Origin of the sequence: Myroides injenensis M09-0166 (genome assembly GCF_000246945.1) — a bacterium.
In the GTDB taxonomy this organism is placed as follows: Bacteria; Bacteroidota; Bacteroidia; order Flavobacteriales; family Flavobacteriaceae; genus Flavobacterium; species Flavobacterium injenense.
The window spans coordinates 1-56,993 of the sequence record NZ_BAEX01000009.1; the positions used below are offsets into that span (position 1 = coordinate 1).

General features: G+C 31.5%; 35 protein-coding genes, 3 tRNA genes and 1 pseudogene. 11 read left to right on the plus strand and 28 right to left on the minus strand.

Annotation, left to right across the window (positions count from 1 at the left end; translation table 11 throughout):
- Positions 1–27: 27 nt before the first annotated feature.
- From RH98_RS02625 to RH98_RS02660, 8 genes are all read right to left on the minus strand, one after another.
- The gene (locus RH98_RS02625; RefSeq protein ID WP_010250214.1) at positions 28–1,689 is read right to left on the minus strand and encodes an MBOAT family O-acyltransferase; all 1,662 of its coding nucleotides are present in this window, start codon (positions 1,687–1,689) and stop codon (positions 28–30) included.
- A gap of 8 nt (positions 1,690–1,697) precedes the next feature.
- The gene (locus RH98_RS02630) at positions 1,698–3,155 is read right to left on the minus strand and encodes a LysM peptidoglycan-binding domain-containing protein (RefSeq protein WP_010250216.1); all 1,458 of its coding nucleotides are present in this window, start codon (positions 3,153–3,155) and stop codon (positions 1,698–1,700) included.
- Positions 3,142–4,620: an SGNH/GDSL hydrolase family protein gene (locus RH98_RS02635; protein ID WP_010250218.1), complete on the minus strand. Its 1,479-nt coding sequence runs from the start codon at positions 4,618–4,620 to the stop codon at positions 3,142–3,144. Before RH98_RS02635 ends, RH98_RS02630 begins: the two co-directional genes overlap by 14 nt.
- 60 nt (positions 4,621–4,680) lie before the next feature.
- Entirely contained in the window at positions 4,681–6,459 is a 1,779-nt protein-coding gene (gene argS / locus RH98_RS02640; protein ID WP_010250220.1) for an arginine--tRNA ligase, read from the minus strand.
- Between the two features lie 492 nt (positions 6,460–6,951).
- Positions 6,952–7,026, minus strand: a tRNA-Val gene (locus RH98_RS02645).
- Between the two features lie 47 nt (positions 7,027–7,073).
- Positions 7,074–7,151 (minus strand) — tRNA-Val (locus tag RH98_RS02650).
- Between the two features lie 92 nt (positions 7,152–7,243).
- On the minus strand, positions 7,244–8,461 hold the full coding sequence (locus RH98_RS02655) for a bifunctional folylpolyglutamate synthase/dihydrofolate synthase (RefSeq protein ID WP_010250221.1): 1,218 nt from the start codon (positions 8,459–8,461) through the stop codon (positions 7,244–7,246).
- A 97-nt stretch (positions 8,462–8,558) separates the two neighbouring features.
- A complete protein-coding gene (locus RH98_RS02660) occupies positions 8,559–9,650 on the minus strand; it encodes an anhydro-N-acetylmuramic acid kinase (RefSeq protein ID WP_026038696.1) in 1,092 nt (363 codons plus the stop codon).
- A gap of 99 nt (positions 9,651–9,749) precedes the next feature.
- Between RH98_RS02660 and RH98_RS02665 the strand changes: the two genes are divergently transcribed.
- Positions 9,750–10,889: an acyl-CoA dehydrogenase family protein gene (locus RH98_RS02665; protein WP_010250225.1), complete on the plus strand. Its 1,140-nt coding sequence runs from the start codon at positions 9,750–9,752 to the stop codon at positions 10,887–10,889.
- A gap of 101 nt (positions 10,890–10,990) precedes the next feature.
- On the opposite strand, the gene RH98_RS02670 is transcribed toward RH98_RS02665, so the two are convergent.
- Positions 10,991–11,851 (minus strand): energy transducer TonB, encoded by an 861-nt coding sequence (locus tag RH98_RS02670; protein WP_010250226.1) that lies wholly within the window; start codon positions 11,849–11,851, stop codon positions 10,991–10,993.
- A gap of 330 nt (positions 11,852–12,181) precedes the next feature.
- On the opposite strand from RH98_RS02670, the gene RH98_RS02675 reads away from it, so the two are divergent.
- Complete coding sequence (locus tag RH98_RS02675) at positions 12,182–14,626, plus strand: ATP-binding protein (RefSeq protein WP_010250228.1); 2,445 nt, start codon at positions 12,182–12,184, stop codon at positions 14,624–14,626.
- 74 nt (positions 14,627–14,700) lie between these two features.
- Here RH98_RS02675 and fabV read toward each other — a convergent pair whose 3' ends face one another.
- From fabV to trxB, 4 genes are all read right to left on the minus strand, one after another.
- The gene (gene fabV, locus RH98_RS02680) at positions 14,701–15,894 is read right to left on the minus strand and encodes an enoyl-ACP reductase FabV (protein ID WP_010250230.1); all 1,194 of its coding nucleotides are present in this window, start codon (positions 15,892–15,894) and stop codon (positions 14,701–14,703) included.
- Between the two features lie 260 nt (positions 15,895–16,154).
- Positions 16,155–17,117 carry an ABC transporter ATP-binding protein gene (locus tag RH98_RS02685; protein WP_010250232.1) on the minus strand — a complete coding sequence of 321 codons (963 nt, stop codon included), beginning with the start codon at positions 17,115–17,117 and terminating at the stop codon, positions 16,155–16,157.
- Positions 17,118–17,219: 102 nt separating this feature from the next.
- Positions 17,220–17,720: a lipocalin-like domain-containing protein gene (locus RH98_RS02690; protein ID WP_010250234.1), complete on the minus strand. Its 501-nt coding sequence runs from the start codon at positions 17,718–17,720 to the stop codon at positions 17,220–17,222.
- Positions 17,721–17,861: 141 nt separating this feature from the next.
- Complete coding sequence (trxB, locus tag RH98_RS02695; RefSeq protein ID WP_010250236.1) at positions 17,862–18,803, minus strand: thioredoxin-disulfide reductase; 942 nt, start codon at positions 18,801–18,803, stop codon at positions 17,862–17,864.
- Between the two features lie 170 nt (positions 18,804–18,973).
- On the opposite strand from trxB, the gene RH98_RS02700 reads away from it, so the two are divergent.
- Positions 18,974–19,048, plus strand: a tRNA-Pro gene (locus RH98_RS02700).
- Positions 19,049–20,078: 1,030 nt separating this feature from the next.
- Here RH98_RS02700 and rlmF read toward each other — a convergent pair.
- From rlmF to RH98_RS02760, 12 genes and pseudogenes are all read right to left on the minus strand, one after another.
- The gene (gene rlmF, locus RH98_RS02705; RefSeq protein WP_010250238.1) at positions 20,079–20,987 is read right to left on the minus strand and encodes a 23S rRNA (adenine(1618)-N(6))-methyltransferase RlmF; all 909 of its coding nucleotides are present in this window, start codon (positions 20,985–20,987) and stop codon (positions 20,079–20,081) included.
- Between the two features lie 809 nt (positions 20,988–21,796).
- Positions 21,797–23,764 (minus strand): annotated as a pseudogene (locus RH98_RS02710) (OmpA family protein).
- 12 nt (positions 23,765–23,776) lie between these two features.
- Positions 23,777–24,709, minus strand: a complete 933-nt coding sequence (locus RH98_RS02715; RefSeq protein ID WP_010250245.1) for a PorP/SprF family type IX secretion system membrane protein — start codon at positions 24,707–24,709, stop codon at positions 23,777–23,779.
- A gap of 13 nt (positions 24,710–24,722) precedes the next feature.
- The gene (locus RH98_RS02720; RefSeq protein WP_010250247.1) at positions 24,723–26,006 is read right to left on the minus strand and encodes a T9SS type B sorting domain-containing protein; all 1,284 of its coding nucleotides are present in this window, start codon (positions 26,004–26,006) and stop codon (positions 24,723–24,725) included.
- A gap of 54 nt (positions 26,007–26,060) precedes the next feature.
- Positions 26,061–30,290, minus strand: a complete 4,230-nt coding sequence (locus RH98_RS02725) for a CLIPPER-2 domain-containing protein (RefSeq protein WP_010250249.1) — start codon at positions 30,288–30,290, stop codon at positions 26,061–26,063.
- 71 nt (positions 30,291–30,361) lie between these two features.
- Complete coding sequence (locus RH98_RS02730) at positions 30,362–32,395, minus strand: phage tail-like protein (protein ID WP_010250251.1); 2,034 nt, start codon at positions 32,393–32,395, stop codon at positions 30,362–30,364.
- A gap of 21 nt (positions 32,396–32,416) precedes the next feature.
- Complete coding sequence (locus RH98_RS02735) at positions 32,417–34,459, minus strand: phage tail-like protein (RefSeq protein WP_010250253.1); 2,043 nt, start codon at positions 34,457–34,459, stop codon at positions 32,417–32,419.
- 25 nt (positions 34,460–34,484) lie between these two features.
- Positions 34,485–38,258 carry a phage tail-like protein gene (locus RH98_RS02740; protein ID WP_010250255.1) on the minus strand — a complete coding sequence of 1,258 codons (3,774 nt, stop codon included), beginning with the start codon at positions 38,256–38,258 and terminating at the stop codon, positions 34,485–34,487.
- Positions 38,259–38,709: 451 nt separating this feature from the next.
- Positions 38,710–39,813 (minus strand): helix-turn-helix domain-containing protein, encoded by a 1,104-nt coding sequence (locus RH98_RS02745; RefSeq protein WP_010250257.1) that lies wholly within the window; start codon positions 39,811–39,813, stop codon positions 38,710–38,712.
- A 14-nt stretch (positions 39,814–39,827) separates the two neighbouring features.
- Complete coding sequence (locus RH98_RS15185; protein ID WP_010250259.1) at positions 39,828–40,781, minus strand: helix-turn-helix domain-containing protein; 954 nt, start codon at positions 40,779–40,781, stop codon at positions 39,828–39,830.
- A gap of 1,072 nt (positions 40,782–41,853) precedes the next feature.
- The gene (locus tag RH98_RS02755; RefSeq protein WP_010250261.1) at positions 41,854–44,226 is read right to left on the minus strand and encodes a tetratricopeptide repeat protein; all 2,373 of its coding nucleotides are present in this window, start codon (positions 44,224–44,226) and stop codon (positions 41,854–41,856) included.
- 267 nt (positions 44,227–44,493) lie between these two features.
- Positions 44,494–45,207: a DUF4397 domain-containing protein gene (locus RH98_RS02760; protein ID WP_026038697.1), complete on the minus strand. Its 714-nt coding sequence runs from the start codon at positions 45,205–45,207 to the stop codon at positions 44,494–44,496.
- 304 nt (positions 45,208–45,511) lie between these two features.
- Between RH98_RS02760 and RH98_RS02765 the strand changes: the two genes are divergently transcribed.
- Together RH98_RS02765 and RH98_RS02770 are read left to right on the plus strand one after the other, a co-directional pair.
- The gene (locus tag RH98_RS02765; RefSeq protein WP_237717497.1) at positions 45,512–47,269 is read left to right on the plus strand and encodes an ABC transporter ATP-binding protein; all 1,758 of its coding nucleotides are present in this window, start codon (positions 45,512–45,514) and stop codon (positions 47,267–47,269) included.
- 58 nt (positions 47,270–47,327) lie between these two features.
- A complete protein-coding gene (locus RH98_RS02770) occupies positions 47,328–49,052 on the plus strand; it encodes an ABC transporter ATP-binding protein (protein WP_010250267.1) in 1,725 nt (574 codons plus the stop codon).
- A gap of 45 nt (positions 49,053–49,097) precedes the next feature.
- Here the strand turns inward: RH98_RS02770 and RH98_RS02775 are convergent, their stop codons facing one another.
- Together RH98_RS02775 and RH98_RS02780 are read right to left on the minus strand one after the other, a co-directional pair.
- Positions 49,098–49,907, minus strand: coding sequence for a lysophospholipid acyltransferase family protein (locus RH98_RS02775; protein WP_010250270.1), 810 nt, complete (start codon positions 49,905–49,907; stop codon positions 49,098–49,100).
- An 86-nt stretch (positions 49,908–49,993) separates the two neighbouring features.
- Positions 49,994–50,632: an NUDIX hydrolase gene (locus tag RH98_RS02780; RefSeq protein WP_010250271.1), complete on the minus strand. Its 639-nt coding sequence runs from the start codon at positions 50,630–50,632 to the stop codon at positions 49,994–49,996.
- A 49-nt stretch (positions 50,633–50,681) separates the two neighbouring features.
- Between RH98_RS02780 and RH98_RS02785 the strand changes: the two genes are divergently transcribed.
- The gene (locus tag RH98_RS02785; RefSeq protein ID WP_010250273.1) at positions 50,682–51,125 is read left to right on the plus strand and encodes a DUF4268 domain-containing protein; all 444 of its coding nucleotides are present in this window, start codon (positions 50,682–50,684) and stop codon (positions 51,123–51,125) included.
- 51 nt (positions 51,126–51,176) lie between these two features.
- Entirely contained in the window at positions 51,177–53,051 is a 1,875-nt protein-coding gene (locus RH98_RS02790; protein ID WP_010250275.1) for a BamA/TamA family outer membrane protein, read from the plus strand.
- Between the two features lie 32 nt (positions 53,052–53,083).
- Here the strand turns inward: RH98_RS02790 and RH98_RS02795 are convergent, their stop codons facing one another.
- Positions 53,084–53,854, minus strand: a complete 771-nt coding sequence (locus RH98_RS02795) for a sulfite exporter TauE/SafE family protein (protein WP_010250277.1) — start codon at positions 53,852–53,854, stop codon at positions 53,084–53,086.
- A 534-nt stretch (positions 53,855–54,388) separates the two neighbouring features.
- On the opposite strand from RH98_RS02795, the gene RH98_RS02800 reads away from it, so the two are divergent.
- From RH98_RS02800 to RH98_RS02815, 4 genes are read left to right on the plus strand one after another with little or no spacing between them, the layout of a single operon-like run.
- Complete coding sequence (locus tag RH98_RS02800; RefSeq protein WP_010250279.1) at positions 54,389–54,673, plus strand: DUF2089 family protein; 285 nt, start codon at positions 54,389–54,391, stop codon at positions 54,671–54,673.
- A 17-nt stretch (positions 54,674–54,690) separates the two neighbouring features.
- Positions 54,691–55,275 carry a hypothetical protein gene (locus RH98_RS02805; protein WP_010250281.1) on the plus strand — a complete coding sequence of 195 codons (585 nt, stop codon included), beginning with the start codon at positions 54,691–54,693 and terminating at the stop codon, positions 55,273–55,275.
- A 10-nt stretch (positions 55,276–55,285) separates the two neighbouring features.
- Positions 55,286–56,209 carry an alpha/beta hydrolase gene (locus RH98_RS02810; RefSeq protein ID WP_010250283.1) on the plus strand — a complete coding sequence of 308 codons (924 nt, stop codon included), beginning with the start codon at positions 55,286–55,288 and terminating at the stop codon, positions 56,207–56,209.
- A 3-nt stretch (positions 56,210–56,212) separates the two neighbouring features.
- Positions 56,213–56,629: a DUF3784 domain-containing protein gene (locus RH98_RS02815; protein WP_010250286.1), complete on the plus strand. Its 417-nt coding sequence runs from the start codon at positions 56,213–56,215 to the stop codon at positions 56,627–56,629.
- The last annotated feature ends 364 nt before the right edge of the window (positions 56,630–56,993 follow it).

The following is a 56,993-nucleotide window of genomic DNA, read 5'->3' on the forward strand; positions in this document are numbered from 1 at the left end:
AAATTACAAGGGATTTTTTTATTATTATTAGAATTGGAAATATATAAAAGGCTGTGGACCTGCAGTAGCAGTCGCATAAACCACCCAAAATATAAAACCTAAAAATACTGACTTCGCAAAAATAGGAGCTACATTAAACATTTGATGAGGTACTTCCATCCATTTCTTTGGAATGAAATGCCACACAAAACCTATCATTATTAATAAGAAAGCATTTTTGTAAGCAATGATAATAGTCTTCCATGCTTCCATATCAAACTCTAACTTCCCAATATTATTGATTATTGATAAGGCTGTATCAAATGAATTTGCTCTAAAGAAAATCCAACAAAATGTTACAAAGTGAAATGTAATAATTATGGATAATATCTTCCATACCCAAGAAGGCTGTTTACCTTTTGCTCGTGGAAATAGTTCCATTACAACTTTATGAATAGCTAATGCTATACCATGCAAGGCTCCCCACACAATAAAACGTAAACTAGCTCCATGCCATAAACCTCCTAATAACATTGTCGTTAATAGGTTAAAGTTTGTAAAGAAACTTTTATGTCTGTCACTTGATAATAAAATAGTAAGTGCAAAAACAATAAAAGAACCTCCCGCAATAATTAAAGGATAAGGACTTTCTTTATAATAATAGATACCCCAACTTATAACTCCTATAAAGAATAATGATGGAAATAAATACCCTCCAAAAGTTCCTTTTCTATTTCCTCCTACTGAGATATAAAGAAAATCTTTTAACCAAGTAGATAACGAAATATGCCATCTTCTCCAAAATTCAGTAATTGAAGTTGACTGATAAGGCACATTAAAGTTAATAGGTAAACGATATCCCATTAAAAGAGCAATACCTATTGCCATATCTGAGTAACCAGAGAAATCACAATAAATTTGTATCGCATAACCGTAGGATGCCATTAAGTTTTCAAATGAGGTATAGCTATTTGGTGAATCAAATACTCTATCGACAAAGTTTGTTGAGATATAATCTGATATAACTGCTTTCTTCAATAACCCTCCCACTATTAATAATAGCCCTTCATTTATATTATCTCTTGTTACACGTACAGATCTATAAATTTGGGGTAAGAAATCTTTAGCGCGAACAATTGGTCCTGCAACTAACTGAGGAAAGAATGATATAAAGAATAAGTAATCTAAGAAGTTCTTAGTAGGTTCAATCTCTTTACGGTAAATTTCAATAATATAACTAATAGATTGAAAAGTAAAGAACGATATACCTACAGGTAGAATAATATCATCTATATGAAATCCTGTGTCTGCAAAAAAGTTAACCCCATCTAAAAAGAAGTTAGTATATTTAAAATATCCTAATAATCCCAAATTGACAATAATACTCATTGTTAGGATACTCTTCTTTTTCACTTCATTTGTCGTGGTGTAGATAATCTTTGCAAAATAATAATCCATCAAAGATGACCCCAGCAGTACGATAAAGTACATACCACTAGACTTATAATAAAAGAACAAAGAAAATAATACAACATAAAGTAACCTCACATGAAAGGTTTTTCTTAATGCTATATAGAATAAATAAAAAACGATAAACATTCCTAAAAATAACCCTGAGTTAAATAACAAAGGTTCTTTAGGATTAAAAGTAAACCAGTGAATCACCTGATCCACTGTAAATGATGGTATTTCAATATTAAATAGACTCATCGATCGCCTTAATTTCTAGTATTTATATAATTGTCATAAGCTTCTATTAAGGCTTGAAAAAATAACTCTCCAGTATAATCGTACCCCTTAATAGTATAATGTACTAAGTCTTTTGCAAGTAGATTTTCATCTACTAATTTTTTTAATCCAAGTGTTCCTCCAATACTATAGTATAAATCCCAAATAGCATATTGATTATCAATTCCATTTATTATTAATCCATTTGAGTATTCACTTGCTATTGTATTAGGCTTGCCTTTTGAAAAATACGAAGGTGGAGGTGTAGTAACTAAGATACTTACATTTGGCACCTGTGCTTTTACGTTTTGTAAAAACTCATTGACATTCTTTTCAAAGTCTTCTACTGACATCCTATCAAAAGCTTCATTAGTTCCCATCGACACAATAACTAAATCAGCCTCTAAACCTTTTAGCTGCTCAAAAAATAAAGGATATTTATTATAATCACTAAACTTTGCCCCATTAACACCAATAGTGTGATAAATAATACCTGCTTTATTATTTTCAAGCACTACACCATTCAAATCATATAAATCTGATTCTTGATCTGGATAGATGTATATCTTATCTAATTCCTCTTTAAACTTAAAATCATAAAACCCCTCTGCCTTCTTACCTTCTAAACTCGTAAATACATCATGAGATATCACTACTGGTTCGCGATCAGGTGTAGGAATTGAAAGTTTCTTTCCTGCATGAATCGTATTATTTTTAAGCTTATTAAGAGACTTTAAGGTATTGACTGTTATCTTATATTTATTAGCGATTGATGATAAAGATTCCCCATTTCGAATAGTGTGAGTTATCTTCTTCGGAACAGAAGATTCTAGTTTTATATGTTTATCTGCTAATCCTAGTTTATACACCCCGCTATTATCAGGAGTAAATACTTTCATTCGTGAAAAACCATATTCAGAATCTCTTACACTTAATTCAATCACTAAGTTTTTATTATCTGTAGCTAAAGCAATACCACTTAGTCCAACATTAGCACCATTTACAGGATAAATATTTCGGTAACTCGTCCAATCCACATTACTTGTATAACGTACAATTGAACTCCCATTTGTTTTTGCTAATTTATATGGAAATGCAAAACCAAAACCTCCATTACCGAATCTATCTTGCAACATTTTTCTCATCTTACCACTAAAAAAATCAGCTTGAATATGAGAGTCTCCAATATGGACTATATTTATTTTTCCTTGTTTATTCTTTTCAAGTAACCGTAATTTCTCAAAAAAATCAACTAAGTCTTCTGTATAATAAATTTTACTTTTCATTGCAGTTGTATCTGCAATTTCATTTATTAAAGAATCACCTTTCGTATTACTATCCTCAAATCCTACACGATATCTAATAGTATCTCTTTCTTTTTGTGCATAACCCCAAGTACTTAAAAGAAAACTAACTATTAGAAGTATAGATTTTTTATTCTTTATCATGTTTTTTTATTGTATCTAATACATTTGTATTTAATGCCTTTACTTCTTCTACTTTTCTTATTGAATCCTCACGTTTTTTAACTTCCATTTTTAACGTCGCTTCTTTTTTCTGCTTATAATCAGCATATCCAGTTTCAAGACGTTCGAAAATCAAATTAGAAACTTCTTGAGCACCTTTAAAATTAAAGTGGGTGTAATCTTTATTTGCTTTTACTGGTGATTCTTCTACCCATTTTACCATAGATCCTTCACCGCCCATAGCTTCATATAAATTAAAGAAACCTGTATGAGATTCTATAGCATACTTTCTTTGTGCTTTTACAAGAGGTAAAACAGCAGAATCCGTTTTCATAGTCAAATCATACTTTGTTCCTTTATCTGCTGTAGATATAACTAATATGGATGCATTAGGAAAACATTGTTTTAAATGACTCACTACTCTACTCATTTGTTTAGTGTACCAACTATAATTATATGATCCATAATTAAGTACGTTAGTACCATAATGCAACACAATTAAGTTATAATCTAAATTGCGTTGAAACTTCTGCATTAAACTTACCTTCAATAACGATAATGGCAAACCTGAGTTACCTCTACTTGAGAAATTATCAACCTGAACACCAGTATTAGCACTTACATCAATTCCATAAAATGGGATAGAATCAGCATGTTGAAACATTACCTTAATTTGTCTGATACTACCATCAGCAAGTTTTAATCTATTTAATTCAGCACTTGCATTCAATGATTTGACAATAGTATCTTTACCTATAATAACTGATACTTTACCCTTTGTATTGTTTGAACTACCAAAATATAACGTCGGTGTATGTAAAGACGTCATATTCTTAATATTACCAGCTTGTAATGAAACCCATGTATCCTTAATAGTATCTTTTACAAAAAATACCTGACCAGATACTCCAAAAGGTTTAATTGGTTTCTTCACATTAAGATAAGATTGTACTTTCCAATTTGGAGAATATCGATGGACAACTGATCCTCTAGATTTTGCAGATTCCACAGTAATAGGAATATATCCTACTCCTCCTCCACTATATTTATTTTGATAACTTTTACGTAAATCTTGGACAATCATGTCTCCGTCAGTCATCGAATCGCCATAATATCCAATGCGAACGCGTTTTGTCTTTGACTGCTCCAATTCAAATAATTTTGCATAAAAAGACTCCAGATAAATCATTCCTTTAAATGAAATTTCTGATTCATTAGATACAAGTTCTGATTCGTCTATATAATAAACATTGTCATTACTTGTTTTATCTTCTTTATCATCTGATTTTATTACTTGTTTTTCGTCAATTGAATCATCTGGCTTTGCCTCCTCAATTGCTTCTAACAATAAACTATCTATGACAACATTATTTGTCTTAGGTGCTTCTTCCGAAAATATTTTACTTGGTAAATTACCTTTGAAGAATAAAAAAAAGCCACTTGCCATAACTATGATGGCAAATGACTGTATAAGGTATGAGTTATTTTTTTTCACGTATATAAAAAATTACATACGGTCTGGTACTGCAATACCTAATAAAGTAAATGCATCTTTTATTACCAAACCAACTTTTTGAGATAGTTGAACTCTAAATATTTTCAAATCATTATCCTCTTCTCCAAGAATAGATACTGTTTGATAGAACGAATTATACTCACGAACTAATTCATAAACATAATTTGCAATCAAAGCAGGGCTATGTGTACGAGCTGCATCCTGAATTACTATAGGGAATTCCTCTAATAATTTCAACAACTCTTTTTCTTTTATATCTAAAGTAATACCCTTTATCTCTTTTGAATAATCAAAATCAGCTTTTCTTAATATAGATTGAATACGAGCATAGGTATACTGAATAAAAGGTCCTGTATTACCCGCAAAATCAACAGATTCTTTTGGATTAAACATCATCCCTTTTCTAGGATCAACTTTTAGTATAAAATATTTAAGAGCACCTAAACCGATTGTTTCAAACAATATTGCACGCTCTTCTTCAGAATATCCTTCTAACTTACCTAATTCCTCTGAAATTGTTTTAGCAGTTTCTGTCATCTCTTGCATTAAATCATCAGCATCGACAACAGTTCCTTCTCTACTTTTCATTTTACCAGAAGGAAGTTCTACCATACCATAAGATAAATGATATAAACTTTCAGCCCAGTCAAAACCAAGGCGCTTAAGAATTAAAAATAATACCTTAAAGTGATAATCTTGTTCATTACCCACAGTATAAACCATTCCTCCTACATCTCCAAAATCATTCACACGTTGAATAGCTGTACCTATATCTTGAGTCATATATACAGATGTACCATCGCCACGTAATACAAGTTTTTCATCTAAGCCTTCATCAGATAGATCTATCCACACAGAGTTATCTTCTTTTTTAAAGAATACACCATCTGCTAAACCTTTTTCTACAATGTCTTTTCCTAATAAGTATGTATTACTTTCATAATAAACTTTATCAAAGTCAACACCTAAGTTTTTATATGAAACCTCAAAACCATCGTATACCCATTGGTTCATCGTTTTCCATAATTCTATAACTTCAGGCACATTATTCTCCCAATCAACTAGCATTTGTTTTGCTTCTTTGATTAGTGGAGCTTCTTTCTTAGCTTCTTCTTCTGACATGCCTTGAGCCATTAGCTCTTTTATTTGGCCCTTGTACTCGACATCAAACTTTACATAATAGTTACCTACTAATTTATCACCTTTTAAACCAGCCAATTCAGGTGTTTCACCATTACCATATTTCTGCCATGCAAGCATAGATTTACAGATGTGGATCCCTCTATCATTAATGATTTGAGTTTTATATACGTTCTTCCCTGAAGCTTTTAAAATTTCAGCAACTGAGTAACCTAGTAAGTTATTTCTTACGTGTCCTAAGTGTAATGGTTTATTTGTATTAGGTGAAGAATACTCTACTAATATTGACTTATCACCTTCTTTAGGAGTTACATAACCGAAATGCTCTTTTTCGCGAATAGCATTAAAGAAATCAATATAGTAACTATCTGATACAAGTAAATTTAAAAAACCTTTTACTACATTAAACCGTTCTATAACAGATGTGTTTTCTACCAAATACTCACCTATTTTAGTACCAATTTCTACTGGGTTTCCCTTAATTTGTCTTAAAAAAGGAAAAATAACCACTGTAATATCGCCTTCGAACTCTTTTCTTGTCGCCTGATATTCAACTTTATCTACGGATACACCGTATAATTGTTGAATTGCCTTCTCTATCTGCGGAGTTAAAATCTGATTTAATGTCATTTTTTAATTTTTTATTAAGAGGCAAAGATAATTTAATTTACTTCATTTATTAAATAGTCTTATAGGAAAATTATTCAAAAAATTAAGTTTCCTAATATAAACATTATCAAACACTAAGACATTAAATACTATAAGACCGCCTATACCGAAACTCCCTAATCCTAAATAATCTAATCAATACCTATTGATGGTTTACAATAAAATGACTTCCTTTATATAGAAATCCTCTTTATTGATTAATAATTTCCAGAAACAAACTTTCAATAGAATCAACATCTTTAAAATATTAATTTCTTTTTATACAGATTAACCAAACTGTATGCATAAACACAACTTTTAGAATTGATCCATATAGTTATGCCTATAAAATTGGCAGTTAAAAGAGGATTCTCCAATACTAAATTTACAAAGTATTGTATAAAACCGTACATCAGTTTTGTACTATAAATAAATAAAAAAAGCCTCACATTAAAAATGTGAGGCTTGAAGTAGTGGGCGATGAGGGATTCGAACCCCCGACCCTCTCGGTGTAAACGAGATGCTCTGAACCAACTGAGCTAATCGCCCAAAATTATCTTTTATCTAAATTTTGGATATGTCAATATTTTAGAAAATGGTGGGCGATGAGGGATTCGAACCCCCGACCCTCTCGGTGTAAACGAGATGCTCTGAACCAACTGAGCTAATCGCCCATTTTCTTTTTAAAAGAACGTGTAATCGTTTGTTGATTACGGGTGCAAATATACGACGTGATTTTAATTCCGCAAGCTTTTTCTCATTTTTTTTATAAAATTTCTGCTACTACGAATGTGCTTCCCCCTATATAAATCAAGTCCTCAGCGTTAGCCAACTCTTTAACTTTTTCATAAGCTTCTGGTATTGAACTACAAACTTCTCCATTTAATCCAAACTCTTTTGCTTGGCTCGCTAAAATATTTGCATCTAAGCCTCTCGAAATTTTTGGAGTCGCAAAATAATATTTTGCATTTTTTGGTAGTAAAGGAAGAACTGAAGTCAAATCTTTATCATTAACTACACCAAAAACAATATATAAATCGTGATAAGATTCATTCTTTAATTGATTCATGACAATAGTTAGCCCATGCGCATTATGTGCAGTATCAGCAATAGTCTTAGGACTATCACTTAAAATCTGCCAGCGACCTAATAAATTTGTATTATTTACAACATTTAATAATCCTTTTTCTTCCTGCTCTTCTGTTATATTAAAGTATTTTCTTAACAATTCAATTGTTTGACGAACTGATTTAATATTACTCTTTTGATAATCACCTTTTAAATCAGATACAAGTTTATTATCTATATAGGTATCTTGTGCAAAATAAATAGGTGCATTTAAGCTTTTAGCTTTTGATAAAAATACTGGTTTTGTCTCTTCTGTATATTCCCCAATAACTACAGGTACATCTTGTTTTATAATTCCTGCTTTCTCACCGGCAATCGCTTCTAATGTATTTCCTAAAAACGAAGTATGATCTTTTCCTATATTAGTAATTACAGAAACTAAGGGCTCTATAATATTAGTAGCATCAAGTCTTCCCCCCATACCTACTTCTATCACTGCTACATCGACGGCTTCTAATTTAAAAAACTCAAAAGCCATTCCTACTGTCATTTCGAAAAAACTCAAGTCATTCTCTTCAAAGAACGCTTTGTTTTTAGCAATAAAATCAATCACAAATTCTTCGGTAATTTCTTCCCCATTTATTTTAATGCGTTCTCTAAAGTCTTTCAGATGCGGCGATGTATATAATCCTACTTTATATCCAGCCTCTTGTAATATAGAAGCAAGCATTGAAGAAGTAGATCCTTTACCGTTAGTACCAGCAATATGTATCGTTTTAATACTCTGCTGAGGATTATCTAAATGGTTAACCAATTTTATGGTATTTGATAAATCTGCTTTATAAGCTACTGCACCCTTTTGTTGATACATTGGCAGTTGAGCAAACATCCAATCTAATGTTTCTTGATATGTCATCTTTATTAAAAAAAGAGATAAGCAATACTTACCTCATATAATCTATATTAATTATGTTACCTCCTAGTTTTTTTTATTTAGTAAGAAATACATCTCTTTAGTAATTCTTATTAAAATGGTCATATATTTTACCTGAACTATGGTCATACTTAGCACCAGTAACACTAGCTAAGACATTAACCTCGTCACGCATTCTTAATACCCCCAAAAATCCAAAAATCAATGCTTCTTTAAAATCAATTAACTTCTCTTCTGGTTTATAAAAATCTAAATGTGGAGCAAAATGACGTAAGCGGTGCAATAAATAATTATTGTGAGCTCCACCTCCCGTTACTAATATTTTACTTCCCTCTTTTAATGGAATTCCTTTATTAATCTGAAATCCTATATGATCAACCATCGTTGCTAATTTATCTTCTACAGATAAATTATACTTCGCAAAAACAGGTTTGATAAAGGTATTCACAAATTCAACACCTAAAGATTTAGGTGCATCAAGACTGTAATAATCAATAGCATTCAACTCTTCAAATAATTGCTTGTTTACAGTTCCTTTCTCTGCCAATAAGCCATCTTTATCATAAGACAAACCTAGTGTAGCAACCTCATCGTTTAGCACTACATTAACAGGACAGATATCATAAGCAATGCGATACTTTAAACGATTATCATAAGATACGTTAGCAAAACCACCAAGATTTAAACAAGCTTGATAATCAGAGAATAATAACTTATCTCCAATAGGTACTAATGGCGCTCCTTGCCCTCCTAATAATACATCTTGTACCCTAAAATCACAAACTACTTTCTGTGCTATTAAATCTGCTAAGATTGGTAAATTCCCTATTTGTAAAGTATATCCTAAATCAGGGCGATGAAAAATAGTATGTCCATGGGAACAAACTGCATCTATATGCTTAATATTATTTTTTGCAATAAACTCTTGTATAATACTTGCTAAATGCACAGTATATTGCTCGTCTATCTTATCTATTTCTGTTCTATTTAGTGTTATAGCTTCTGCTAATTTCTTTTTCCACAAATCTGAATAAGATATTGTTTCTGCAACAACAATGTTAAAATCCCATTGTTTCTTAACATCAAATTCAAATTCAATATAAGCTAGATCAACTCCATCTAATGAAGTGCCTGACATTACTCCTAAAATATTATAATGATGCTTTTTCATAGCGATAAAATTACATAATGTTAATTGAATAATTAATTTAATTCGCATATATTTGAGAGCCTACTTTGGTAAAATAACTAAAAAATTAAAAAACTATAGATGGATTTTAAATTAACAGAAGAGCAGCTAATGATTCAACAAGCTGCTAGAGATTTTGCACAAACTGAACTATTACCTGGGGTAATAGAGAGAGATGAAAAACAGATTTTCCCTACAGAACAAGTAAAAAAACTAGGAGAACTTGGATTCTTAGGTATGATGGTAGATCCAAAATATGGAGGAAGTGGATTAGATAGCGTTTCTTATGTATTAGCTATGGAAGAAATTGCTAAGGTAGATGCATCTGCTGCAGTAGTTATGTCTGTTAACAACTCATTAGTATGTGCTGGTTTAGAAAAATACGCGAGTGAAGCTCAAAAAGAAAAATATCTAAAACCATTGGCATCTGGACAAGTAATAGGTGCTTTCTGTTTATCTGAACCAGAAGCAGGATCTGATGCTACTTCTCAGAAGACTACAGCAGTTGACATGGGGGATTACTATTTATTAAACGGTACTAAAAACTGGATAACTAATGGTAGCACTGCAGATTATTATCTAGTAATTGCACAAACTCACCCAGAGAAAAAACATAAAGGTATAAATGCATTTATTGTTGAAAAAGGTTGGGAAGGCTTTGAAATTGGAGCTAAAGAACAAAAAATGGGAATTCGTGGTTCTGACACGCACTCATTAATGTTTACAGATGTTAAGGTACCTAAAGAAAATAGAATTGGAGAAGATGGTTTTGGTTTCGCATTCGCTATGAATGTACTAAATGGTGGTAGAATTGGTATTGCTTCTCAAGCATTAGGAATTGCACAAGGAGCTTATGAATTAGCTCTTAAATATGCAAAAGAAAGAAAAGCTTTTGGAACTGAAATTATTAATCATCAAGCTGTTGCTTTCAAACTAGCAGATATGGCTACTCAAATTTCTGCTGCAAGAATGCTTTGTTTTAAAGCAGCAGTAGAAAAAGATGCTGGTCAAGACATTTCACTTTCTGGTGCAATGGCTAAATTGTTTGCTTCAAAAACAGCAATGGACACTACTGTAGAAGCTGTACAAATTCACGGTGGTAATGGTTACGTAAGAGAATACCATGTAGAGCGTATGATGCGTGATGCTAAAATCACTCAAATCTATGAAGGTACTTCTGAAATCCAGAAAATTGTAATTTCAAGAGGAATTGCAAAATAAATAATATAGAAATTATATAATACAAAAGGCTGCTTACTTTTATAATGTAAGCAGCCTTTTTTCTATGTAAAACGTATCACTCTTTAATTTCTTTTTTAATATTATCTAACTTGCACAGTCACAGGTAATGTAAATTGAGAACGCACTGGTTTATTATTCTGAATAGCTGGAGACCATTTAGGCATTTGTTTTAATACTCTAATCGCTTCTATTCCTACGCCATAACCTGAATCCCTCAAAACTTTAATATCAGAAAGTGAGCCATCTTTCTCTACAACAAACGAAAGAATAACACTCAATGTTTTCACGTCACTACCTAAATTTGGTGTACGAAATTTAGTCATAAATTGTTTTGTGAAAGCTGGCATACCACCATAAGGAAATGCCTGCTCCTGCACAGCTATAAAAATATCATTTTTAGCTCCTTCATCGGTACCTTCTCCTCCTTCAACTCCATTTTTATCTGTACCTATTATACCATCAATAACAATAGTCCCTTCAGAATCCCCCTCTATCGTAGCAGCACCAGGTTCACTATCAATGAAAATATCTTGAGAAGGAAGTTCATTGGTTTGATCAACATTGGAACTTACGATTGGTGTAGTATATTCAATAGTACTTACAGTAGATGCTGGAGCACTAGCAGCCTTTTCAATGACCTCATCTTTCTTAATTTCTTCTTTTGGCAACTCTAGTTTATCTAATTCTATCATCTTATCAATCACCTCTGAATGATAATAAATTTTACTAGCATTACTCATTGCTGTATTACTATCATATAAATATGATTGAATAACAGATGGTATTACAAAAACTGAGCTAAACAAAAACATTCCCCCAAAAAGGGCAAATATTGTTGTTTTGGGATTTTCGAGTCTTAATTTATAAGCCCCATACTCTTTATTGCGATGTTCAAATATAATGTCCACCCAATCTTTCTTAAATAAATTCATCTTAGACATAACTGACTTTTTAAATTAACACTCTGCACACGTTAAGAACAAGTTCACAACACCTACTAAAATTAAATAACAATTATTTAAAAACAAAACATATTTAATATTTTTTATTCAAAAACAAAAACCACATAAAACTATTTTTAACTTTATAATAACAAAAACAACTTCTTATACTATAAGCAAAAACAATTTGAAATAGCTGTATTCTAATCTTTTCTAGTAATTTGAAAAGATAAAAGCGATGAATTTCTATTTTTTAATTAACAATTGTAAATGCAAAAGACTCTCAACTTCTTTTGTACTTTTGTCTTTGTAAAATCTCATAATTTAAATATGAAAACGACATTGTCCATCAAATTAAAAATCTTCTTTTTATACCTCATATTATTTACTACAGTAATATTATCGGGAGCTTATATATATAAAGAAGCGAAAAAGTTTACTGTTCCAGAAGCTTTGATGGTAGAGGAAAATAATAAAGTTTTTTTAGTTAGTAGTACAATAAATAACTTATATAATTCGGAGGCTTATAGTAGAAACGCTATATTGACTGGTAACAATAAAGATATTCAAATTTATTACCAACAACTGGATACTATTGTTAATCAAATAGATCTAATTCAAAAAGATATTCATGACAAAGTTACTATCTCAAAATTAAATACTGTAAAGGAACTTATCATAAAGAAAAAGAAGAGCTTTAATGGTTTAGTACAAGCAAGAAAAGCATCTAATCAAGCTAATTTTAGTGATGCATTATCTGAAATTTACGATATACGAGAAGAAATAGAAAAAAACATTGAACCTATAATCATACAAACTAGAGATAAGCAAAAAAGAAGTGCTTGGGCGAGGCTATTTAAAGGTGATAATACAGATACCATAAAAACTACTGTCAACTACCCTAGTATTTCAGACTCTTTAATTAATGCTGTTCAGCGAATATTTGAAGAAAATCAAAAGAAAATAAATGAACAACAAAAAAATCTTTTCTTACAAGAACAAAAATTACTTGAAGAAAATAAAAACATCACTAACCAATTAAGAGATATATTGCAAAATGTAGAAAAGAACATTATCGCATTATCATATCAAAAAATCAATGAATCTAAATCCCATATAAGTACAGCCTCTACTAATATTGCGTATATAGGTGGATCTGCGCTAATTGTCATTATTATATTGGGATGGATTATTATACGAGATATTAATCAGAATCAAGAGTATCGTTTAGCATTAGAAAAACTAAATAAAGAAAGAGAAGTATTATTAAGGAGTAAAACGATGTTATTAGCAACAGTAACACATGACTTACAGACACCTCTTGGTGGTCTTATTGGTTTTACAGACTTACTTGATCATAGCCAATTAGATAACAAACAAAAACAATATGTCACAAATATAAAATCATCTTCCCAATATATTAGAAATTTAGTGAATGACTTAACTGACTTTTCTCGTTTAGAAAATAATAAAATAAGTGTCAATGTAAAAACTGTGAATATCGCTGATATAATTACAAACACATGTCATTTGTTATTGCCAAATGCTGAGAATAAAAAAATAAAACTACAATGGGAAATCGATCACTCTTTAAATACTTATTTTAAAACTGACCCTTACCGTATCAAACAAATTTTAACGAACTTAATATCTAATGCTATTAAGTTCACGCAAAATGGAGGTGTCTTTATTACTGCCACTCGAGCAAATGATATACTTACTATTCAAGTAAAAGATACTGGTATAGGGATAGATAAAAATGACATAAATAACATTTTTAAAGAATTCAAACAGGCTCATGAAGGAATCGAAAAGAAATTTGGAGGTACTGGACTTGGCTTAAATATCTCGAAGAGGTTAATAGAGTTATTAGGTGGTACTATTACAGCCGAGAGTACTTTAGGTGAAGGATCTATTTTTACCATTACTCTTCCTATTATTGAAAGTGATAGCACTGATGAATTTACATCTAAAGCTGAGTATCAAAAACAATTCGAAATTTTTAAAGAAAACACTATCTTAATCGTAGATGATGATAAAATTCAACTTCAATTAATGGAAGAGATATTATCTCCTATTTTTAAAAAAGTAATTTTAATCAATGATTCTACAGAGGTATTAGATATCCTACACAATAATAAAGTAGATATAATATTATCGGATATTCAAATGCCTAAATTAGATGGTTTTGAATTATTAAGCCAAATTAGGAGCAAAGTAATCTATAACGCTATACCTATCATAGCATTATCAGGTAAAAGAGATTTATCTCAAGAAGATTTTGTAAAAACTGGCTTCACATCTTCGCATCCTAAACCTTTAGAGTTAAATGAATTATTAATTCAGATTGGTCAATTATTATATCCTGATCAGCGTTTTAAAAAACATAAAGTAGATGTTAGCGAAGTCGTTGATGAAAAGATAACGACAATGAAAAAATCATACAATACAGAAACATTAAAACAATTTACAGGTGACGATAAAGAAGCACTAAATAATATCTTAGTAATATTTTTAGAAAGTACAAACGAAAACTTATTAGATATAAACTATGCGGTCGAAGAATTTGATCTAAATACACTGGGAAATATTGCACATAAAATGCTACCTATGTTTAGACAACTAGAGATTGAAACAGTAATACCTATATTAGAACAACTCGAAGATCAAACTATAAGTTTTAATTCAAAGCAAAATTTAATAGATTATACAAAAGATTTAGAAGATAAGATAAGACACATCCTTAGTCTAATTAAAGAAGATCATCTTTCTTAAATAACGTAAGCAAATACAACAAAAAAAGGGTAACATCACTTGATGTTACCCTTTTTTATTATCATCTATAGATATTATTTAATACTTTCTACACCTACTAATTCGTTTGTGTCAGCATTATAATCAATCTCATCAAATTCAAATCCAAATAAATTAAAGAACTCTTTTTTATATCCTTCAAGATCTGAAATTTCCATAATGTTTTCTGTCGTTACTTGCTTCCATAATTCAGCAACTTCAGCTTGTACATCCTCTCTCATTTCTAAATCGTCAACACGAATACGACCAGCCTCATCTAATAATGTTGATTCACTATATAAACGCTCAGCTAGTAAACGTTGCATTTGTTCAATACATCCTTCATGGATACCTTTTTCTTTCATTACTTTATACAATAAAGAAATATATAAAGGTACTACAGGAATAGCAGAACTTGATTGCGTTACTAAAGCTTTATTCACAGATACATATGAAACACCATTTATATCTTTTAATAAATTATTTAAATAAGGTACAGTAGCTTCTAAGTCATTTTTAGCCATACCTATTGTTCCATTTCTATAAATTGGGAAAGTTAATTCTGGCCCTATATAAGAGTAAGCTACAGTTTTTACACCATCAGCTAATACGCCAGCAGCTTTTAAATCTTCCATCCAAAACTTCCAATCTTCTCCACCCATAACAGCAATCGTATTATCGATATCTTCTTGTGATGTAATAGGATCGATTGTAATTTCACTAACTACTCCACTGTGAAAATCAACAGTTTTATTTGAGAAAGGTTCCCCAATAGGTTTTAGAACTGAAGAATAAGCCACTCCTGTTTTTGGATGTGTTCTTCTAGGCGAAGCCAAACTATAAACGACTAAGTCTACTTGTCCTAAATCTTCTTTAATTAAATCAATTACTTGCTTTTTAATTTCATCAGAAAAAGCATCTCCATTTACACTCTTAGCATACAATCCTGCCTGGTGTGCTTCTTTTTCAAATGCTGCAGAATTATACCATCCTGCTGTTCCTGGACGTCCCTCTGACGCAGGCTTTTCAAAAAATACTCCAATGGTAGCTGCATCTGAACCAAAAGCTGCAGAGATACGTGAAGCTAATCCAAAACCTGTAGATGCTCCAATAACTAACACCTTTTTTGGTCCGTTATTAATTAGTCCTTTAGACTTTACATATTCAATTTGCTTTTTAACATTTTCAGCACATCCCTCAGGATGAGACGTTACGCAAATAAAACCACGTGTTCTAGGTTGTATTATCATTATAAATCTTTTTCTACTTATTGAATTAATTCCAAGTTGCAAATTAAGCATTTTCTTTAAACAAACCACGCTCGTGATTCATAATTTTAGTATACCAGCTAGACCTGCAATTTTTTACTTTATTATTGTGGTGAATTATTTAAAATATCTCACTACCTAAAATTTTAAGAACAAACAGAAACTATTTTTCTATAACCCTAAAATTGTTACTCAAACTTATTGAAAATAAAAAACGCTACTGAGTTTCAGTAGCATCTATATTACTCATATTTTCGTAAAGCTAATTTTATAACCGTTTCCGGCTCAATATATAGTGGGTGCTCAAAAAATATTGTACGATTATCGCTATAATCACATTTTACTAAATAACCATTACCTTGAAAAAAACTCTCCTTTACAGTTACTTCTAATTGACCTTTTTGATTAGAACGCATCAATTGATGTGGATACACTAGCATCAACTCATCATTTAATTTATTACCCGTAAAATCAGAAATATATAATTCGTTAACTTCACTAAATAATGATGCTACATACTTGTTAATAGGAAATTCGTAAACTTCTCTAGTTTCTCCTACATCTATAAGCTCACCTTCTTTCAAAACAACTGTTTCATCAGCAAATCCTAAAGAATCAATACTGTCGTGAGTAGCGACGATACAAGTTATTCCCTGCTCTTTTAAATAGGAAAACAAGTTTCTTCGCAAAGAACTTCTTCGTGAATAATCAATATGACTAAAAGGTTCATCAAGTAATAGTATCTCTGGTTCTAGTGCTAATACTTTTGCCAAAGCTACTCTTTGTTGTTGTCCACCACTTAAGAATTTCACTTTAACATCAGCATACTCTACTAAATCAACAATTTTTAATAGCTCGTGAATGCGCTCTTTCTTTTTATCCATATAGATATTTGATAAAAACTTTCCTACATTCTCCGCTACTGTTGTATGAGGCATTAAATCATAATCTTGCGCTAAATAACGCATATTATCCATCCCTGGAACTAAATTATATGCTGGACCAAGTACTTTTTTTCCATTCCAATAAATCTCTCCCTCATCTAAATCATATAAACCATAGATTAATTTTAGCAAAGTACTCTTGCCACAACCACTTTCTCCAATCAAAGCGATATGTTTTCCTTTTTCTAAAACTAAGTCAATTTCCTTTATTATAGGATTATCTTGTGTATAACTAAATGATATATTCTTAAGTACTAACATTATTATTTTTTAAGAGGTACAAATATAAGAATATACTAAGATGAGTAATAGCTTTTATTACAAAATACAAGTTAAACATATCACTCAAATGAATAAAAACACCTATTTACCTAGTACTAAGTCTAATTGATATTCATTTTCTCCTTCATGTTGAATTATATTAGTTAAAATAATATTTCCCTCTTCTTCTTTTAGTTCAGAAAAAACAACATCATTAAAAAAAGCATTAGCACTATTAGCATCAACCCTTATCTCATATTTATTTTCTTCTATCTTCTTCCATTTTCCTTTTCTTTCTTCTGTTTGCTCAACACATGCGTAATCAACTTCATTTTCTTCTAAAGTACCATCATCTAAAAATGTAATTGTTGATTTTACTTCACACTCATTAAGCCCTAAATCCATTCCATTTAAGATTAATGCTTTAATATACCAAGTTCCAATAATGACATCAACTTCCTCTGGCTCAGGTTCTGGTTCTGGCTTAGGATCTGGTTTCTCAATTTTAGAATCAGGAATAGAATAAGGTACGTTATCATCACTTTGACACTTAACGAAAAATAACACAATAAGTGTTATTAAAAAAAACAATCTTGTCTTCATTTATATTTTATTAACTATATTAAAAAATAAATATAGTGAAATATTTTGTTAAAATTAACAAAATACAAAAAGATTGTACTAAAAAAAATAGGCTCTTAAAAGTAATTATTAAGAGCCTATCCACGTTATTATATCTTATGATTATTTACTAGCTAAATAACGCTCAGCATCTAAAGCAGCAATACAACCTGACCCAGCAGCAGTAATTGCTTGGCGATAATCTTTATCTTGTACATCACCACAAGCAAATACTCCAGCAATATTTGTTTTACTAGTTTTTCCTTTTGTTATTAAATAGCCTGTTTCATCCATATCTAAGAAACCTTTAAAGATATCTGTATTTGGTTTATGTCCTATAGCTACAAAAAATCCTGTTGCAGGAATATCAGTTAATTCACCAGTCTTATTATTCTTTACTCGGACACCTGTAACTACATTTCCATCACCAAGTATTTCTTCTGTGACAGTATCCAATAATATTTCAATATTAGCAGTATTTCTTACTCGATCTTCCATAATACGAGAAGCTCTAAACTTTTCACTGCGAACAAGCATAGTCACCTTTTTACATAGTTGTGATAAATAATGTGCTTCCTCACAAGCTGAATCTCCAGCACCTACTATAACAACCTCTTGATTTCTATAGAAAAAACCATCACATACAGCACACGCAGAAACTCCTCCACCCAATGATAAATAATGTTGCTCTGATGGCAATCCTAAATATTTTGCTGTTGCACCTGTAGAAATAATAACTGTATCTGCATGAATTTCGATTGAATCATTAATCCACACCTTTTTAACATCTTCACTAAAGTCAACTTTAGTTGCCCAACCATCGCGAATATCAGCACCAAAACGTTGTGCTTGTGCTTGCAATTGCATCATCATTTCTGGTCCAGTTACTCCATCAGGATATCCTGGAAAATTTTCCACTTCATTCGTAGTAGTTAACTGCCCACCAGGTTGCATTCCCTGATACAAAACAGGATTCATATTTGCTCTCGCTGCATAAATTGCAGCTGTGTATCCAGCAGGACCTGAACCAATAATCAGGCACTTTACTCTTTCTATATCAGACATATTCCATTAATTTATTATTACAAAACAAAAATACTTTTTTTATCAGCATATAAAAATAAGAAGCTACAGAATTTACCAATAGTGAAATAATTATAATTTATTTTATTTTTTTCTTGCCAGAGAAAAAAAAATATTCTACCTTTGCACTCGCAATGACAAAATAAGTCTAGCGGGGTGTAGCGTAGCCCGGTCATCGCGCCTGGTTTGGGACCAGGAGGTCGCAGGTTCGAATCCTGCCACCCCGACTTAATAAGAGAACCGTAAATGATATCATTTACGGTTCTTTTTGTTTATAACTACTCGTAACCTATATGACATAATTAACTACGATAGTTACAGTTATAACTGAATTTTGCTTAATCTAAGTAATCTGAAATCAGTAGAATCTCTCTTACTGTATTTTTACCTCATAATACATAAAACCATTAAGCCTAAACTCATATTTGAATATTATAACTTTTTTATTCGCTCTTTCCAGATATAACTCATCACTACAAAAAGTCATTATAACTATTTACTGATAAGGGAAATAATTACCTAAAATTGTCCTTACTTACCTTTTGAACAATACCACAAAACGCTACAAACCCAGTAAAAACAAGGCTTAAAGAGCAATATCAAAGGTCAACTAGGGAGTTTGTTCGGGTACGGTTCGAGAATCGTTCGAGAAAGCATTGCAGAAACGGGGGTGTTCCCGAACAAGAGTGCAACCATCCCTGAACTACACTGGGATTAAACGCAAATTAGAATCCAAAAAAAACACTGTAAAAAAGAAAATAATATTTTCTTTTTTACAGTGTTTTAGCGAGGTGAATTACACTTTGATTTGCGTAATTTTATAAAAAAACATCAGTTATAACACTGATTAACAGTACAAAGATACAATTTTTTAAATTCACTATTATAAGTGGTATTATAAAGTAGCTAACTAAATGGAGAATTATTGTTTCAAAATATTCAATGATACAAACCATATTTTCTCCTATTCATTTTTTAACTTTTTCTAGCTCCCCTTCAAATACATCGTCAAACTACTCACAATACTTAAAGTTTGCTAAGAATTACCTCTATTCTTCACAACATAATAGTATCACCTTAGCACAATTATCTCCTCTATGGGTATTGATATTGTGTGCTTTTATACTTATCTATTCAATATGGCTATAATTGCAAAAAGCTCCTAACAAGGAGCTGTTTGCAATTATATTTTCATACTTTCTATATTCTGAGGAATTAACTCTTTCGTTAAATAATAAGGCTATTGAGAAAAATCTATTAAAATCTCCAAGCCAATATTCTACTTACCTTATTACCTTGTTCCATAGTAATCACTCGTACTTCTGCAGTTTCAGAACGTTTAAGTAAAGCTTGTAAAGGTTTTAGATGTTCTTTATTAGAAACTAAAGTGGTAAACCAAACTGCCTGTCTTTTAAAGTGTTTGCTCTCATAGATATAATTTGTAATAAAAGCTTTTTCTCCGCCTTCACACCATAGTTCATTATTCTGTCCACTAAAGTTCTGTATAGGCTTTCCTATAATCTCTTTTCCTAAATTCTTTAACTTCTGTGTTGTTTTAGCTAATACTTCTTCCCTAGATTTAAAAAATGGTGGATTACAAATTACTACATCAAAGTATTCTCTCTCTCCTATTATATTTTTAAGAATATTTCTTTTACTTGTCTGCTGGCGAATTATCACATTATTCTTTAGGTGGGGATTATTATCTATGATATGACTAGCAGTTTTAATAGACACTACATCTACCTCAGACCCTACAAATGTCCATCCATACTCAGCTACACCTATAATGGGATAAATCACATTAGCTCCTATTCCTAAATCAAGTATTTTTATTTGTTTTCCTGTTGGGATCTTACCATTATTTCCTTCTGCTAATAGATCTGCGATATAATGTATATAATCTGCACGACCTGGTATAGGAGGACATAGATTCGTCTTAGGCATTTCCCAAAACGTAAGCTTGTAATCCTTCATTAAGATAGCCTTGTTCAACAGCACTACTGCTTCAGGTTTTGCAAAATCAATTGTATCTACTCCTGATGGATTCTTAATGATATAAGCCTCCAATTCAGGCACAACATTTTTCAGCTTATCAAAATTGTAAAGTTGATTATGTTTGTTGCGTTCGTGTAATTTCTTCTGTGTTGATTTGCCCTGTTTCATTATTTTCTTATTTGCTACAAAATTAGACTATTTCTTATGGATTTCGATACCATTATTACTAGTAAATAGTGAACCTAAAGAATTTTTATAATCATCTAGTTCTTATACAAATAAAAATACAAAAACTCACCTAGTACATAAATACTCTATAAATCATAAATATCTATCATCACAGTAGATCAATCTTCACTCTTAATAAAAGTAATAATGATGACCAATTACAAGACTAGTTAGATTATTTGGCAAAAGACACTACTTTAAACTCTTCCAAAGGCTGTCAAAATTATCAGCAATCTTTACAAAATAGGCACGCTTAAGAGCATTATAAAATTTCTTATTTTCTTCTTCCACCATATTTGTATTTAGATAATATTTTGCATTAATATCATTTATTCGCTTTACAAAAAAATCTCAAAATACGTTTGATGAACGCTTTGCTCTATTGTCAAAATAACAATTACTTCTACTATATTAATCATTCGCTGAGAAACTGGAAACGGACTTCTGGAAATCGGTAACCTACGTTATAGAAATAGAGAACCGGTTCAATGGAATTTAAAAAGAGAGAATATCTACTTACTTATGAGTTCCTTTTTTTTACTAATTATAGTCTTACTACAATTAGTTTTTCCTTAAAGTTAATTCCCCATTACTCTTTCCCATAAGTCTAAAAACAAAAAGGGATGTCAAATGACACCCCTTTTCTGGCTAAGTACTGTTAGTTTTATATCCTACAGCAAGGATGGTCGAAAAAAAAATTGTTTTGTTGTTTCTATAGCAAAGTACTGCTGCTATATATTAACTTTAAATTAAAGTTCTTTCACTATAAACTCACTACGACGGTTTAGCTGATGCTCTTCAATTGTACATGGTACTCCATTACTACACTTGTTAAGCAATTGGCTCTCACCATAACCGCGTCCTGTAAGTCTTTCTTTGTCAATACCCTGCTCGATCATCCATTTCATCGTTGATTTCACACGTCGATCTGAAAGCTTCATATTGTATGCATCATTTCCTCGACTATCAGTATGCGAACGAACATCAATCTTCATTGTTGGATATTCTTTCATTACCTCCACTACTTTCATCAATTCTATCTGAGCATCTGGACGTATATTCGACTTATCAAAGTCAAAATAGATTGGTTGTAGTTTCAGTTTCTTAAATAAGTCATCTTCTAAGCCAATTGGCTCATGTGTTTTCTCAAGTCCAATATTAACTGTTTTGAATCCTGGCTCACGGCTGACAGTAAAGACAACCTCTACCGTATTATAACTTTCTTTCTCTGCCTTGATTCTGTATTTCTCTCCACAGTTTAAGAAATCACTCTTGTAATATCCCTTATCATCGGTGTATAACGTATCTGACTTTTCATATAAAGCATCAGAGATTACAACCATCGCTTGAGCTAAGATTTCTTGGGTATTCTTATCATATACAATTCCCTCTAAGGCTTGCTGACAAGGTTTCTCACTAAAGAAATAGATATCATCTCCTCCTCGTCCATCGGCTCTATTAGAGCTCACAAATCCTTTACCTGCTTTTGGTTCTATGTAAAAACTAAAGTCATCCATGCTACTATTGATAGGACTTCCTATATTAGAAGGTTTACCTAAAGTACCATCTACATTTATCTTAGCTACAAATACATCTAAACCACCAAGTCCTGGGTGACCATCTGATGAGAAGAACAAGAAGTTATCCTTAGAGATAAAAGGAAAAGTCTCTCTACCTGATGTATTGATCTTATCTCCTAAATTCTCTGGTTTTCCGTATTCTCCATTTTCATAAATAGCAACTCTAAAGATGTCTGACTGTCCTAAAGTTCCTTTTCTATCTGATGCAAAATAAAGCCACTTGTCATCTGGTGATAAAGCTGGATGGGCTGTATTAAAGTTGTCCGAATTAAACGGAAGCTCCAATACCTGTCCCCACAACCCATCCTCTTGCTTTGTCGCTTTGTATATTTTCAGTAGTGATGATTTGTCTTTATTGTTCTTTCTTCTACCACTGTTCTTTGAATTGTTTCGAGTAAAATACATCGTCTTACCATCACTTGTAAAGACTGCTGTTGCATCATTTACCTTTGAGTTTAACTCCTTGGCAAATAGTACTGGTTCTGAAAAACCGCTTTCTTTAGTGATCTCAGAGCTATATAAACTAGTGAAACTCTCATTGGTCCACTCGTGTATCTTACTTGAAGAAACATTCTCTGTAGCTCTTGCTGATGTAAAGATCAAGTGATTCCCTAAAAGCGTAGCCCCATAGTCTGAATACTCTGTATTGATACTTATAGGTTTTAACTCATAGCGCTCATACTGATTCTCTATCTTCTTTAAATACTCTTTGTTGGATTCAAATAATTGAGCTCTAGAATCGTCTTTCTCCAAGGCAACAAACTCTTGCATGATTTGATTAGACTTGTCGTACTGCTCTGTAGCTTTTAGCGTTTGAGCATAGCGATAATAGTATTATGAACTAATTGGCTCTTGACCTTTATCATCATACTCTCCTTCAAATAATTCAGCATACCACTTATTCGCCTCTATTAGTTTCCCATTAAAGTAATAAGCATCAGCTAGTTTTTGCAGCATGTCTGCATTCTTATACCCTTTATTTGCAATGCGCTCATAGATCTTAATAGCATCTACGTAAGCATATTTGTCGTATTCTTTATTAGCTTTCTTCTCTGCCACTCCTTGTGCTTGCCCGCTAAAGACTCCTGCTAATAGCAGAGCTGAGAAAAACCCTATTTTCTTTACCTGTTTTATCATACCTTTTGTTTTTTAGAAGAAACGCGGTGCGTTAATTCTTCCACTGCGGTTAAACAATTCAAAGCGCAAAAAGATTTCATGTGATCCTGAATTGTAACGACGAAGATTAGTCGTTTCAAAATCATAGGTATATCCGATAAATAAATTATCGTTTACTTGAAATCCCGCCAACGCGCTCACTGCTGCATCCCAACGGTATGCGGCTCCCACTGTTACTTTCTCTGCTAGTAAAAAGTTGGCAGTTAAATCTACTTGTAATGGAGCTCCTTCAATTGCCTTTGCCAAAAAGGCTGGTTTGAATTTCACATTGTCACTAAAGTCAAAAACATATCCCCCGATTAAATAATAATTTAGTTTCTGACGCATCGTAGTTAAATCATTATCATCGTAGCGAGTTGTAGTTAAAAAGTTAGGTACTGAGAATCCTAAATACGCCTTATCTGAATATAAATAAATACCTGCTCCCACATTTGGAGTAAACTTATTATCGATATTCTCTTGAGATACCGGATCAGTTGTATTGTGGATATGTAATTTTGTATAATCTACATTTAACAAATTAGCTGTTCCTTTTAATCCAAAAGCCAATTTGTATTCATAATTCAAATCAATAGCATAGGATAGATCAATAGAGATATTGTTTTCATCCATCGCTCCTAATCTATCATTGGTAAAGTTTACCCCTAATCCTAGTCCTGATTCACCTATCGGACTTGAAACTGATAAATTAGCTGTTTTGGGTGCTCCATCAAGTCCAACCCACTGTGTACGGTACAATCCAAATACAGTCATCGTACCCCTACTTCCTGCGTAAGCGGGATTTACTTGGTTGGTATTGTACATATACTGAGTGTACTGTGGGTCTTGTTGAGCTTGCATACTTTGAAAGCAGCCTATAGCAAATAGGCTGATTCCAAATAGTTTTATTGTTTTACTGATTCTCATCTGCTAGATTTAATTAATTTGACTCTAGGTGTAAATAACCTGATTTCTTAATCATGCGACTTCCTTCTTTGCCTTTGTATTCATAGGTCACGATATAATAATATGTACCTGTTGGCAATTTCTCATTTTTATTTACTGTTACTCTTCCGTCTGAGAAACCTCTAAATACATTTCCTCGACTGTCATAGTTAGTAGTCTCAAAAACTCTAACTCCCCAACGGTTATAAATCTCTACACTATTGTTTGGAAAACGTTGGATATTATCAATGATAAAGTAATCATTCTTGCCATCTCCATCTGGAGTAACTAAGTTGTAAATAACAACATCTCCATCTAAAATCCAGTCTGTTTTAACAGTAGCTAACGTGAAAAAACCATAGCCTTTTACACTTGTAGCTGTGGTGATTTCTTTTGCATTTACATCAACTACTCCTCCTTCATCTACCCATAATTGCTGTTTAGCATCCCAGCGTACAATGTGAAGTTCTTCTGCAGGATTAGCTAGTAGTGCCTTTGGCGTAGTTAGCTCATGCCAACTAAGAGTAAGTAGAATATCACCTTTACTATTGTCATTCCCTTTTTCTACTGTCCAATATTCATTCTCATCTAAAAGATTAATCACACCACTCTTTGCATTTCTTGCTCTAAAAAAGTTCTTATCTTCTAAATTGTATTTACCTAGATAAATATCTTTTTCACTCTCTGGAGCTGAGATACGAGCATATCGGTAAAGTCCTTTATCTCCTTTAGGATATTGAAACTCCTCATTTCCTATCTTTTCTACAAAGCCTTCTGCATGACTGCGATCTGTTGGATTTATAGCCTGTGCTCCCTTGTGAAAAGTAAGCATCCCTGATAGTGAATCTACCTTGACAATTCCATCTTTAAAATCAACCGAACCCAATACGTTTAACTCGTTCTTCAAGTCAAATGCTACTTCGTCTTTTTCATTGTCTAAAATAACATGGTAAAACTCTGAAGGTTTACTTCCTGAAATTAACTGCTTTCCTTTCTCTTCATAACGAGTGAAAATAGCGGTAGATTCCTTAGCTCCTTTACTGTGATAATAAAGATTATCATTGTTAAAGTTGCTGTAGTAATAAACCGTACCATCATTCTTAACAACTCCACTATCGCCATTGTCAAAGTCATAAATTGTAGATAATAGTCCACCCTCTGCAACTGATATAGTTCCTTGGTTGACCATTACCTTATCTTGACTTGCAACTTGTGCTAATGTTGTGATTGGTAGTAAAAGCCCTACTAAAGCAAAATGATTTATATTTCTTGATTGCATAATTTGCAGTTTTTAAATACTTTGCTAGTGCTAGCATTAGCAAAGTAGATTTTATTATTTCATTTTTTGATAAATCATCGGATTTGTGATTAACAATCCACTCCCTTCTAAAGGTACATACGTATGGAAAGGTCTTTCTGGATCCCATCCTTTATCTCCTGATTTATAAGGAGTAGGGTCAGTTGACTCTTCTTTTATTTCACGCTCTGATTTAGGTAATTTACCAACTCCTGTAACTGTTGCACGATTATAAACCCCTTGATTTATATAAATATCATTTTGTGTTACTTGGTAAGAAACTGTAAACGTCCAAGTTTCATTTCTATTTAAAACTCCATCCCCATTTTTATCTCCTTTAAAAGAAACATCTTTTCGTATTGGTAAATGTGTTTTTTCATCCAATTTAATAGTAAAACCAAACAAAGGATCAACAATCTCTATATCATAAATATCCATATCACCAGCATTCTTTACGTCAAAAGTATACAGGATTGTCTCCCCTTCCTCTGCAAAACTATTCTGATTTTCATCTTTAAAAATCCCTTCTTTCTCTATTGTACACGTTTCACATTCTTTTTGTTGTTGACCATAACCAAAACCATACATCCTAGTGACATTTACTACATTTTGAGTTACTCTAATCTTATTTGCAGAAAAATCAGAAGATTTATTCCATGCTACAGAAGATAATTGAACTGTTTCCTTAGTTATTTTATTAAATACCTCTAATTCTTCTAGAGAACTACCTTCTGTACGTTTCCCATACAACTTTACATTACCCCATTTATCAATTACTACACGAATCGTCGGAACAGGATTATTAAATCGATCATTTAAATCGAAATCGCCATTTTGATGAAACTCCCAAATATTTTTAATAATTCCATTTCCCCAAACACCACCATCTTTAAAACGCACATTTTGTATTAATCCATCTGAACCTTGAAATTCTAACTCTTCTGTATGTAATGATACGCCATTTATAATCATATTAAATGAATTATCTAACTCATAGATATCCAAAACAAAACCACCGTCAGTACCTGGCTGTGTAAAGCTTTCATCTACCACCTTCTTACCATCCAGTTCTCCAGCAAAATATCCCCATCCAAACCCTTTACCAATAATATCTTGATAGCACTCATCTGCACAAGTAATATTAGAAACATGAATTCCACATCTTGGATCTTGAATACGCTTAGAGAACGTGATATTATCTATCAGTGTATGTCCAAAACCTTTTCCAGTCTCTAAAGCTCTGTCTTGACTACCACGAATAGCAATCTTCACATTTTTATTTAGTACATCATCACATGCAGCTTCCGCAAATGTAAAACTAGCTGTCAATGGTACCCATCCCAGACTAAACCCCTCTGGTTTAGCACCCTCTGGCAATCCTACTCCTCCATACTTCAATGGAACTGATGCATAGATATGATCTGTCTCTTTATCTAACACATCCATGATCATATAATCTTTATCATGGTAGGTCACATAAGAATAAAGGTCTAGTGTATATACCCTATCTTTTTCTATTTTTTCTGCTAATTCAAACTCATAAAACGGTTTAATGCTTTGCGCTGCTGAAGCAGCTCCTCTTACTAAGAACGCAGAACCATTTACTGCTCCAGACATATCTCTTATTGCCTTAGCATTATCCCAAGCTGGAGTCCAATCAAAATTACTGTTTGCAATATTAGGATCATTACTTGGTGCATTTTCCATCCAGATTCCTTCACTCCATGAATCTGTTGCTGGAATTCCCATTTGTACATATCCTGGAGGATTTACAGAGTAATATCCATTTTTGATACGTGCTACAGATATAGTCTCGCTATGAGGATATCTGTTTGCAGCTGCATAACGACTATCATTAACACCTAGTGCAAAAAGATAAGATGCTGTCGCTCCTCCCATAGGACCATCTCTTCTTATCGAACCATCCGTATTTCTCAATATCTCTCCATGATCACCTATACTAATAGATGCTCGTTGATTCCAATCCGTTCTTCCAGAATTTACATTCCAATATCCTCGATCGAAATCTTCAAAATACAATATCTTATCTACACATTCTCCCAAAGCCATAAATACAGCTTCTTGAATGTTATTACATCCAATCGCCCCACTTCCTCCAGGTAAATTAGTAGAATCATTATTGTAACACTCATAATGAGGATTTGTTGGTCTCACATTAGGATCTCCATTCGTTGCATCTGGATCAGAAACATCGGCTGGTCTCATGATTGTAGATTCTGCAATCATTGATCCTGTCATTCCATTTAATTTCCCAGTTATTTTATAGGTAACCGTACATCCATTTGGAATTTGTAATTCTGAACGAAAAGTACGTGTTACTGCATCATAAGTTAAAGCGATTGATTCTTTAGCTGTTCCATTTGTACAAGAAAACGTTGCTTGTACACTTCCTGGATTTGTTACATCTACTCCAGGAGGAACCGTAAAACTAAATGGTGCACCGTGAATACCATTAGGAATATCTGCTATAATATCAGAAGGACCCTTATTTCCTGCTACAATTGTATATTCAATATTGTTACCTTTGTTTCCGCTTCCTTTTCCGATTTGACCTTCTACTTTATATGTTAAAGTTGTATATAAATCAGCATTTTTAATAATAACTTCTGTAGGAACTTCTTTTTTATTTCCAATTCTAAACATCCAAGTATCCATGGATTTTTTATCTCCAAATGTACCAATAGCCCCTGTACCATTTGCTCCCCACTTATGTCCATTAATATTACTACTAATTCCTTTATTCCCTAGAATTAAATGTGTGTTTTTTATAGGATTAACTTTATCTCCTACTGTATAGCCATTCCATACATCACGATTCCAAAGATCTTTTGACCAAAAACCTTCTGTAATATCACTATCATCCCAAAATACTATATCAGAGATAACAGGTCCATTTAAATTATTGTAATTTAACAACTCAATGATAATTCCTCCTATGTTGTATTCCATATCAAAGAAAGGAAAATGTACTTCAGCACCTTGTAACTGGATTTTTAAATCTACAGGAACTGTTCCTTGTAAACGTGTTCCATTTGCGCCTATACCATTCCAGTACACCTTATTATGACCTTCTGTAGTACTACCTTCTAAAGCTTTAAAAACAGTGCCATTTACTACAATTTCAATAGTATATTGTTGTCCTGCAACTGGCGCATCAAATTCGATATATCCTCCCTTATGACCAAAAATACCAGGTGTTCCTTCCGCTCCTATGACCTTTACATTCTCAACTTCAGGTTCTTCAACCCTTGGATTCAACCAAGTCGTCAAACCATAAGATGAACTATTAATAGCAACTTTTGCCTTATTAGGCATATCTTCAGCTGGCAAAGTATAGTAGATTTTATGGGTTATGTTAGATGCATTATCCGGTGAATTAGGATTATGAATTTGATCTCTCACTCCACTAGCCTCACTGTTCATACTTTTGTACAATGCATTTCCAGTAGCTTTGTCAACAAACCCTTTATTATTAACAAAGAAAGCCCAAACAATCCCTGAAGTTCCATTATGTTTTACGCGATAAGTAAATCCATCATTAGTACGAATAAAAAACCTCCCTTGAAAAGAAACATCTGCATATTCTCCATTGAAGTTTCCGTTAGAAAAATTTAAATTTGTTGTATAAACTCTACCAGGAATAAACTCTGTGTTTTTTTCATTAATAACTGATACATCCCAAGCCCTAATAGCAGCATCATTCCCTTGTGTCCATGAATTATCTGCCTGTAATACAGGACCATTACCTGTACTACTTCTAGATGTAAATTCAACTCTATAAAGACCCTCACCTCCTTTTGGAACAGTATAATAAATAGGAGTATATCCACCTTGACTACTAGCTGATAACCTAGGCCCTGCTATCTCAGCTGAACGATTTAGGATTTGTCCCTGTATTTGATTATTATCAATAACTATATTACCAGAAGGATTATACAAAGTAATTCCACCATTTTTATCATTATAGTTTCCCCGACGGTCTTTACTATCTGTTCCCTGAGCTGAAGATGCCATAGTGATAATTTCTCCTACCCTAGCATAAACGTAATGAGCTCCAGCATTAGGAAATGGTATAGCCTCTGGTGATGTATATCCTTTACCTAATAGCATTGCACGGTGTCCGCTTACTCCACTTGGATATAAATCTTTAGAACCATCTGCCAACATCGTTGTACTTACTCCTAGCACTAAAACTAGAGTAAGTAAAACTTTTGATGTTATTTTATTTATAATTGTATATATCATTGCTGTATTCGTAATTATAATTCATTTTTTATTTTAAACCCTTGTGTTTTAAAATAACTATACTATGATCGTTACTTGATTACAAAAACGATATTCATATAAGATGCAGGTGTTGCAGTACCAATGATGTCATAAGTAAGCTTACCATCTTTATCTATACTCAAATTAGTAAATACTTTGGTGTCATAATAAGTCACATAGTAATAAAGCTCTCCTCTAGCAAACACATCTATATCAGCTGGAGCACCAGCACTCCCCACTATTCCTCCTGTATAAGGCATCGTATATCCACCAGCGCCATGAGCAATAGGATACGCATCATTTCCTGTTCCTATTTTTCCTCCAGTAAACTGATCAACATATTCTTTATATAAATCTCTTACTAAACCAGTTCCTTTTGACTTCGTATCAAAAATAACTGCTGGCATATAGAAGAACTGAGGAGATACTTTTTTCCACTTTACTGTTGTACTCCCCTCTTCTTCAATAGTCGTCAATACCTCTCCCTCTTTTCCTTGAGCAATTTGAGTAGTCTTTAAAGTACCTCCAATTAAAGACAAATCAAGATTTTCTTGTTCTACTCCTACCGTATATTCTGTATTATTTCCAGTTGTACCAATTCCTGAAGTTATTACAGATACTTTATTGTCTTTACCTACAACAGATGTTGTTTTCTGTGCTGCTTGAATAGCATCATTAGAAACATTTACAGCATAAGTAGTATGTTTTGCATCGCCTGCAGCAGGAGTCTTAGTCACTGTAGTGTTTGTACCATTAATAACTTCTACCGTTTTTTGTCCTGCTTGGATAGCTGGTGTTAAATCAACTGAACCTGAATCCACACCATTAACAGAAGTAACAATTGTTGTTCCATTAACTGTATTTGTAACATTATCAATTACTTTAACTTCAGCTTCCTTTCCATTCACTGTAGAAACAATAGTGTTATTATCTATTTTTATCTCACTACCTTCACCTGTAGTTTTTTTAGTTAAAGTATTTGTAGTTGTAGGTACTATATCTGATTGATCTACCCAAGTACTAATTCCATCTTTAGTGATTAATACCTGTCCATCATTACCTTTTACTAACTTATAAACTGGTAATTCACCTCCTAATTTTTCTAATTTGATATTAGCTTCTACTACATCAACAGTATATTCTGTATTTTTATCTTTTGTACCGGCTCCTGTTGTTACAACAGTAACTTTATCAGAACCATTCACTACAGAAGAAGTTTTTTGTCCTGCTTGAATAGCTGGTGTTAAATCTAAACCATCAGCTGATACACCATTAACTGTAGTAACTAATTTATTGCCTACGATCGTATTTTCAATTGATTTAACTAATTTAACTTCATTAGACACTTTATTATTTACTGTAGATGTTAATGTATTATCTTCTGATTTTAATACATTAGTAGTATTCTTTGTAACGATATCATTTTGATTAACCCAAGTAGTTGTTTTACCATCTTCAGAAGTAACCATTACTTGATTAGCTCCACCAGGTGTAATAGCTAAAGTTACCTCTGTTAATGTAGATTTATCTCCTCCTGTAACCGTAATTCCTGTCCCTGTAATCCCTTTTGCACCTGTAATTACATCAGGCGTAATACTCATTGGTACCCACTTCCCCTTTTCAGTTCCTGTACCAGGAACAAAAGTCAATACTTGATTAGCTGTTGGATTTTTTGCATCTACTGGTACACCTTGAATAGCGTTTATCACAGTAGCGTTAGTTGGTCCTGTTACATCACCCCCTAAATTAATAGCTGTAATATCACCTTGCTGAGCAAAACGCACCCATTTTCCTCCATCCCAATAGTAGTATCCTGGAGTAACATCTGTAGCTGAATCTTTAGTAGTCGTTGCTTGGTTGTATACCATTAATGATTTTTCAGGAGCATTAATTGGTGTTATACCATTTGTTGTTTCAACTAAATCCACACGTGGTATCAACAATCCTCTTTTTGAGGATTGTATATCTACTGCTGCTGATTTTGCTGGTTTATCTGTACCGAAACCTTGTTGTGCTTGAACTGTTTGTGTTCCTAATAAAAGTAATAAACTAAGTCCGGCAAATCCTATATATGTCTTTTTCATCTTTGTATTCTATTTTTTTTATTAGTTACGTCCAACTACGATCCATTTCGAACCATTAGACTTGATAATCCATCCTTGGAATGGCATAGCTCCATACGCTAATACATTAGTCCCAGATTTGATATTTAAGTAACCCTTGTGGGATTCATCAGTATTTACGATTTTCACACTAATTGTTTGTCCTTCTGTACCGTTAACAGCTGGTAAGTTTAAGTTTGTATCGGTATCTTTTAATGTCACCTCGATAACAATCTCACTCATTGAAGGATGGTAGTTATTTACTACTGAATTATCACTAATATTTACATCACCACCTTGGTTGATTGTAACATTTCCAGCAGCTGTGTCAATTGTTGCTAATTGTCCGTTTGCTTGAACCACTACTGTTTTATTTCCTTTTTTTGGATCTGCCGTATTTAAACCAGTGATTGCTAAAGAACCACCTCCAGTTACTGTCCCATCAGGATTTGATGTTCCTGGAGCAATTGCAAGCGTTGTTCCTTTATCTATTTTACCACCTAATTGAATATCATTACCATCTTTAGTTAAACCGTTAGATGCAGTTACTGTGTTTCCTAAAGTAGAAGCATCAACCCATTCCGTTACAAATTTGTCACCTTCTTTTTTAGTAACAAATATTTGACCTACTTCCTCTCCTCCTTTTATTTCTATTGATGTCTCATCTAACAAAGCTTTTGCTCCACCTGTTACAACAATTGATGTAGATTTTAATGCTTTCCCGTTTAAATTAGCTCCAGATAATTCTTTGTATATAACATTTCCAGAGTTATCTGCAACTCCAACCCTTGGTGTAGTTTCTGTTGTCTTACCAGCATCTAATTTTTCTGCTGTTACTGCTCCATTTGTAAGCTCTGTTGTACCAATACTTCCTTCTTTAATACTTAAATTAGTAGCTACTAAAACTGAATTTTCTAATTTAGAAGCTTTATTATCTCCAATAACAATTTTCCCATCTGTTGTTAAATCTTGACCAATAGCAGTTGATATCTTCTGATAGGTTACTTTACCATCTTTTCCTGCCACAGGTACTGTACCTTCAGGTGCATTAGCTTCTGTATCAGAATCTTTAGCAGTCATCTTATCCGCTGTTACTGCTCCTGCCTCAATTTTACTGTTTTTTACAGCTCCATCAGCAATTCCTAAAGTCACGTCTTTTAATAAAGAATTAGCGACATTATAAGTAATAGTAGTTGCCCCAGTAGCCGTTACAGTAATACCTTCTCCTTTTAAAGTTTTAGCTTTTAAAGAATTTGTGTCATCTGTACCTTTCTCAATTGCATCTTCTATTAAATTTTTAGCAGATGTTTCTTTTAACACACCATTACCATCTGCAATAACAATATTATTTCCAGTTAGATCTTTTTTCTCAACTTTAGTTAAACCTTCAATTGCCAAGGTATGTGTAGCATCTGTAGTAATTGTAGTAGCTTTACCTAAAGCTCCACCTAATCCAACAGTCGTCTTTGTTTTACCTTTATCATCTGTTACCACTTCAGTTGTAACACCATTTACACCAGTTACAACATCTTTTAAAAATTCTTCAGGATTAACCCATTCTGAAACATAAGTATTATTATCACCTAATTTAGTAACCAATACTTGATTAGGAGCTGTTCCCCCTTTTACACTAACTTTATAGTCAGTATCATGTCCCGTAATAGTTTTATCAATTATTACATTAGTTCCTGGTGAAACTGTTACTGCGTTTCCTGAGTTAGACGATACGAAACGCACCCATCTACCTAATCCTTGTTCTTTTGCATTTGCAACATTTGCAGCCTCCCAGTAATAGAAACCTGGAGTTACATCATTAGCTGTTGCTTTATTGTACACAAACAAAGCATTTTCTGGTTTAGCTACAGGTCCTGCTTCTGTTGTTTTTGTTAAATCAATTCTAGGAATCAATAAACCTCTTTTGCTAGAAACAATATCTACAGCAGATGATCTATCTGGTGTATTAGTTCCGAATCCTTGTTGAGCGTATATATTTGAAGTTGCTAATACTGTGAATGCTACTGCTGCTGATAATATTAATTTTTTCATTTTGATTTCTAATTAAGTAAGGTGATTAAAATTTGTTAACGATTTGCCATTGTGTACCATCTGATACTAGATCCCATCCAGAGTATGGTAAGCCTGTTTCTAGCTTTTTACCATTTAACCCTGCAACGTTCCCTGCAACAACTACATAACCGTCTTCGTTCGTGTCTAGTTTTTTAATAGTGTATTTTTTTCCTTTGTTATTTGCGTCTGCAGCTGGAAGTGTCACAACAATATCTGATGTTGCTTTACTAGCATCTACTAAAAGAACAGCATCTTCTGCTACTAAAGTTGTTGCTACAGCTACCGTTTTAACAGCATTTGCAACATTAACTTTCCAAATAGTCTCATTTGGTTTATCTGCCTCAACACGGCTAGAAACGGTTGTATTGGTACCATTTTCTAACACCACTGTTTTTTGTTTTGCTTGAACTTGCGTCTGTAAATCTTGGTAGGTTACATTTCCATCTTTATCAGCAATTCCAACACGTGGAGCCTCTAATGTACTTGAACCAGCATTTAATTTACCAGCTGTTACCGCTTTATCTGCAATACCTAAAGTCACGTCTTTTAATAAAGAGCTAGCTACTACTGATGTTGTTCCAGCATCTTCACCAGCTGTAACTGTAATACCCACCCCTTTTAGCTTCTTAGCCTCTAAATCACCTTTTGTAATCACATCTTCGATCATATTTTTAGCCGAAGTTTGTTTTAATACACCTGTCGGATCTGCAATCACTAAGTTATTTGCTGTTGGATTTGTTGTTACTTTATCCAATCCTGCAATCGCTAATGTATTTGTAGCATTTGTTATGATTGTTGTCGCTGCATCTAAACTTCCTCCTAATCTAAACTCACTATTTCCATCTGTGTCATTCACTACTGTGATACCATTTTTAGCTGTTACGGTCGCAGCAACTACATCTTTTGGATCTTGCCACTCTGTTACTTTGCGAGATTCTGTAATGTCATCACCGTTTGTATCTTTTCCGATAACAACATCTTTCGTAACCGTAACTAGTACCTGTCCATCTGCAGAACCTCCTTTAAGATCTAGTTTTGCGTCTTTTAATAAAGCATCTGCTCCACCGTCTACATAAATAGTAGCTGACGTTAATGAACCTTTAGTTCCCTCAACCGTTGTAATTTTTTCTAACAACTTCTCAATCGCTCCTTGTACATTTGTAACACCTAATTGAGTTGAGTTATCATTATAAGTAATTGCATTTGCATTTGCGTCAATTTCTCCAATTACATCTCCTTTTGAATTCTTAAACTCATATACATTAGTAGCTGGATTTAAAGCAACTGATACTTCTTTTGGATCAATTGTTACTCCTGTTGCTCCCGATTTCGGTTGACCGTTTGCATCAATCTCTTTCTCGCTGTAGTACGTAAACGTTCCGTTTGCATTTTTAACTAATTTTGTTACTGTTTCGTTTGTTTTTACTACTTCGTCTAACGTTTTATATGTGATGGTTCCATCAGCTCCTGCTACACCTACACGTCCTTCAGCTCCTGTACCTCCATCTAATTTATCTGAAGTAACCGCTTTATCTCCGATTTTATCTGTTGTTACTGCACCAGCACCAATCTTATCTTCTGTAACTCCACCATCAGCAATCTGAATTCCTGCATCAGCTAATAATTTAGCTGTTCCATCTGTTGTACCAGTGAACTCTAATCCTCCTGCTACTGATAAATCTCCTTTTGTTGTAGCAATAGTATTTGTTATCTTATCTAAGGCATCTTGTACGTTTTTAGCATCAATACCAGATTTACTATTGTCATAATAGTTATTAGTCGCAGCTGTTTTTACCGTTGTAATTACAACTCCTTTTGAGTCTTTAAACTCATATCCTAATATATTTCCATCTGCGTCTTTAGACTCTGATACGTTCACTTTATTTACATCAAAAACAACATCAGTTCCATCATTTCTTGTAAATGTGAATAAACCTTTGTTTGTTGCATCTTCTGTTAATTTAGATTTATCTATGCTTCCTAAAACAGTACCATTGTCAGCTACTAGAGTTACTTTACCATCATTTTTATCTTCTAACTTAACTCCTGCTCCTTTTAATAAGTTGTCTGCTAATTTATCTAAGGCATCTTGTACGTTTTTAGCATCTATACCTGATTTGCTATTGTCATAACCTAATGCTTTAGCATTTGTATCTATAGAAGTTATTATTTTATTATCTCCATCTTTAAATGTATAGACACCATCTTTAACTTCAACTTTTGTTTTATTGCTATCAAAAGAAACAGTTTTTCCCTTTTCATCTGTATATGATAATGTTCCATTACCATTATCTACTAATGTTGTAACAGTCTCATTACCTTTAACGATAGTACTAAACTTAGAGTTATTTACATTCTCAAACTTTTGAGTTGTTTCATTCCATTCTTGGAATACTACATCACCTTCTTTGTTATAAACGATCTTAGTAAAACCACCTTTAGACTCAGTTACATATTTGATATATTCATCAACGTTATTAAAAGTACGCCCATCAACAATTACAGGTTGTTTTACGATAGTTTCAAACTGTTTAACTACACTTGATGGAATATCAATAATAGTCTCTGTCCCATTTTCACTTTTATAAGTGTAAGTACCATTTTTATTATCAACTAATGTTGTTATAGTCTCATTAGACTTAACTATAGTACTAAACTTAGAGTTATCTACATTCTCAAACTTTTGAGTTGTTTCATTCCATTCTTGGAAAATAACATCTCCTGTTTTCTGATCATAAACTATCTTCGTAAATCCACCCTTAGACTCTGTTAAATATGTGATATAATCATTCACAGTTTTGAATGTACGTCCATCTACATTTACTGGTCCATTATTTACAATCTCTTCTAAGTTATTTACTACACCTCCTACTACATCAATAGCATAAATACCTTTTGGTAATTTGGTAGCATCTACTGTTGTAGGAACTACACCTTTATTAGCTGCTAAATACTCTTCCGATACATAGTATTGTTTCTTATCTACAGTAATAATAGCAGTTTTACTTTCATTTGCTGTTACAACTTCATTAATAGAAACTTCTTTTCTTTCACCTTCTTTAGTAACATACGTTAGTTTGTCTCCATCATAATAAACATTACCGCCTACATGTGTACCGTCTAAGTAATTAGTAATATGTTGTTGAACTGTCTCATTATTAATAATATCACCAAATTTATTAATAACAGTTTGCTTAACTTTAATACGAACACCTTCTCCTATAATCTTACCATTTCGATCTACAGCATTTTCATTATAATAAATATAATCACCTGTAGTTTCATCATAAGCTATAGAAGTTAATTTATCTTTGATTTCTTCTTTCTTTCCTTCCTTATTAATATGAAAAAGTTTATCACCTTCATAGACAACATTCCCCTCTGTCTTATTAATAATATTCTTAATTAGATTTTCTACCTTACTATTATCTAGGTTTAATATTTCTTGAAAATTATTTACTACAATCTGAGCAATATCTTTATCAGCTGTTAAACGTACCCACTTGTTAATATCCCAATAGTAATATCCTGGGGTAATATCTTTTGTTTTAGAAGTCTCAGTAGCATACACCATTAAACTCTGAACATTCCCATTAGTGATGGTTGTTCTGTCAGTAGCACTAGTCAAAGCTACATTTGGTATTAAAATACCACGATTTGAAGCCACAACAGTTAATTCTGCTGATTTGTTAGGAGTTGCTGTACCAACACCTACTTGCGCATTTGCCACAAATGGTGTACCCATTAATAAAGCAACCGATAGTAGTCTTTTTTTCATAATCTTATTGTGTAATCAATTTTTTAAATAAAATGTCCTAGAAATTAATCGCTCGATTCAGCCCAACTCGTCGCACGCGATTAACACAACAAAAGTGCATCGATTTTATATAAAATATGTTTCATTTTATTAGTACGCCATACGTCCCAATAAAATGAAACACATGTAAAATATTGAAAACAAGAATATTACCAAGCATGTTAGAATTTTAACTTCTAAAATTTATTGAAGTATAAAAAAGTACTTTTACGCAATGCGAATTGCGTTATACAAAGAGAAATAATTCTGGATTAAGTGTAATAAAAGATAGAATAAACAAGTCTTCTTAAAGAGATTATTTTTCACAAAAGAAGTTTACAATACCACTTATATATAAAAAAAGCCAATGATAATGGCTAGTTATCTTTGGCTTTTTTGTGAGTTTGGAAATCTGGCTAAGATATCCGGAAAATTACAATTGTTGTTTATGTTGATCTAAATATTCAGATGGTGAAACACCTGTAACTTTTTTAAAGGCTCTAAAGAAAGAAGTGCGAGAATTAAATCCGCACTCTTCTCCTAGTTCACTTATATTAATATTATTTTGATTATCATTTATCTTATCTAAAGCGTAATCAATACGCAATGAATTAACATATGCCTTAAAATTCATCTTATAAACAAGACTGAATACTTGTGCTATATGATGTTTTGGGATTCGCGCTTTAACTTCCAGTACGTCAGTAGAAAAATCAGGATCTAAAAATAATTGATCCATTATAATTACTTTATCAATTTTTATTTTATACTCTTTTAATAGTTCATTAGACAATTTTGATTTTTCATATTTACCATCTTCATCAAATAGATCACCTTCTAATACTTCTAATTCTTCTACTGTTACCTTTCTTAAGGAATGATACTTAACACTGCTAGAGTAAAAATGAAAAATTGCAGTAGATAAAAGCAGCATTCCTAAATATAAAATATTCACATCTTCATCTGGTATAGCTTCAAAAACTACAGAACCAACCAAAATAATTGCTAGAAATAACATTAACCAAATGATTCTTAAAAAAACAAATCTAAAATGATTACTAATTATACCTATTTTACTAATAACGATATACCCATAAATTCCATAAATAATTAGACTTACCGCAGAAATAATATATAAAGTAAAATAATAACAAACTAAAAACTCTACACTTAACTCACCCTTAGCAAATAATGCGATAATATATACAAGGCTAAAGAGAATAGCTATAGTAAAATGTAATGCTTTCTTACCACATCGAAAATCGCTTATAGATTTTACTTTTAATGCTTCTAAATTACAATAGAAAAAAGGACCATAAAAAGCCATAAAAGGAGCTCCTAAATTCACAAATAATTTTTCTTCCCAAATAAATCTTGTAACTAGAATATAACCACAATGAACTATGAAGAATAATAAAAATGTACGCATTACTTTTTGAGATGCTGTCTTTTCAACTAATCTGTTATTCACAAAATAAGAAATTCCTGCAAAAACAACAGCAATCGTTAATATCAAAAGGTATAAATACGTTTTCATCTGATTTTAAAATTCTACGCAACAATATTGCGATATACTGATGGTGTTTTACCTACGAACATTTTAAAATATTTATTAAAAGTTGATTTAGAACTAAAACCACATTCCCCAACAATAGCTTCTATTGTCAAGTTTTGACGTTCTAATAATAACCCCTTAGCATAATCAATTCTATATTTAGCTAACAATTGATAGAAACTAGTATTCATTTGGTGATTAATAATCTCTGACACTTCATGTCTAGATACTGAAATTGCATCTGCCAAATCTTCTATAGTAAAAGCGTTGTCCAAATATTCTTTATTGTTCAGGAAAAATGTATTAATCATTTCAACTTTGCAAGTAGCACTTTTTATTTCTACTTTATTTGTAACTAAGTCTTCACTTACCTCATCTAAAGTTATCTTGACCAATTGTGTATTTCCTTCATCACCCATCGTCAAAGTGACAATACAAAAGATAACAACTAAAGCAGTCAATGAAATATTGAAAAACTCTACTCTATCTATAAAACTAAATCCTATGAAATGCTTTAAAATAGCAAATAATTCAATAATCGTTCCAATTAAGAAAAACAGAGCATATACCCCGATAAAGTTTACCCTAATACTCTGAGAATTATCTACTGTACTTTTAATTATTAAGTTTAAGCACAAAATAGCATATACTAAAAAGTATATTCCATCCACAATTGTCAAAATCATTTTAGGTAGAAAAAATTGACCTAACACAACAGCAAAACTTAAAAGAAGATGAAACTTGTTTGAAGAAAAATTACAAGCTTCTTTTGATTTTAATCCACGTGCACCGATAAAGATTATTGGTACCAATAAATAGATAAGATAGATTGGCGTATTAGTCATTAATAAAACCAATTCTATTAAAGAAAGTCCCAATACCCATTTGACAAATACGTCAAAATTAGATATTTCGAAGAAATGATTTCTATTATTACTTACTTTTTCCATGTGTTAATAAAGTGATTTTAATGCTTACTTTTAATGCACAAGCTCCCACCGTAAAAAATTACGTTATACACATGAATGTAAATTTGCTTTTCAAGTGGGGACTTAAATAGAAATATTCTCATATTTCTATTTTTTAAAAGCTTTGCAAAATTATTACTTATATTTTATAATGAAACACAATTTAACATAACAATGTTAGATTTACACAAAATTTACTTTAAAATAGATTTACCTAACTATTTTTAAAAAAATAAAGCTAAATACCTCTAAATAATCTAATAACAAACTAATTATTTATTAAGTTTTAATCTATAAAATAGGTTTAATTAACAAATTATAGTACAATTTTACAGTATAGCTACTAGCAAAACATCAAATTTTGCACTTACAAAAACAAAACTGATAAATATCATTTCATTTTTTAAATTACAGCTAACCTTAGTAAAAACAAGCACTTCAAACTTAATCGTGTTTCAAAAAAATAATATTGCTTTTGAACTTTAGACACAACTGTTTCTTAAAAGTCACAAACTTTAACTTTTATACTTATATATAATCGCAATATTTGAATGTAATAGCGTTATCACAAATCTTAAATACCAACAACAATACAACAACAATACACAAATAACGAGTTTTAATATTCTTTTTTAACATATATAATTAATGAAAAATAAAATTATTACTTACAGTAATTTTAAAAATTTAAATAATTATTTGAATCAAAACATTGAAATAGTACTTCAAAAAAAATAAAAGAGCGACAGTCCTTTATCCCAATATTTTTAAGTAAAACTAGAAGATCTTTTTACATTTTATTAAATACACCAAAAGACAAGTAAAATAACCACTTAACATAAAGGAGTTAACTTTTAAAAAGTATATTAAAAAAACTGGAAGTATTACATATCATTTCCTGATTATGAAACTAGTCATTAGATATAAGAAAGTAAAAACAAATCAATTAGCCTACTTATAATCGAACTCAAGCTATTAACTAAAAAGATTTACTCATTATAAAAAAAGGTCATTAGAGTTATTCTAATGACCTTATAATATTTCTTATGCAAATTTATAACCTGCTAAGCCATTCATCCCATATCTGCTGAGCAATAGCTTCTAAAGCTTTATCTTCTTCACCAAATACTTTATAATGACTAGCTACAGAATCTTCTGTATCATAGTGATAGAAATATACAAATACTTCTTTTGACCAAACCTTTTTATTAAATAATCCCAAAAAACCACTTACCTTTTCTTCTCTCTCATCAAGATTAAAGCGAATAGTAATATCTTCGTTATGCAGGTAAAAATCAAAGTAGGTATCATAGATAACTTCATCAACATCTTTACGAAGGTGACGAGGATAAACGCGTAAATAGATATTATCACTAATCCAGTCTTCTATCGCTAAATCCTTTCCTCTTAAAATCTCATCCATTAATTTTTCTAAATAATAGACATGATTCACTGACTTATCTAAAATTGGAAAGCTTTTAGTTTCTATAATTTCCTTACTTATAAATTGATGCAATGAAGCTACAACATCCTGTTCTTCTTTTGGTAATTTATAGACAGCTGGAATATCGTCAATACTGCTTGCGTAACTTTCATTATCTCCATAATGATCTAGCATCAATTGAAAATACTGTAAAGCTTGAGTTCTATCCTTCAAACTATGATAGCACCATGCTAAACTAAACCAATAATTAATATTGGCAATATCCTGGCGTAATTCGAAATACTTAGCATTGCTAAAAAAATCTTCAGTAAATGCAATTGCTGAATTGTAATCTTCTCTTTTAAAACGAACGTAGGTAAAGAAATCAGCCGCTAAATAAATCATCTCCGCTACGATGTCTTCATCTTCAATACCTTGCTTTTCAAATTCATCTTTGATTGACAAATAACATTGTTCTGCCTTGTCATAATCATCTATATTTATATAGTTCTTTAGCAATCTACCCTGTACTGACATCCATCCAACAGAATATTTGTCGTAATAAGTAAGGAGTTCTAACCCAAAATATTCTACGGCATCATAATCTTTCACTAATTCAGCCATACGCATTCCACTCTCTAAGTTCTCCCAAAAGGGCGAATACTCATAACCTTTTTTGTGAAGAGCAATTGCTTCACGGTAAATATCTTTATCATAATTATCCTCTTCCTCTAAATGAGCGACATTGCGAATTGAAATACCTAAATTATTACAAATCATTGCAAAGCCATGTGGATTATTATTTACTTTATTACCATCTCCTGTTTTGAAATAAGACTCTACTGCTGGATAAATAGTTAGACCAATATTCTTAGCAATTTTGTAATATCTTAGTGACTGTTCATTTTGATTATTTTCTTTTAACTCACCCGCAGCTTCTAAAAATCGCGTCATTAAATTATAACCGTAAAAACCATCTACATCTAGTGGATAATTATATTCTTCAACATCAATTCCTAATTTATCACCTAATTCAAAATAGATATAGTATAATGGACCGACAATGCGATTAAGCTTTTTAAAATACTTGTCTAGAAGTTCAAATGCTTTTCTTGTATTCTTTTCTACCAATGTATAATGCTGAGCTTTCATTCTCATCACAAAGGTATCATCTGGACGCTCTTCTAAAAGAGAATCTATTATAGGAAGGTATTTCATTCCAAATTCCTTAGTAGATTTATATCCAAATTCACTAAAATACTCTAGTCCTATTGAGTACATTAAAAATAAGAAATCTGTACGCCCATCTATCTTTCCTTCCTGAAATAGCTCTTCAATTCTTTTGGCGAAACTCACACAATATTCATTACCGTGAAACTTATAATATGAATGTAAAAAGTTATAAGCTAAATCATATTCTTCTCTTTCCAAAAAGAGATTTCCTCCTTGATAAGTTGCATAATAATGATCAGGATAATGCTCTATTGCTAACTGATAAAAAGATGATGCAGTGTCAAGATTTTCTAGAGCTTTGTAAATAAATGCTAACAAATAATACGTTTCTCCAAACTCTCGATCCTTTAAACTATAATCATCTTCTATTAAAGAAACTTCAATTAATTTGTCATGCAACACTTCTATCGCTTTCTCCTTTAATTCAAGTTTATTATCGTATATCCACGCCAACCAATCATAAGCAGATAATACTGCTTTCTTATCTGACTTACACTTTTCTATAATTTCTTCCGACACTGACAGCATAACAGATACATCTTCATAATAGGGACCATTATAAAGTTTAATCTTCCAAAAAAGTGCATCTTTATTTAGCTCATCCTCTTTTAATATATCTTCTATAAGAGATAAGATATTTTCTGAGAGCTCTTGATTTTTATTATATACAGCTACTCGCTCATCTTCTTTAATATTCGCAATCTCATCACTAAACTTCAATTGATCATACAATACCTTGATTTCGTCTAGTTTATTTTCTTTTTGCTCCATATATGCAAAATTTTCTACTATAATTGTTTGATAAAGATATTACATTTACTTTATAGAGTTAATACTTTCTACTTTACAATCATTATTTGTTAGCTTTTTTACTAGTAAATAGTAAAAAACAAATAAACATATCCTACGTAATTACAACTCTTTACCTTTAAAAAACTAAATTACTAACTTTAATACAGCTGATAAAAATCACTAAAAAAAGGGATGATACTAACATCTAGCACCATCCCTTTATAAGAGATTAAAAATAATTATCTCTTAATTAACTGGTTGTTCAAGTATTCCTAAATAATAAGGTTTATTACCATTTTCTTTACTACCTATTAGCATAGCTGTATAAAAACCTTTATTTAATATTTTTACATTCTTTTTCTCAACTAAAACTTCTCCTTCTTTATTGACTACTTTTAACGTGTATTCTTTACCAGGTATAGTGATAAAAGTTTGCGTTTGTTTAATCGTTTCTTCTGTATCCATTTTTCTATTCTGGAACTCAGGACGTAATACCTCATCATTAAATTGCAAAGACACCTCAACGTCATCACCACTTAAGTTAAAAAAACGAAAAGCAGCTAGCCCATTCTCCTTATCAGGAACTATTGAAGTAATACGATCTTCTGTAATGAAGTGCGTTTTATTCTTTTCACTACCACCCATAAATGAAGTATAAAAAACGTTCTCCACAATAGCTTGTTCTACATTCGCTAAAACATTTACACGATCACTAATACTGATAGAGCGTTTACCTTGCCATAGATTAATATATCCGAATTTTTGGTAGGTCAATGGTGCTACTATACTTTGTACAGGTCTTCCATCTACACTATAATAAATTGCTTCACTTCCTGTATAAGCATTAACCATCGTAAATCCACCTACAGGATAATACAAATCATTATTATCATCTGAATTACAACTTCCTAAGAATAAGAAAGCAGTAATTATTGTCATAAAGTAAAATACCTTTTTCATAAGTCTATTTCTTTTAATGTTATTATATTATTTTACAACATTTATGCTTTGCCCTTATTTATAAATTAGATTGAAATTAAATTAACTATTTAGACTAATATATCACAAGTACTTCATCACAAACATTGCACTTCTACTAATTAAATCATGCTTTTCCAAAATCTTGCATCTTAGCAACTTCTTTTTTTAATTAAATAATCCGTTTTGCGTACAAAATAATCCGTTTTGCGGAACTCTTACTTTCTATACTAAGCTAACTTTGCTTATTAAGATTCTTTTTAAATAATAAAAATATATGCAACAAATGGAACCTAAAAGAAAATCGGGAATTTCCAGATTACTTCAATTAGCAGGCAAAAAGAAGGCATTATTATTTGCATCAGGCCTATTGGCTATTATTCACTCTCTATTAAGCCTAGTGCCTTATATTCTTGTCTTTTACATTATTAAAGAATTAACGAAAGATTCTATTGACTTTGATCTGACAAGACAATATATCATTTATGCTATCATTGCAGCAATTGCAAGTATGATAATTTTCTATTTTTCGGGAATACTTTCTCATATAGCAGCTTATAATATACTCTATGAATTAAGAGTTATTGTTACAGAAAAAATTGGAAAATTATCCTTAGGAAAAATCACAACAAAAAATTCTGGTATTTATAAAAAGATACTCTCTGATGATGTTGAACGAATTGAAAACTTTATAGCGCACCAAATTCCTGATTTTATAAAAGGAATAGCATTGCCTTTAATTACTATTGCTTATTTATTTACGCAAGATTGGCGATTAGCTTTAGTTAGTTTAATCCCTTTGCTAATCATTGGAATAGGAATAAAAATAACACAAGGAAATAACAGTAATCGCGAAGAACTTGTCAATAATTATCACGACTCTTTAGGAAAGATGAATGCCGGTATAGTTGAGTATGTAAATGCTATGCCTGTGATGAAGATTTTTGGGCAAACAGCAGAAAATTTCAATAAATATGGCAATACCGTTAGAAACTTTAATCATTTTGTAAATAAATGGATTAAAAGTGGTACACCTACTTTTGCCATCTTTATGAGTTTTGCAAGTAATGCAATGCTACCTGTATTAGTTATTGGCTTGTTACTGTACTTTAATGGAGGGGTTAATATAGCAACTTTACTTTTATTTTTAATATTAGGGACCGGATATATTAAGCCATTATTTGTTTTAAATAATATGACGATGCAACTCTCTATTATAACTTATGGCGTAAAACAAATAGACGATGTACTGTATAGGGAGGAATTACAAGATAAGCAAGAGAATCAAAAGCCTTTAAACTATGATATCCGTTTTGACAATGTAACTTTTAGCTATACAAAAGATAACAATGTTTTAGAAAATATTGATCTAACAATTCCTCAAGGTACTATAGCTGCACTTGTTGGTCCTTCAGGCGCAGGAAAAAGTACTGTAGCACAATTATTAGCACGTTTTTGGGATGTTAGTTATGGAGAAATTACCATAGGAAATATACCTTTAAAAGATTATCCTCTTTCTCAATTAATGCAAATCGTATCCTATGTATTTCAAGACAGTTTTATGTTTCAGGAAAGCATGTTTGAGAATATAAAAATGGGAATGGATAGAACAAAAGAACAAGTAATTCAAGCTGCAAAAACAGCACAAATTCACGATTTAATAATGAGCCTTCCTAATGGATATGACACTTTATTTGGACAATCAGGGGTCCACTTAAGTGGCGGAGAACAACAGCGTTTTCAACTTGCAAGGGCGATTTTAAAAGATGCCCCAATACTAATTCTAGATGAGGCGACCGCCTTTTCCGATCCTGAAAATGAGTATAAAATACAACAAGCATTTAGTGAATTAATTAAAAATAAAACAGTACTTATTATAGCACATCGATTAAGTACAATCACGGATGCTGATCAAATTATCGTTTTCGAAAAAGGAAAGATTAATGCAGTCGGAACACAAGAAGAATTACTTGTGTCAAGTCAACTATATCAACGCATGTGGAGTGCTCATCAAAGAGCGAAAGAATTTAAAATATTAAAATAAATTCTTTTAACCGGTCACTAATCTTTTCAATAACAACTCATTAAACTTTATTAAGATCATGTATAAAAATTTAAAATATATTACGAGCTTTGATAAAAAAGGTACATGTAATGCAATAATATGGGAGATTATTCACAGTATTTTCGTAGCCTCACCATCTGCTATACTACTGATAATTGTATGGGAATTATTCTCCCCAAAACCTAATGTCACTAAGATATGGAGTGTTGTGGCTTTAATGTTCGTAATGCTACTATTGCAATTTTTTGTCGCTGGAAAATCTATGGTGAAAACAAATTTAGTAGTTTATGCAATAGGTAACGAATTGCGCATTCGTCTTGGAAATAGAATTCAAAAATTCTCTCTTGGCTTTTTTAAACAAAAAGATCCTGGAGAAATTGCATCAGTTGTTTTGCAAGATGTTTCAAATTTCGAAAGTATTTTCGGTCACAGCGCTGGAAACCTAGCATCTGCTATATTTGGAACAACTGTATTATCAATATTTCTTTTAATTTATGATTGGCGATTAGCACTATGTTTACTTTCAGCATTATTGCTAATTTATCCCTTTTTAAGTTTTGCAAACTATCTAGTAAAAAAATTAAGTGTAAAGCAAATAAGTATTCGAAATAAAACAGGGGCGAAAGTTTTAGAATATATACAAGGTATTAGACACCTCAAATCTTATGGTTTAATAGGAAAAGAAAACAAAGAACTTGAGCAAACATTTAATGAATTAAAAAATAAAAGTATTACACTAGAAGCCGTACCTGGTCCATTTATTATTACAGCAAGTATTATTTTTGAGATATTCTTCATTCTAATGATAGCCTTAGGCTTATATTATCTATCCAATAATTCTATTACTGTTCCTATTCTTCTAACTTTCCTAATTATGGGCTACAATTTATACGCTCCTTTAAAGATTGTAATGATAGATTACTTAGTTTTAAGATATATGAATGAAAGTTTAGAACGTATCATTACTGTTTTAGAAGCTCCTACAATGGAAACTGACCATAATGAAATTCCAATGTCGTTTGACATTGCTTTTCATAAAGTAGATTTCAGCTATAATAATGAAAAAACTTTACAAGATATTTCATTTATAGTTCCAGAAAACTCGATGTTGGCATTAATAGGACATTCTGGTTCTGGCAAGTCAACGATAGCTTCCTTAATAGCACGTTTTTGGGATGTTACAGAAGGGAGTATAACTATTGGTAATGTTAATATTAAGAATATTAATCAAGACAAATTTTACTCTTATATGAGTGAAGTTTTTCAAGATGTCTATTTATTTGATGATAGCATCTACAACAACATCAAAATAGGTAAACCTGAGGCAACAGAACAAGAAATAATCGCTGCTGCAGAAAAAGCCCAAGTAGTAGAGTTTACCAACCAATTTCCACAAGGTTTACACACATTTGTAGGTGAAGGAGGTAATAATCTATCAGGAGGGCAAAAACAGCGAATTAGCATTGCTAGAGCTTTACTTAAAGATGCTCCAATTGTTTTATTAGATGAAGCAACAGCAAGTTTAGATCCTGAAAACGAAATTTACATACAACAAGCAATTGCTGAATTAGTCAAGTCAAAAACCGTTATCGTTATCGCTCATAAATTGGCTACCATACAACAAGCGGATCAAATAATAGTACTCGAAAAAGGTAAAATTGCAGAGCGAGGTACTCATACTTCACTACTAGAGTGCAACGGTATTTATAAACGTATGTGGGATTTCCAATCTAGAGCGAGCGGATGGAAAGTAAAGGCATAAAAAATTATAAAAATAAAAAAGATGAACATATGTTCATCTTTTTTATTAATAGCCATATTTTCTAAGCTTATTTAATTCTTTTTCTTGTTCTAAAAACTCTTGTGGAATAACTTTTAAGAAAGAAGGGTGTTGTTCAATTGCCATCTCTACTTTTTCTACAATGGTTTCAATTGAATCATTTTCATAATCAATCTCTAATGGCTCTTTAATAACCATAGATTGTAAAATTCCTTTCTTTTTAAGGTGAAGTCCTTTTTTATCAAATGATCTTCTAAAACCATCAATGACTATAGGCACTACAACTGGCTTATAATTTTTAATTATATGAGCAGTTCCTTTTCTAATAGGTTTAAAAGATTTTGTAGTACCTTGTGGAAAGGTAATTACCCAACCATCTTCTAAAGCTATTTTAATATTTTCAACTTGATCAATATTTACTTCTTTTTTCTGTTCAAGCTCTACTCCTTTTGCTCGCCAAGTACGATCTACAGTAATAGCACCTACATATGATAATATTCTAGGTAATAATCCAGATTTCATTGTCTCTGCAGCCGCAACGTAATAGATGTTTAACTTAGGATTCCATATATAAAATATATTTTTAATAGTATCCTCTCTTCCTTTTAGACTAGCATTAAATACGTGGAACATCGCTACAACATCAGCAAAATAAGTTTGATGATTAGAAATAAACAAAACATGTTTATCTGGCAATGTTCTTAATATCTCAGATCCTTCAATATGCAGGTCATTAAAACCTCTAAAACGCTGATGCGTTGCAAAACCAAAAAACCTAATAATCCATTTCTTCAAAAATAATAGATGTCCAAATGGATTTCTCTTAAATAATCCCATAGTTCATTTTCAATTAAGCAAGATGCAAATTTATCACTTTCTAAATAACTATTTCATAACAATAATCATTAAATATGATAATTCTTTTAAAAAATCTCTTTTAAGGTCTCTTTTAGCTCACTCAACATCATTGCTGTCGCCCCCCATATTATATGATTATTAAAAGAAAATGCAGGAACATCTGTTACCTCAGCATAACTTGTTTTTAAACTAACTATTTCGACAATATCTTCACTGAATAATATTTTCAAAGGCATTTCTATTAGCTTTGCCACTTCATAAGGTGAAGGCATAAAATTTAAATTATCTGTAGCTATCACTAAATATGGTTGAACAATAAAGTTACTGGGTGGAATATATATTTTAGTATATGGCTTTACTATTTCTACAGATTTAGCACTTACCCCTACTTCTTCTTCCATCTCACGAAGCGCCGTATTCTCAAGATTTACGTCTTCATCTTCATACTTGCCACCAGGAAAAGCAATTTGTCCAGAATGAACTCCTTTATAAATAGCTCGTTCTATTAACAATAAGTTAGTTATTCCATCTTTAGGATAGAGAAGCATTGTAACAGCTGAATAGCGAGGATTCTTATCTAAAAACTCATCAGCTTGCAAATATTGACTTCTGCTCTTAGGAATCATCATTTCATGAGCAATAACACCTTTCGGATTTAATACTTTAATTTCATCAACTTTATGTATAAAAGAATCAAATGTCATAAGTTTGTACCAACAATTTTTCTAGTATTAAATTTACAACAATAAATTCATGTTTAGCAAAGAAGAAGCACAAAGAATTAAAAGAGAATTTTGGATATCATTTGCAGAGACTTATCCAAGAAAATGGTTACTACACAATACTAAAATCAAAGACTTTTCTTTTAAGTTTTATTGTGATAACAAGAAAGCACAAGTGCTATTAGATATAGAATCAAAAGACGAAGAAAAACGTAAAATATACTATGAAAAAATAGAATCTTTAAAAACAATATTATTAGAAGATTATCTTCCTGATGCAATTTTTGAACGAACATATTATTTAGAAAACGGAAAACTCATTAGCCGCATATGGATAGAAATGACAGGTATCTCTATAAATAATAAGGCAACTTGGGCACAAGTTTTTGATTTTTTTGCAGAGAAAATGAGTGCTTTTGAATTATTCTTTTACGAACATGAAGATTATATACGTGATTTAGAAATAAACACTTAACTTTAGCGTTATTCAAAAAAACACAAAGTAAAATCTTTCTAACTGGTTTAAATGAGATATTTTTTAATATACTTATTCTTTTTATTATCAATTGTACAAGTACACAGCCAAGAAACTGAAGGTACGAGAAAAGATAGTATAAGTACATTAAAAATCCATTATCCTCAGTCTGTAGACGATAAACTTATTGAAAAAGATACTACCCGCATTCTTACCAAATTTGAAAAAAATAACAAAAAAACCAAATTTGGAAGATTAATCAATAAGATTATCTATCGTGATAACAAACGACTAATAGCGAAAGCTCCTGAAATTAAAAACAACCAACATCTTGAAAGAGGTGAAGGTAAAGTCATTCGTAATATTATTATCACCACCTTAGATCCTTTTGGTTTTTCTGATTCAGATAGCTTAAAAAAGCCTACAACTAAATTAGAACGATTCGGTAATCAAATGCACTTAAAAACAAAAAACTTCACTGTAAAAAACTTTTTAGTTTTCAAAGAAGGAGAAGTTTTTGATTCTTTAAAAATAAAAGAAAGTGAACGTTTACTTCGTACACAGCGTTTTGTACGTAAAGTTTCTATGTATCCAATACCTACAAGTTCTCCCGACTCTGTAGATGTATTGATTCGCGAACTTGATTCATGGAGTATTTATCCCACAGGATCATTATCTACATCGACAGTACGTATTAAATTAACGGATAGAAACTTTGGGGGCTTTGGTCATGATGTCAGCGTGCAATATCGTGGACGTTATAAAGAGAATAAAGACGCCTATTACTTTACTTACAAGGTAAATAATATTCAAAATACCTTCATACGTGCTAATCTACTCTATGATTCTGATTTATGGGGTAATTATGTCAAAGCTTTTGCTGTAGATCGTCCTTTTTATAGTCCTCACACTAAATGGGCAGGAGGAGTAACTCTATCACAGCGTTTTCAGAGAGATTCACTTCCTGATAAGGACATGGATTATAGTCTTGAATCTATAAAATACAATACTTACGATGTGTGGGGAGGATACTCAATGCCTTTATTTTCAAAATATAAAGATAAACCCTTAATTACTAATTTACGTACCTCTTTTCGCTTCATACAGCAACATTTTACTGATTCACCAGATTTAAAATACGACTCACTAGGTTTTTACAGAGATCAGAAAACTTATCTTGCTTCGATAGGAATTACTTCAATGAATTATGTACAAGACCGCTTTATTTTTAGCTATGATTTAATTGAGGATGTACAAGTAGGAAAAGTATTTGCCCTTACATTTGGATTAAAAGATCAATATCAAAAAAGAAGAACATATCTTGGAGCAAAACTAGCTATGGGAGGATATACCAATCTAGGATATTTCGCAGGTAATCTAGAATGGGGAAGTTATTTCTATGATAAACAAGCAGAACAGGGAGCTATACGTTTCGATGGTACCTATTTCACTAAGCTATTTGTTTGGGGCAAATGGCGTTTTAGACATTTCTTTTTACCGCAATTTATAATGGGCTACCATAGATATAATCACGTCGGAGACCAATTACGCTTAGAAGAAGTAATTCAAGGAATAAGAGCACAAAAAATTACTGGTACAAGAAGATTATCTCTTGGTTACCAATGGCAATCCTATGCTCCATATGAATGGAAAGGTTTTCGTTTTAACCCTTTTATAAGTTATGAAGGTGCCTTTATGGGATATGAAAAACAACAATTTTTAGACCCTAAACTTTATTCTAGAATAAGTATTGGCTTTGTTGCTAACAACGACTACTTAGTTTTTAGCAGTATAGCCGTTTCCCTTGTATATTATCCTACTATGCCTGATTCAGGCAAACCGATCTTCTTTGCTAATACAAGACAGTACAATATGGATTTACCTAACTTCAACTATGATCGTCCAAAAACAGTTTCATATTACTAATTAATTTTTTCAATAAGTAACAAGAAAAGATTTTAATCAAAATCAACTACTTCATACCCAAAACGACAAATCGCTACAAACATGATAAACAAAAAGATATAGCGCACCCATTTCTGTCCTTTTAGAATTGCTAATTTTGCTCCACAATATCCACCCAAACCATTGCAGACAGCCATAGGTAAAGCTATTTTCCAAATAATAGCTCCTTTCATTAAGAACAAACAAATACTCCCAAAATTAGTAGCGAGATTAATTAACTTAGCATAAGTAGAAGCTTTAAAAAAGTCATATCCTACCCAAAAAATGAATCCCATAATAAAGAAAGTCCCTGTAGCAGGTCCTATAAAACCATCGTAAAATCCAATTATTATTGCAATTAGAATACCATATATATAACGGTTTCTAACTGATACTTCTACTAGACTTTTTCTTGCGAAATCTTTACGCATATAGGTGAATACCCACAAAATAAGAAGGATTGCTAACAACAAGGGCTTCATAAAATCATTGTTCACTATTGTCAATACAAATGATCCCAAAAAAGCACTAATAAATGAAATCGTTGCTAATAAACTGAAAAACTTCCAATTAATTTTCGCCTTTTTTAGATACTGTTTTACAGCAATTGCAGTACCCGAAAAAGCAGGTATCTTTAATGAACCAATAACAGTTGCAATTGGATAATTAGGTAATAAGGCTAAACTTAAAGGAGTCTGAATCAGCCCTCCACCACCAGCAATAGCATCAACAAAACCAGAGCAAAAAGCAATAATACACAAGTAAATTAATATATCGAATTCCATTGTTTCTATAAAAGAACAAAGGTAACAGCTAATAATAACATAAAGTAACAATCTATTGAACTTTATATTATATTTTTTGATAAAAAATTTGCCTTAATAATTCACTTACACACAATGCTCACAACCCTCACAATTCACTGCATTAACAATCCATCTATTATTAAACTAAATAATACATTGCGCTTAATAATATCTAAAAAAATTGCTATAAAAACCCTAAAAATGGGAGATTAGGTATTAACCTCTTCAACACCGTTTCAACAATTCCTCAGTTTACAGCCTTCTGTTGAAACAGTGTTAAAGAATGAGGGAATAAAAAGGCTCATGAATTACTATCGTTTACCAAGAATAATTAATTCTCTAGGTAAAATAAGAGTGGGGTCTCATTCTTTTTTTGGAAGTATAAATCTTCATATATCCCCATTCTTTTTTATGTTTCGTTTGAACAATATAATTCTTATTACGATTAAAATATAAATTATATTGATATATTAATTAATTTAATTTATATTTGGTTTAACAAAATTAATAAACATGTCAATAAAAAGAAAACTACCAGTAAATTGTCCTAGTTGTGAAACCAAACTCCAAGTAACACAATTGTCTTGTGAAAACTGTGGTACAACAGTAAACGGTAATTTTCAACTTCCACTATTATTACAGTTACCACAAGAAGAGCAAGATTTCATATTAGAGTTTTTTTTGAGTAGCGGAAGCTTAAAACAAATGGCACAACAGATGAATATTAGTTATCCTACTGTAAGAAATAAATTAGACGATATGATAGAACATATTAAACATTTAAAAGACTCACAATAACAAATAAAACCATTCTTATGAAAAAGAACATCTTATTAAAACCATTTGAAAACTTTCAAGAGAAACAGTTATTTCTATATGGTACTATTATTTTACTCATAGGTTCAACAATAGGTTATTTTGGAAGCATTAGATTTGATGGAGTACTTGACCTTCATTATAGCTTGTCAGTTAAATGGTTTCAACCTCTTATTGATAATATTGTAAATACAATATGTTTATCAGCATGTCTATACTTCCTAGCGTTAACAGTTAATACAAAAACACGAGTTATTGACATTATCAATATTTCATTAATATCAAGAATACCATTTTATATTGCTTCATTATTTAGTTTAGGGAAAATCAATAGGGACACTAATGAATTCCTAGCTAAAAACATCCTTGATCCTATAAAAGTACTAGATCTTCCTGGGTTAAATTTAATCCTATTAATGTTATTTACTATTGTAACGCTAATCGCAATTATCTTTATGGCTATTCTAATTTATCAAGGATATAAAACAGCTACTAATGTAAAAAGCACACTCAACAAAATTCTACTTATCGTAGTTGTTATAATAGCAGAAGCAATTTCTAAAATTCTTACTTACCAATACTAATAAAAACATTATGAACAAAAATACATTAAACCTACTATTATTCTTATTTCTAATTCTACAACCTATATATTCGCAAATCAAAACGATTGATATCGATTCTGAACTACAAGGTGATTTATATATAGGTAATAACGATAATAGGCAACTAGCTATCATCATCGCTGGATCTGGTCCTACAAACCGAAATGGAAACCAACCTCCTACACTAATGTCAAATGCATACAAATACTTAGCAATTAGCTTACAAAATGAAGGTATAAATGTATTTACATATGATAAAAGAGTAATCGCTAAAATTAAAAACAATACTATAGCTAATTATACTCCAGTATTTAATGATAATGCTGCTGATTTAAACTTAATTATAGATTACTTTAAGGATCAATTTCCCGAGATCATCTTAATTGGTCATAGTGAGGGATCATTAGTTGCAAACCTATCTGCAAATGATAAAAAAGAGGTAACACATTTTATAGCTTTACAAGGACCTGGTGAAACAATTGATAATATATTGCTGGAACAACTTGTCAAACAAATGCCATTTTATAAAGAACAAATTCAAGAAATTCACAATGAATTGAAAAAAGGAAATATTGTCACAGAAAATATACCTCCTTTATTACAGTCATTATATAATGAACAAAGTCAACCATATCTTATATCATGGATACAAATAGACCCTGCTATTGAAATAAAAAAACTTAAAATTCCAGTTTTAATTATTCAAGGAGAGAAAGACTTACAAGTAAATATTAATCAAGGAAACATATTAAAAGAAGCGTTACCAAATGCTGAATTAATCACCATTAAAGGAATGAATCATGTCATGAAAAAAGTAGAGAAAGATGAAGAAAACTTCGCAACTTATAATAAACCTGATCTTCCTTTGCATGAGGAATTAGTTCCTACGATAGTGAATTTTATTAAAAAGTAACTTATGACAGCTTTACTGATTATCGGGCTTATCTATATTGGAATAAGTTATTGCTTAAATAATGAAAATGCAGATAGTTTATTGGCAGGTTACAATACATTATCTAATGAGCGAAAAAAATTATATAATATAAACAAAATAGTGTTTTACATCAATAAGACTGCACGATATACTGGTTTTAGTATCCTAATAGTTGGCATACTTACTTATTGGTTAAAAAACATCACACTAGCTCTTATATTTTTAATATATGTACCAATTGTTCCTATAATGGTAATCAATATTTACACAAGGCTTTCCTTCTCAAAAGATCCTTTAAGATGGTATGATTGGTTATTATATACCATCATAGGATTTACACTACTTATATTTCCTTTTATAATTTCGTGGAATGAAATAACGCTTGAAATGATTAATTAAATTTATCAATTAATCTTGTGATGACACATTTCATTATTGCTCTTGTATTATTATGTTTTAACCCTATTTTGGCTAATCTCACAACGTCAAATTCTATGATAGGATATAGAACAAAAAGAGCTATATAAAATCAAAAAAAAGGAGCTTGCATAAAAAAGAAGTGGACTATATACTGCGCTAGTTGGTATTTTGTTTTTTATCACTATTGCGTATAAGTTACTATACTAATTTACAAGAAAAACTATCTCATTCTATATTCTGTACTATTATATTACTTCTTCTATCCTACTATATACAAGAATTGAAAAAGAACTTAAACATTTCGATAAAAACAATAAAAAATGAGGTTTAATAATTCATATTA

Bases quoted from the DNA above. Each gene is read 5' to 3' on its own strand.
- RH98_RS02795 (WP_010250277.1), bottom strand. From the start codon at position 53,854: ATGGAATTCGATATATTAATTTACTTGTGTATTATTGCTTTTTGCTCT.
- RH98_RS15185 (WP_010250259.1), bottom strand. From the start codon at position 40,781: ATGGAAAAAGTAAGTAATAATAGAAATCATTTCTTCGAAATATCTAAT.
- RH98_RS02765 (WP_237717497.1), top strand. From the start codon at position 45,512: ATGGAACCTAAAAGAAAATCGGGAATTTCCAGATTACTTCAATTAGCA.
- RH98_RS02660 (WP_026038696.1), bottom strand. From the start codon at position 9,650: ATGAAAAAGCATCATTATAATATTTTAGGAGTAATGTCAGGCACTTCA.
- fabV (WP_010250230.1), bottom strand. From the start codon at position 15,894: ATGATAATACAACCTAGAACACGTGGTTTTATTTGCGTAACGTCTCAT.
- RH98_RS02745 (WP_010250257.1), bottom strand. From the start codon at position 39,813: ATGAAAACGTATTTATACCTTTTGATATTAACGATTGCTGTTGTTTTT.
- RH98_RS02805 (WP_010250281.1), top strand. From the start codon at position 54,691: ATGAAAAAGAACATCTTATTAAAACCATTTGAAAACTTTCAAGAGAAA.
- RH98_RS02630 (WP_010250216.1), bottom strand. From the start codon at position 3,155: ATGATAAAGAATAAAAAATCTATACTTCTAATAGTTAGTTTTCTTTTA.
- RH98_RS02715 (WP_010250245.1), bottom strand. From the start codon at position 24,709: ATGAGAATCAGTAAAACAATAAAACTATTTGGAATCAGCCTATTTGCT.
- RH98_RS02760 (WP_026038697.1), bottom strand. From the start codon at position 45,207: ATGAAAAAGGTATTTTACTTTATGACAATAATTACTGCTTTCTTATTC.
- RH98_RS02735 (WP_010250253.1), bottom strand. From the start codon at position 34,459: ATGAAAAAATTAATATTATCAGCAGCAGTAGCATTCACAGTATTAGCA.
- RH98_RS02775 (WP_010250270.1), bottom strand. From the start codon at position 49,907: ATGGGATTATTTAAGAGAAATCCATTTGGACATCTATTATTTTTGAAG.
- RH98_RS02810 (WP_010250283.1), top strand. From the start codon at position 55,286: ATGAACAAAAATACATTAAACCTACTATTATTCTTATTTCTAATTCTA.
- RH98_RS02755 (WP_010250261.1), bottom strand. From the start codon at position 44,226: ATGGAGCAAAAAGAAAATAAACTAGACGAAATCAAGGTATTGTATGAT.
- RH98_RS02655 (WP_010250221.1), bottom strand. From the start codon at position 8,461: ATGACATATCAAGAAACATTAGATTGGATGTTTGCTCAACTGCCAATG.
- RH98_RS02665 (WP_010250225.1), top strand. From the start codon at position 9,750: ATGGATTTTAAATTAACAGAAGAGCAGCTAATGATTCAACAAGCTGCT.
- RH98_RS02790 (WP_010250275.1), top strand. From the start codon at position 51,177: ATGAGATATTTTTTAATATACTTATTCTTTTTATTATCAATTGTACAA.
- RH98_RS02670 (WP_010250226.1), bottom strand. From the start codon at position 11,851: ATGTCTAAGATGAATTTATTTAAGAAAGATTGGGTGGACATTATATTT.
- RH98_RS02675 (WP_010250228.1), top strand. From the start codon at position 12,182: ATGAAAACGACATTGTCCATCAAATTAAAAATCTTCTTTTTATACCTC.
- RH98_RS02625 (WP_010250214.1), bottom strand. From the start codon at position 1,689: ATGAGTCTATTTAATATTGAAATACCATCATTTACAGTGGATCAGGTG.
- RH98_RS02800 (WP_010250279.1), top strand. From the start codon at position 54,389: ATGTCAATAAAAAGAAAACTACCAGTAAATTGTCCTAGTTGTGAAACC.
- trxB (WP_010250236.1), bottom strand. From the start codon at position 18,803: ATGTCTGATATAGAAAGAGTAAAGTGCCTGATTATTGGTTCAGGTCCT.
- RH98_RS02780 (WP_010250271.1), bottom strand. From the start codon at position 50,632: ATGACATTTGATTCTTTTATACATAAAGTTGATGAAATTAAAGTATTA.
- argS (WP_010250220.1), bottom strand. From the start codon at position 6,459: ATGACATTAAATCAGATTTTAACTCCGCAGATAGAGAAGGCAATTCAA.
- RH98_RS02815 (WP_010250286.1), top strand. From the start codon at position 56,213: ATGACAGCTTTACTGATTATCGGGCTTATCTATATTGGAATAAGTTAT.
- RH98_RS02685 (WP_010250232.1), bottom strand. From the start codon at position 17,117: ATGTTAGTACTTAAGAATATATCATTTAGTTATACACAAGATAATCCT.
- RH98_RS02770 (WP_010250267.1), top strand. From the start codon at position 47,328: ATGTATAAAAATTTAAAATATATTACGAGCTTTGATAAAAAAGGTACA.
- rlmF (WP_010250238.1), bottom strand. From the start codon at position 20,987: ATGAAACAGGGCAAATCAACACAGAAGAAATTACACGAACGCAACAAA.
- RH98_RS02785 (WP_010250273.1), top strand. From the start codon at position 50,682: ATGTTTAGCAAAGAAGAAGCACAAAGAATTAAAAGAGAATTTTGGATA.
- RH98_RS02690 (WP_010250234.1), bottom strand. From the start codon at position 17,720: ATGAAGACAAGATTGTTTTTTTTAATAACACTTATTGTGTTATTTTTC.
- RH98_RS02740 (WP_010250255.1), bottom strand. From the start codon at position 38,258: ATGAAAAAAAGACTACTATCGGTTGCTTTATTAATGGGTACACCATTT.
- RH98_RS02730 (WP_010250251.1), bottom strand. From the start codon at position 32,395: ATGAAAAAGACATATATAGGATTTGCCGGACTTAGTTTATTACTTTTA.
- RH98_RS02635 (WP_010250218.1), bottom strand. From the start codon at position 4,620: ATGGCAAGTGGCTTTTTTTTATTCTTCAAAGGTAATTTACCAAGTAAA.
- RH98_RS02720 (WP_010250247.1), bottom strand. From the start codon at position 26,006: ATGCAATCAAGAAATATAAATCATTTTGCTTTAGTAGGGCTTTTACTA.
- RH98_RS02725 (WP_010250249.1), bottom strand. From the start codon at position 30,290: ATGATATATACAATTATAAATAAAATAACATCAAAAGTTTTACTTACT.